The organism is Paenibacillus qinlingensis (assembly GCF_031455095.1).
Taxonomy (GTDB): domain Bacteria; phylum Bacillota; class Bacilli; order Paenibacillales; family NBRC-103111; genus Paenibacillus_E; species Paenibacillus_E qinlingensis_A.
The window spans coordinates 1,671,926-1,729,596 of the sequence record NZ_JAVDSB010000001.1 but is presented as its reverse complement, the minus strand read 5'-3'; the positions used below and the strand labels follow the sequence as shown (position 1 = coordinate 1,729,596).

The following is a 57,671-nucleotide window of genomic DNA, read 5'->3' as shown; positions in this document are numbered from 1 at the left end:
GGTAAGCTGGAATTATGAAGCAGCCTATGAGCATATTGCAGCCTGTGCTCCTGCACATATTGCTGAAACGATTGACCGATGATGGTACTGAATTTTTCGCTAAAATAGTTCGGGCTCCATGTTGTGTATGCTGCTGCTTGTTTCAATGTAATGGGTTCACGAAAATGGAAATCGATATAGTTCAAAGCTTTGCGCAGCTTGATACGTTCAGGGACATCGCTGGAAGAAGTCTCTATGGTAGTGTGGAGATCAGTCGGAATCATACGCAGCAGATCAACAAGCAATCTGTCCAATGTGGCACGGATGGCTTGTTTTTTGCCGATTCTGGATGCTGTGCACTCCGCTAATAATCGGCGGCATTCCTTCTCTACGTAAACCAAATGTTCACCCTTGCAGCGGACGGATAAACGATTAGGCTGCCTAAAGAGAAAGAGTCGTAGCTCCTCATCGAGCCATTCCTCGGTAAATTTCAAATTGATTAAACGAAGCGGGAAACCTGGGTCAGGAATAATGGTATGGAAATCAACAGGGGTTAAAAGGTAAACAGAGCCAGGGACGAGTTGGGACGACTCACCGTTTAAGATTTGCGTACCTCTTCCAGATAGAATAATCTCCATCTCGAAAAATTCATGGCCATGCAAATCGTGAAACCGGCTTACCTCATACTCGGAGATGCTGAAATGAAAAGATGGTGTGAGAAATTCATCGATCATATACCGATAGGGTGCTGGCACTTTTCGCATAACTAAGCTCCTCTCCTTACTTCCCATGTGTGTAGTATACAATATCAACCGTATTCGTAGGTGGGGACAAGTCTGTTTTCCTACGAAGCTTACCAAGGTTAGAGGAAAACACGTGATTTGGAGGATTCTAGCTCAATGGAACCTACACAATTTTGGAGGAAAATACCTAGTTTATAATATACATTCCCTAAGCTATCCCCTAAAGTTGGGGTATCGACCAAGATGGCAGTCAAAATTACAAAGCTAGGATGTGTTGGATGGATGGTAAGAATTTTCAAGAAAAATTTCGGAGTGACCCTGCTGGCACTACCAGGATTCCTGTTAATTTTACTATTTAATTATGTGCCGCTTTACGGATTACTGCTTCCTTTTAAAAATTATAAGTACAATTTGGGGATTTGGAATAGCCCGTGGGTTGGGTTGGACAATTTCGGGTTCTTATTTCATGGCAATGTGCTGTACAGGGTTCTACGCAATACGCTCCTGTATAACACAGTTTTCATTATTTTGGGGACGTTCCTCTCCATCGTGATTGCCCTACTGCTATTTGAGTTGAGTCGAAAATTTGTGAAGGTGTATCAAACAATCCTGTTCATTCCTTACTTTATTTCCTGGGTAGTTGCTGGATTTGCCTTTCGGGCTCTGTTTGATATGGATCATGGTGTGATCAACTCCCTCTTGATTGCTATGGGTAAAGCGCCGATCCTCTGGTACAGCGAACCTCAGTATTGGCCGTACATTTTGGTAGCTGCAGCAGTTTGGAAGGGACTTGGGTATGGTTCGGTCATCTATTATGCGGCTCTGATGGGCATTGATGCTGAGTATTATGATGCTGCAAAAATAGATGGAGCGAGTAAATTAAGGCAAGCGTTCTCGATCTCCATTCCAATGATCAAACCGATGATTACCATGTTGGTTATCCTACAAATCGGAAGTATTTGTTACAGTGATTTCGGTTTATTCTACAATGTGACGTTGAATTCATCCTTGATTTATCAGACGACAGACGTCATTGATACTTTCGTGTATCGCTCTCTGATTGATATGGGGGATATCGGGATGGCATCGGCAGCAGGCTTCTTTCAATCGATCGTTGGGTTTTGCCTAGTTCTGTTAACCAATACGATCGTAAGGCGAATTAATCCTGAAAATTCACTTTTCTAAGGAGCATCGACTATGAATTCTTACAAAGCAATTCGGGTACGACCTACACTAACCATAGGAAAATTAGTGATTCATATCTCATTTATCTTGTTGTGTGCGGTGTGCGTGTTTCCCTTTCTAGTCATTATTGGCACATCATTTCAAACGGAAAATGACATTATCAAATTTGGCTACTCGATGATCCCCAAAAACTTTACGTTAGATGCGTATAAGGTGATTCTGCGTGAGCCAACTGTTCTACTGAACTCTTATCTGGTTACAATCGGTACGACGATCATCGGTTCTTTGATTGGGATGTGGGTAACCACGACCTATGCCTATGCGATTTCGCGCAAAGATTATTCCTATCGTACGTTCCTTGCCTTTTTCATCTTCTTCACGATGCTCTTTCATGGAGGGATGGTTCCTTCTTATATCCTGATGGTGAAATGGTTGGGACTCCGCAACAACATCCTGGCACTCATTTTGCCCTATCTGATTAGTGGCTGGTTCGTGCTGTTGATGAAAGGTTTCTTGCAGACGATTCCGGATGCCATTATTGAATCAGCTAAAATGGATGGGGCAGGCGAGCTGCGAATATTTACCCAAATTGTTCTGCAAATATCCAAACCGGCACTGGCAACATTAGGACTGTTCTTCGCACTCCAATACTGGAATGATTGGTGGCTGACCTTGCTTTACATGGATCAGAGCAATTTAATGAAGCTGCAATATTTACTTATTCGTGTCCTAAAAAATATGGAGTATTTGAATTCGGCTGAGGCCATTCAATATGGACTTGTGAAACCAGGTATGCAAGTACCTTCATTAACTGCTCGCATGGCGATGTGTATTTTGGCTGCAGGACCGATGTTGCTTGTTTTCCCACTGTTCCAGAAGTATTTTGTTCAGGGGTTAACGGTAGGTTCTGTCAAAGGTTAATAGTTTCAGGTGCAGGAGAAACGCGCTGCGTCTGTAAATTATATAAAGACAAGATAAGGGAGGCAATCCACGTGAAAGGTCAAAAAACAAAAGCTTCAAAATGGTTTGGACCAGGAACATCCGTCTTGCTTGCAACAACGATTGTGATTAGCGGCTGCTCCACAACTGAAAAAGCAAGTGAAAGCGCAAGCCCAGCTGCTAGTACGGCAGCAAGTACGACAAGTACGAGTCCGACGAAAGATTATGTGGAAATTAGCTGGTTCATGCCCAAACCGATCGACAATATGAAAGATCAGGAAGCGGTTGAAGCGGCAGCGAACAAACTCATTAAGGAAAAATTGAATGCTAATGTAAAATTTAACTTAATTGATAATGCGGGATGGGAAGATAAGATCAAGCTGAAGTCCGCTGCCGGCGAGCCCTATGATCTCGTGTTTACGTCCAATTCGTCCAATAACTTGAATGCGAATGTGCAAAAGGGTGCCTTTATGCCCCTCGATGACTTATTGCAGAAGTATGGTCAAAATATTTTGAAGAAAGTAGATCCTCGCGCTTGGAAAGCTGTTACTTACAAAGGGAAGATCATGGCGATACCTGCACAGACCCCTTATAGTCCGGCATCTGCTTATGTATTTAAGAAAGATTTAGTAGAGAAATATAAATTTGATTATAAGAACGTCAAGAGTCTCAGTGACTTAGAGCCATTCCTGAAAACGATTAAAGAAAATGAGCCAAACATGATTCCAGTTATTGCAACCGCTAATGGCGCGACTTCTGGCGTAGGATTACCTGACTATACAACCGTTGTAGGTGGGATATCTTTTAGCGAGAAGGATGGTAAATTCGTCAAGACCCTTGATATTCCGCAGAATTATGAAAATTATCGCGTTATGAATGATTTTTATAAGAAAGGCTACATTGCCAAGGATGCAGCGATCAAAACGGATTATCTAGCTGAAGCGAAATCCGGGAAATATGCCGTACTGCGCGATTCAGGCGGTTATACCGAGGATGGGTCGAAATCGACGAGCACGTATGGATTCCCAACTGTTGAAACGTTCAGCTCCCAGCCGACCATTTCAACGGCTTCCATGACGGCTGCTGCGACAGCGATTAGTGCTACTTCGAAGAATCCAGAAAGAGCGATGATGTTGCTCGATTATATTTGGAGTGACAAGTACTTATTGAATACACTTGCTTATGGCGTTGAAGGGAAGAATTACACGGTTAAATCGGGTAGTGTGAAAGATCCTAACCCAACGATCGAAGCCAAAAGTGGTGCTGAACAAACATGGGCGATTTGGCACAACTGGCTTGGGCCGCTTTGGGATCAATGGGATTCCAACTGGAATTCAACGAAAGCTTTGGAAGCGATGAGAAAAACGAACGACAACGGTAAGGCATCAGGTCTGCTTGGATTTGTCTTTAACAACGAGCCGGTTAAAACAGAGATTGCGCAAATCAATGCTGTGAATAAAGAAGCCAATCCGATCTTTACGACGGGATCCATGCCGGATTATCCGAAGTATGTTGAGGACACGAAGAAGAAGTTGGTTGATGCAGGTATTGATAAAATAATGGTTGAGATCCAAAAGCAATATGATGCTTGGAAGGCAGGCAAATAACTAACTAACGACATGTTCTTGTGACAACAATGACCGCTGCTGAACTTACGCAGGGTCATTGTTGCCAAGAAACCAATGAATCCAATCGGAAAGGGCGTTTAATGATGATTAAGAGGCTCTTAGGCATGGTCGTTATGTCCTTGTTTGTATGCGCTTTCATTACTGCGTTTCTGTCAACGACCGTTAAAGCGGAGGTGACCAAATCTGAAGGGGCGTATGTAATCGATGAGGATTTTTCATTCTTATCCGCCTTGACGCCAGGGAATAGTCAGCCATCTGGGTGGGATGTTCGCGCTGCCGGAGGGGCGCTGGTCTCCCTGTACAATACGAATTTCAAAATCAGCGACACGAGCACGGTGCTGCCTGTTTCTATGAACAAGAAATTCGTTTCGCAAAGCACAGGTAGTTTGACGATGGAATTTCGAATTAAGCCATTATCGATTATTGACGGCTTGAAGTGGCAGCTGCTCAGCAATGACGTCGCAGGCGTTAGCTTAATTACGCAAAACAATACATTTAGTCTGGAGACGGGCACCAGCACCGTTCTTCCCCTGCAAACCTATGAGGCAAACAAGGAATATGGCATCAAGCTCGTTATCAACCTGAATACGCATACGACAGACGTTTATATCAATGGCGTGATGAAAGCGAACGGTGCGCCATTCAAAAATGCCGTTGGGAATCTGAATCAGTTTCAAGTGCAAACGGGCGCTGCTTCCATGGGAGAATTCTTCTTTGGACCTTTGAAAATGTATAAAGGGTATGTCGTCAATGAGAGACTGATTTCGGTTGTTGACAGTGGCGCGATTCCACAGGATTGGACGGCGGTAACGTCAGGCGGCGCCATCACCGTAGGCAGCATGCTGAGTTCCCCGCAGCCGGATATCAACAGCATGAAGCTGAATGCGGCTAGTAGCACCGGCAGCATGAGTCTATCGAAAACGATATCGCCGATATCGGATAATTTCACCTACGACTTCAAGGTTCTTTATAAGCAGAAGGCGGATGGATTGGAAGCCGAGTTAAGAAGCGGCACAACGAGCGTCATCAAATTAACGACAGCGGGAGATAAATTGACATATGTCAACGGCAGCGGGCAAACTATCTCATTGGATTATTTAGCGAATCTATGGACGCATATTCAGATCAAAGTGAATTGGGTGACGGCTCTAGCGGATATTTATATCAATGATAAGCTTCAAGAGGAAGGTATAGCGATCGCTTCAGGCGTGACAGCCATTGACAGTATCAAATTCACGACCCCCGCCTCGTATCGGGGAGAAATGTGGCTCGACGATATTCTCTTGTATAAAACGGTGCCCCTCCCGGCTGACTATGTACCGGCTCCTGTTGTGGTCAGTAAGGACGCGGGCGCTCCGAAAGTAGGCGTTCAAAGCTGCCCGATGTGGCGGGAAGGCCATCATCTGGGGTGGGATATGATTCAGCCTTACCCGGATCGGACGCCTCTGCTTGGATTCTACGACGAAGGCAACCCGGAGACGGCGGATTGGGAGTCGAAATGGCTGGCAGAGCACGGCATCGATTTCCAGATGTCCTGCTGGTTCAGGCCACTTGGCGGAGACACCAATCGGATGCCGATTAAAGATTCTTATTTATCCCATGCTTTGGATAACGGTTATTTTAATGGCGCATATAGCGATCAAACCCAATTCGCCATTATGTTTGAAAATCTCAATTCCAAGGTCAAGGATGCTGCAGATTTCCGAACGAATCTGATTCCGTACTGGATTGAATATTATTTTAAAGATCCGCGTTATTTGAAGATCGACGGTAAACCTGTGTTCACGATCTACAATTACGATGAGTTGTTCAATGCTTTTAAAGACAGCAATGGCAACGATCATGTGAAGGAGGAACTGGATAACTTTCGGCTCCAAGTGCACAACGCAGGGTTGGGGGATATGATCCTGCTGAACGTATATAACGGGACGGACTCCTCGCAGTTGGCTAAACGCAAAGCGGCTGGCTTTGATGGCTTGTATGCGTATTCCTGGGGCTCGTTTGGCGGCCATCCGGAATTTCAGAAACTGAAAATGACGCAGGAAAGGGATACAGGCGCTATCGATATTATCCCCGGTTTGAGCATGGGCAGAGATGATACAGCATGGGGCCTGAACTTTGGTTATTACGCAACGCCAGCGGAATTCGAGTCTTTGGCTCAGTGGACAAAGGATAGCTTTATGCCATCGCTTCCTGTGGGTAGTCTTGGCAAGCAGTTGGTGATGCTGGATAACTGGAATGAGTTTGGCGAAGGTCACTTTATTATGCCTGCGGGGCTGAACGGTTTCGGGTATGTGGATGCCATTCGCAATGTGTTTGGAAGCAGTGCTTCGCATACGGACAGTGTGCCAACGCAGACTCAGAAAGAACGAATCAATACCCTGTATCCCGCAGGGAGAGTGGTACCTAATTTGAACCAACCGCAGCCAGTGATGGTGAATGTCTACGGGAATATGTGGGAGTTCAATACGCCGGGCGACGCGGAGGGCTGGACTGTTGAGAAGCAGATTGTGGGCGTGACCGTACAGGACGGCACCTTTTCGGGGGTAACGAATAATACCGATCCCGGCATACGTTCTGCTGATCACCTTGGAATCAAGGCAGAGGATATTCCTTATATCGTGATTCGAATGAAGAACAGTGCGAATGATATCGACGGCCGCTTCTTCTTTACGACAGAGGCAGATGGCACTTGGAATGAGGCTAAAGCTGTCGGCTATTTTGTAAATCCGTTAGACAGTAATTATACGGAATATGTGATTGAGGCGTGGAGAAACAAAAACTGGACGGGGACGATCCGGCAAATGCGGATCGATCCGATTTCCGCTGTAGGACCGATAAGCATCGATTACATTCGAACGATTTATTCGCCGCAGCCCGGTATTAGGACTTACGTCGACGGCGTTTACAAACCGTTCAGCCAACCGGCTCTTATGCAAGATGGCGTTGTCATGATGCCTATGAAAGAGACATACCTGCAAATCGGGGCGAAGCCGGAATGGGATCCTGCGACGAATACCCTGTTGGCAGTGAAAGATAATGTTGTCTATAAAGTGAAGGTTGGCGATAGCATCGCTTACAAAGGAAGTCAGGCGATTACGTTAGAGCATGCGCCTGTCAAGCTGGCGAACGGAACGGTGATGGTGCCGCTTAGCTATCTTCACCAAGCCTTTGGCGCGATAGCGAAATGGGATGCGGCTGCACAAAAAGTGGATGTGTATCCAACGGCAATCACATGGGATTTTACGACGAGCAGCGGCTGGACGGCCAACAGTCAGATCGCGAATCCCGTCGTTGCGAACGGCGTCTTCAGCGGAACTTCAACCGGGATATCGGGAAGTGCCCAGCCAATGATCCTTTCACCGAACAATTTGGAATTTGCAGATGACGATATCAGGCGGATTCGCGTCCGAATGAACAACATGACAAGCGGCACCGAGGCGAAGATTTACTTTACCACAACCGCAGACAGCACTTGGAATGAGGCGAAAATGCTCTCGTCGTATCTCCTCCCTAATGATGCCGTCTATCGGGAATATGTATTCGATACGTCCAGCTTTGCTGCGTGGACGGGGACGATTAAACAGCTTCAAGTTGTGCCAACGACGGCCTCCGGAGCCTTCAGTCTGGATTCCGTTCAATTGGAAATTACGCCGACGGTTGCTGTCAAAGGGGATAATCTGATTGATGATCCTGGGTTTGAAGGAAGTCTATCCTCTCAATTCGGAATGTCGGATGCGACGTTTGCCAAAGATACGAGTCAGTTTCATAGCGGTCATCAGTCAGTAAAAATTACGAAAACGACGCGTTACGGAGGCATTAAATTTCCCGTAAATGTGGAAAAAGGGAAAGCCTATACGTACTCCGCATGGGCGAAGTTGGCGACGGGTGCAACAACGAACGAACCGCTGAGGCTCGGTCTCCAGTATAATCTGGACGGGGGACCACCCAAGCAATTCATTATGTTTACAAGCCCTGGCTTGAAGGCGGGAGATTGGACGCAGGTCGAAGGTACTTACACCATTCAGGAATCAGGCGTCGTATCGAACGTTCTGATGTTCCTCTATACGGAGTACAGTAATCCGAATAGCCCGGGCAGTATTTATTATGTCGATGACGTTTCGGTGAAACCGATGACGGATTCGGGAAGTTCGGCTTGGATTCATCCTACAGATGTGAGCTTGAATGCAACGGCAATCACGGTAGGTCTAGGTAAAACCAAGCCATTCGTTCCGCAATTTACACCAGCCAATGTAAGTAACAAAGAAGTAATCTGGCGTTCGAGCAATCCAAGTGTAGCAACTGTGGACGTGAACGGCATCGTGTATGGCGCGAGCCTAGGCACCGCAACGGTAACGGCAACGACAGTAGATGGCGGAAAAGTCGCATCAGTGCTCGTCACCGTAAATAATACGATTGCGGTTACGGGAGTGTCGCTAACACCGACTTCACTCAGCTTGCCTCTCGGCACTCAGCAAACGCTTGTCCCGACGGTAACACCGGCCAATGCAACCAATAAGCTCATCAAATGGGAATCTGTAAATCCAATTGTGGCGGTCGTCGCTGCCGATGGAACGGTGACAGGAGTAGGCACGGGTACCACACAAATCAAAGCGACCTCGGATGATTCGGGTATTGTGGCTGTCGCCTCGGTTACGGTAACAGCACCGACGAATACGGTAAAAGGCACGAACCTGATTGTGGATCCGGGCATGGAAGGCAGTACATTAGCCGCTCCTAATTATGCTTATCAGGCCGCAGCTTCAATAATTACGACGGAGAAACATTCGGGTCAGAAGTCCTTGCTGTTGACGAAGGCAGATAAATACGGAGGCGTTAAATTTCCTGTCGCACTTGTAAAAGGCAAACCTTATTACTATTCTACCTGGGCGAAACTAGCCTCTGCTCCTGCCGCAACCGAGACGATCAGGATCGGTTTGCAATATAAGGTAGACGGTAATCCTGTGGTTAAACAGTATATTATGTTCGTCAGTCCATCCCTAAATGCGACAGAATGGAAACAAGTTCAAGGGAGTCTGATTATCAATGAAACGGGTGTTGTAACCGAAACGACCATGTTTTTATACACCGAAACTCAGGGTAACGGCACTCCGTTCTATGTGGATGACGTAGAGATCAGACCATTGACCGTCGATGATGTGCCTCCCGTTACGGTTAGTGACGCACTGTCCGGCTGGCAGACGACGGCTCAGGTTGTTCACTTAACGGCGAGCGACGCAGGAAGTGGCGTCGCTGGCACGTTCTATGGCTTGGATCAAGGCGCTTTCGTGGCTGGGAATACGATCTCTATCGCAACTGAAGGTGCGCACACGCTCGATTTTTACAGCAAGGATTTGGCTGGCAATCAGGAAGCGACCCAAACCGTCACTGTCCGAATCGACAGTACGGTTCCAACAACAACATCTGTCGTTGCCCCATCATCGCCAGATGGACCTAACGGTACTTACATCAATCCCGTTACGGTCACGTTAAATGCTTCTGATAACTTGTCTAGCGTTGGGCAGGTCGTCTATAGCGTGAATAACGGAGTGACATGGACGCCTTACACAGATGCGCTTACCTTTGACAAGCAGGGGGCGTATACGCTCCAGTATCGTGCGACCGACGTAGCGGGCAACAGCGAGACAGCCAAGAACATAAGCTTCAATCTCGCCGCTACAGCGGTGAAGGTTCAGCTCACAGACAGCACCGGCAATCCGTTAATCGGCGGAAATGTCAAATATTGGGACGGCGCTTGGAAAGAGTTTGGCGTAACAGATGCTTCCGGCTCTATCCGTAAGTCGTTAGGGGAGAAGAGCTATCTCTTCTCCATGACGTATGAAGGGAAAACGAAGCAGCTTTCGCAAAATATTAGTACGAATGCTACTGTTGGTTTTCAGACGGAGTTGGTTCAAGTACAGCTGCAAGACAGCCAAGGCAATCCACTGGATGGCGCCGTTGTCGACTACTATTCAGGAGGCAGCTGGAAGTCTATGGGCACTACGGTTGGTGGGGAAAGTAGTCGGGAATTACTTGCCGATTCGTATACTTTCGCTTTGACATATGCAGGCAAACGCCTAGAGTCGGTCCAAAGTACTGTCACGAACACTATTGTCAGCTTCCATACGATGAAAGCTACCCTGCAGGTAAAAGACAGTTCTGGTAATCCGCTGAGCGGTGGAACTGCAAAGTTCTACTCGGGAGGAAGCTGGCAGAACCTCGGACCTGCAACATCAGGAGAGGTTAGCAAAGAATTACTGCCCGCCAGTTATACCTTTAGCATGACGTATGGCGGCACGACGAAGGAAAACACCCGTGATATTGGTGTTGATCCGGTTGTTATATTTCAATATTGAAAAAAGGTAACTAGACAAGAAACCATCAAAAAAGGAGCTTTTCAACGTGACCAAGATAAAAGTAGGTATTATCGGTTTAGGAGAAGTTGCGCAATTGGTTCATTTGCCGATTCTGGAGTCGCTGTCTGAGCTTTATGAGATCGAGGCCATTTGTGATATTTCCCCCCAATTGTTAGCCAAGATTGGGGAGAAATATCGCGTGAAACAGCGTTATTTGAACATGACTGATATGTTTGAACAGTCTGATCTTGATGCTGTCTTTGTACTGAATAATATGGAATATCACACGGAATGTACACTTGCAGCATTGAATAAGAACATTCACGTATTTGTAGAAAAGCCCATGTGCGTTACGCAAGGTGAAGCGAACGCCATTATTCAAGCGCGCGACGCCTCACGCGCACATGTCATGGTGGGCTATATGCGGAGGTTTGCTCCGGCCTATCTTCAGGCGCTCGAAGAGGTGAAGACATTAGGACCGATCATTTATGCTCGTGTACGGGATATCATTGGTCCTAATTCATTTTTCACGCGTCAATCCAGCCCGATCTATCGTTTTAATGATATCCCTGCCCAAGCTGTACAGGACCGCAAGGAGCGGAATGCCAGATTAATGAGGGAAGCAATTGGCGATTTGCCAGATGAGATGTATGGTGCTTATGGCTTATTACTGGGTCTAAACAGTCATGATATTTCGGCCATGCGAGAGTTAATTGGGATGCCGCTTAGGGTAAGGGCAGCTTCTGCCTGGCTGGGGGGACGATTCAAGAATGCCATCTTTGAATATGAAGGTTTTAACGTGACCTTTGAGACAGGTATGGATCAACAAGGCAGATTTGATGCGCATATCGAGGTATTTGGCGAAAATAAGTCGATTCTAGTCCAATACGATACCCCGTATATTCGCCAGCTGCCAACGACACTGCATGTTAGTGAGACGATTGGAGACAGCTTTGAAAAATCAACGGTACGACCGACGTACAAAGATGCTTATGTGATTGAACTGGAATATTTTCATGAAGTTGTCACGAAGGGGATATCCCCTAAAACGACACCTGAGGATTACTTACAGGATTTAATTATCTTTGGAATGATCATGGATGCCATTCAGCAGTAATTAGGAATAGACCGAATTCCACCCCAATTTAGGTGGTTTCGGTCTTTTATTTAACCATTTTTAGAAGAATCGACGTAATTCAAAGTATACATTAAGGAGCGTATTAGCTACTTTTAAATAAAATATACTCAAAATTAAAGTGGAGATGAATACAACATGGAGACGATACAGGTTCGAAATCATTTATCACATGTAAGCAAGAAGCTGCAAACAGGTCAGTTGACGTTGGGGTTCATTGGTGGATCTATTACAGAAGATGGCAGCGCGTTGTTGAATTGGCCAGAGCCAGTCGCACGTTGGTTTGTCGAATCGTTTCCCCATGCACGCATTACGGTTGAGAATTCAGCGATTGGTGCGACGGGGAGCGATTTGGCTGTATTTCGTGCAGAGCGAGATTTGATTAACCGCCAATGTGATTTGATTTTTATTGAATTTGCAGTCAATGACTACCTGACCCCTTCCGAACAGCGGATGCGTGCCAGAGAGGGATTGATTCGTAAACTGCTGGCAGACGGACGTAGTGAACTTGTGATTATCTATACCTATAGCCAGAAAATGTACGAGGAGATGTCACAGGGTAAGGTTCCTGATAGTATCGCTGAATTCGAAGAGTTAGCCGTGCATTACGGTATCAGCTCAGTTTGGGTGGGACAGCACGCCTTGCAGGAAGTGAAGAAAGGCCTTATGACTTGGGAGGAATGGCTACCAGATGGGCTGCATCCTAGGCACAGAGGCAGTCTGAGTTATGGACAATGTGTCATCTCCTTTTTGGAAAAAGAGTTAATAACGGATTCAGATCTGGATAGCGTAGTGACCTCTAGATCACTAGCAACGCCGTTAAATGCGCATCATTGGGGGAATGTGAGTACGCTCTCCTTCGAAGAAGTCCAATTGGAAGGTCCTTGGATGATTAGACGAGCAGCGGCTCACATGCCTAGGGTTGATCAGATTCTGACGACAGCAGCAATCGGAGCGAAGCTCTCCTTTTCATTTACAGGCACGGGAGTGGCGTTAGCTTTCGATTTTGGCAAAAGGTCCGCTGAATTCACGTATCAGCTCGACGGGGGGCCTGCGATCACGACTTGTCGGGATCGGCCTAGCTGGTGCAATGACGGAGGATGGTTCCGCATCTACTGGCTTGCGGATGATCTGGAGGAAGGGCTGCATCATGTTGAGCTGGAGGTTGTTCACGGCAATCGAGAGGAATGCACCGGGACGAATTTTCATTTGGGACTTATCGGAATCGTAAAGAAAGAGGTACAAGAGGATGAAACTACTTTTAAATGAAGACTGGCAGCTAACGTGGGAACCACTCTATCGTCAGGCTGCCGATTATATTCAAGTTAAAAATAAGCAACAGAATTGGCTCATGTCCGATTTGCCTTGTGATGTGCATATGCCGCTCATCGCACTAGGGATCATTGCGGAGCCGCTAATAGCAGATCAGTGTTTTGCGAGTGAATGGATGGAGGATCGCTCTTGGTGGTTTAAGAAATCTTTTATGCTGACGGATGAACAGCTGCTGACCGACCAAATCATTCTTCGATTTGAATCTTTGGATGTAGAAGCCGACATCTGGTTGAATGATTGTCATCTGGGCCATCATCGCAGCGCTTTTTATCCATTTGCTTGTGATGTGAAAGGTAAGGTGAAGCAAGGAGTTAATCAACTTTTTGTGCGTGTTACCACTGGTTTGGAGCACTATTCGGAGAATGATCTTGCTCTCATTCGCGAGGCCAAAGTGGTGTATGAGAATGAACAAATCGGTCACAGAGGCGATCATCGCCGTGGCATGCTGAGAAAACCACAATATGTCTTTGGTTGGGATTGGGGACCCAGGGTTGCGACATGCGGGATCATGGGTGAGGTAAGTATTGAATTCGGCCATGGTTTTCAAATTCGAGACATTGGAGTCACAACAACAAGCTTGGACACTGCGAGTAGAGCTGCACATGTGCAGTTTCAACTGGAGCTAGAGAATCTTCATCCTTTTCAAACCTTAGAAACGGAGCTGAGGCTGGAACTTCTTTTCCAGGGGACCTCTTTACTGATCATTCAGAAAGATTGTTGTCTTCGTTCTGGGCTAAATTATGTCAAAATTCCGATGGTAGTGCCTGAAGCCAAGCTATGGTGGCCAAATGGAATGGGCGAGCAGCCACTATACACGATCCAGGCAACGCTGCAGACGACTACGCATCTTGTGACATATCCGACTTTTTCAGTGGGTATTCGCACGCTGAATCTAAATATGAATAAAATCCCGGAGAGTCAGGATGAACGTTCATTTACTTTTGAAATCAACGGTGTTGCACTCTTCAGTAAAGGGGGAAATTGGATACCGGCTGATTCCATCTATGCGCGGGTTACGGATGCCACATATGAGGCATTGCTGAGTGAAGCGAAGGAAGCCAACTTCAACATGCTACGTGTGTGGGGAGGGGGTATCTATGAAAAAGATATTTTCTATAACAAATGTGATGAGTACGGCATTCTGATTTGGCATGATTTCATGTTTACCTGTGCGAAATATCCAGATCACTTGACATGGTTTCGGGACGAAGTAGAGCGGGAGATGGATTACCAGACGAGGAGGCTCCGCAATCATTGTGCGCTAGCGCTATGGTGCGGCAACAATGAGAATCATTGGGGCTTTGAGGAATGGTGGAATGAGACAGAAGCTGCTGCTTTCTATGGGGGAGCAGCCTGTTACAATGACATCGCGCCACGCATTGTCCAGCAGAATTGCCCGTCAATTCCCTATTGGAACAGTTCGCCTTACGGTGGTGAGCACCCGAATGGAACACAAGCTGGGGATACGCATCATTGGAATGATTGCATGATGCATGCTGACATGGAGAAGCGTGTTACACCCGAGGAATATGACAAGGTGAAGGCTAAGTTTGTCTCGGAATACGGATACATCGGCCCCTGCCGGAATGGATCCACGGAAATCTACCATCATGGTCAGCAAATGGAGCTTGATAGCAAGCTTTGGCAGCTTCATACGAACATATTCGAAAAAGAGACAGTACTCGCCGGCATTCACAAGCATTATGTGGGTACCGCACATTTGGGCATCGACGATTACTTGCTATACGCAGGCTTATGTCAGGGTGTCATGCTAGGGTATTCACTTGAGGCGATACGCTCTAAGTTGTTTTGTTCTGGCGCATTATTCTGGATGTATAATGACTGCTGGGGAGAGGTTGGCTGGTCGATTATTGATTATTACCTAACGCGTAAAATCTCCTATTATTTTGTGAAAAGGGCATTAGCGCCGGTAAAACTCATTTTACGCGAACAAGATGGGGTGATTCAGCTCACAGCGATTAATGAAACTAGCTCGGTTATTCGTGAAACACTCTCGTATGGTTATGTCTACTATGATGGGGATGGGAATGAAGCAAGTGTGGTGGATGTTGAACTTTCTCCATTTTCAAGGGAGGTAGTCTTACAATGGACCAAGCCTTCTTATACCCTGAGCGAGGCCTGTATTTTCGTTAAAACGGTAAGTGAATTTAGCGAGATACAGCCTGCTGTCCTACACAGTGAAGTGTTTCGTAATCGTCGTTTACCTGAACCACACGTACAAGTATCCAACATCCAAGCCATCGAAGCCGGGCTAATTCGTTGCACGGTTTCAAGCGGAGTATTTGCGCATGCGGTTCATTTTGGTCTGGACGAGAAGATTCAGTTAAGTGACGAATATTTCGACTTACTTCCAGGCGAGAAACGGGACATTACCATACGGCATGGGGAAGTTCTTCTCACGCCTGATCAGGTCGTACCTCGATCGATCATACTAAATCATAGCGAAGGCGGCCTATAATATGAAACAGAAATTTGCTGTACAGCTGTATACCTTGCGAAACGAATGTGAACAAGATTTTCCTGGCGTACTAAGAAAATTGAAGGAAATGGGCTGGGCCGGGGTTGAATTGGCGGGTCTACACAGTTATTCGGCAGAGGAGATTGCTGAAGTGCTGCAAGAAACTGGCTTGCAAACGGCTGGTATGCATGTATCGTTCCAGCGTGTAACCACGGAGCTGGAGAGTGTACTTACAGAAGCTAGAATATTGCATACATCTACCTTAATCTGTCCTTCTGTGCCGCATGAACTACGGAACGAGGATGGATACCAGCAATTTCGCAGCCAGTTAAATGAGATTGCGAAGGACATCCAGCCGGATGGTTTTACACTCAGCTTCCACAACCATGCATTTGAGTTTGAAACAAGTGTCAATGGAATGAATGCGTTGAGGTATATACTTGAGCCTTCTGCGGAAAATGCTGTATTGGCGGAAGTTGATGTATATTGGGTGCAAAAAGCCGGTCAAGATCCGGCTTCATTTATTCGTTCGTACAGCTATCGGATGCCAACGATGCACTTGAAAGATATGAGCGACGATGAGAGTCGGACGTATGCGGAAATTGGCACGGGAGTGATCGATTTCGACCCTATTTTGCTATGGGGAGAGGGGAATGGCGTTGCCTGGTACGTAGTGGAGCAGGATGTATGCCCAGGCAATCCAATGGACTGCGTCAAGCTTAGCTTAACGAACTTGCACCGAATAGCGGATAGACTTGGAGTGAACACATAGTCCCATGAAGAAAGAGATGCCTCATGGCAGTGGCTTGTGTGGGACGAAGCGTTGCTGCCGTTTGTGAATGTTGCAGTTATTGACGGGAGTGTCTGTATATTGAAATTTATGAAAAACCTTTAGAACCAGAAATAACATCGAAGGAAGAAGTACAAGTTTATTTACCTTTTGAATAAAGCGATTAGAGTAATTCTAAAAAGGTTTGTCTTTCATTCACGGGAATAATGCTACTGAAATTCAGCAAATAGGTGGTCTCCTAGGAGATCGCCTATTTGCTATTAATATGATAATTGAAATGCAATTACCTATATGCTGTCGAAGGATTAACGCCAAAAATGTCGAATGAAATAGGCATAAACGAATAAAATGGAGAACTCATGAAATCGATACTTAATAATGACATTTCAGCATTCACCCTTTTTACGATGCCTGCTAATCGTTCGCAGCAGCGGTTTGCTCTTTTCATAGGAGCTATAATTGCACTCATTACGCTGTTATCTGTCCCTTTCGCACAAATTGAATTGCCCAGACTTAACACGACTTTACCAACTTTGCTTGGGGCGATGTTCTGCTTCGAGATTTTTACAGTCTTCATATTCTATAATCAGTTTCGGATTGGCCGATCACCTCAGATTCTAGTCTTATGTGCGGGCTACTTCTATTCCGCTCTTATGACATTAGCCTATATGTTAACTTTCCCCGGCTATTTTCCTCCGAACATCTACCGCCCCGGGACTCAGACTGCGGAATATTTATATGCACTCTGGCATGCCGGGTTTCCTGTTGCTATCCTTGTATTTTCGGCGATGTCAAAGTGGTATGCACATGTAAAATTGAGTAGAATGCAGTCGCTGTTGGCGACGATATTTGCTACCCTAGGCGTCATTGGTATTGTTGTACTCTTCGTTTATGGAGTGACAGTCTATGAACGGCAATTGCCCCTTCTCATGTCTTTCGGTTATGTGACAAAGTTATTCAATTATGCGATCGCTCTTCCGATTTTGTTACTTAGTTTAGCTGCGCTTATATGTTATTATCGGCTAACCCGCGGGAATACCGTCACTTCGATTTGGCTTTGTGTCGCAATACTTGCGACCATGTTAGACGTGGGCATCACATTGTGCGGAGGGAATCGCTTCAGTTTGGGATGGTACATTTCCAAGTTTGACTCGTTTATTTTTGCAAATATTGTTCTTGCAGCATGTGTGACAGCCGTGGGTTAATTGTATTTGCCAATGGCAGATTCGAGGAGTTGTTCGGAAAGGCGCTGCTCGAGGGTGAGTCACTCGCTTCCTACTGTGAGGGAATGAAGCTGCTCAATGGCGGATCGCTTGATGGCTTGATTCGTAAGTATTTTGAACATCAGCAATCTGCATTTAGGGAGATGATTTCGGTCTATGGGACGCAGGATGAGATCCGACACTATGAATGCTATGTGAATCAAATTGCCAGCGAGGACGAGGTCGCTTTATATGGACATTTGTTTGTTTTTGGTAATCGGACAGAAGCTGTTCGCAAGGCACATTATGATGAGTTAACTGGCTTGCCGAACCGTCGTTATGTGCAGGAATGGTTGGAACGCCTCGCTTCACATCATGTGTCCAATGACTTTAGTCCTTACGGGTTGCTCTTCTTAGACCTAGACGGGTTCAAACAGGTGAATGATACGTATGGGCACGAAATCGGAGATAGGCTGCTCAAAGAGGTTGCACTAGTTCTTAATCGTTGTATGAACGAGCAGAGTACAGGAGCCCGTTGGGCAGGCGATGAATTCGTGATTATGGTTGAACAAGTAGGGGAGTTTGAACAATTGGGTGAAATTGCCGAAAATGTCATGGCTGCTATTCAGCAAATCAAGGAGATAGATGGCTTGCTTATCCATATTTCTGGCAGCATCGGAATTGCGCTCGCTCCTTCGAATGGAGTGTCTGATGCCAAAACGTTGCTTCAACACGCTGATGAAGCGATGTACAAGGCCAAATCGAGTGGTAAGAACTGTTACTGTTTCTATGGGTTTATGGAGAGTATGTAAAATATACCTGATAAAGCGAGGATGTGCGTCAACATGAATGTGAATAGTAGATTTTAGTATTGTAAAAGGGGCGATTACTATATTTGCTGCTTTCGCTATCATCCAAGTGGTGTATTACTATATAGCACGTTGGCGTTATCTGAATCATTTGCATCTAAAACTAACATGACACACTATATAGCGATGTCTGATATATGTAACCAATGTAAAAGCGACTTGTTCCGTTTTTTTGTAAATGACATCTATGAATACAGAAGATGTCATTTTGACATTAAAATACAATACAGCACACAGGGACCACCCCACTCACGAATATCGATTTTAGTCTAATTTTTGTTTGTGCTAAAATAGTGTTGAATCAAGTTTTACAACTCGAGAACTAAAGGAGCGAAAAATATGCAATCCGTAGCAGGGAAAGTAGCATTAATTACCGGAGCGGGACGCGGTATCGGGCGTGCAACAGCAATTGCGTTTGCTCAAGAGGGCATTCACGTCGGTCTTGTGGGACGTTCGCTTGAAAATTTGCAGAAGGTAGCGGAAGAGCTCAAGCCGTACGGCGTGAAGGTAGTCATTTCAACAGCCGACGTGGCGGATCTTGCTTCCATTACTGCGGCGGTTGAGTCCATTCGCGGTGAATTGGGTGCAATTGACATTCTCGTCAACAATGCCGGTATTAGCAAATTCGGCGGCTTTATGGAGTTAACACCCGAAGAATGGACGAATATTATCGACGTCAATGTTAAAGGCGTATATTACACCACTCGCGCGGTACTGCCGGAAATGATGGAGCGCAATGCTGGCGATATTGTTAATATTGCGTCAACGGCTGGACAAAGAGGGGCTCCGCTCACGAGCGCTTATACGGCATCGAAAGCCGCTGTTATCGGGTTAAGCGAGTCCTTAATGCTTGAGGTTCGAAAGAAAAACATTCGTGTAAGCACATTGACTCCGAGCACGGTCGCAACCGATATGGCATTGGAGCTCAAGCTGACGGACGGTAACCCTGAGAAGGTCATGCAGCCGGAAGACTTGGCGGACTTGATCGTTGCGCAGTTGAAGCTGCATCCTCGCGTCGTATTGAAACATGCCGGACTTTGGTCGACGAACCCCTAACCATTCGCTTCACGTACCACCAGGCTAGTGGTTGCCTTCTATGGTAGAGAGGTTCTGTTTCAATTCGGTCACAGTTCTACTAACGCCACTGCAACACGAATCATTGATGTTGATTCTTTGTACTATTCAGCTAAATAATGAATTCTAATCCATACAATTAGTTGTCAGAAGTACTTCAAAACTTATTTGTAATATGTATGACTAGTTTGGTGAGTAAAAAAGTAACTAATAAAGTCATTAAGCATCGCGTTCACTCACTATGGGGTGAACGCTTTTTTTATAGCTAGAACGATATAAAGAATTTCATATCAGTAGTAAAAAATGACTAAGTTTTGTTATGCCAAGCGATAAGTTTTCACCCTACTTGCCTTTTCGACACGATGTTATATTGAGTCTGATTAGGTACGGAAAGGAGGAGCGCGAGCGATTCCAGGGTGGTGAGATGACCGAACTGATGTTGATAATAAGGGATCCAATACGCTTGGTGACCGCAAAGTAACTGGATATTTAGAAGCAGGCGGAGTGAAATTCGGTAAAATTGAGGGACATGTTCAGACGGTATACGCAAGTCAAGCAACTTTCTTTCCTTTCGTCGATCCGAATTCAGGGCAGAAATCACTTAGATTTGAATTGAGCAACCGCTCTGTTACGCAAACAGCTGAGTTTAATCGAATTGACTGGCAATTTGGGGGACAATCAGGGATTGCTGAGTTGAATCTGACACTTGCACCTGACACTTCCCAAACGTACAATATCCAACTCGGCCAAGGTACGGAATTAGGCGTTTCGTATGCAGCAAACGTAAAGGTTACGATGGCTGGCAGAGAGCCGTACAAGTATCAAGGGAAACTCGATTTGAATGTCATTCCAGCCGCTGTCAGTATCGTAGATGGCGTAATTGATGCACCTGCTGCACCTCCCACAGCCAATCTCGCGAACGGAGTTGTACAAATGACCGGGTACACGGGCGCGAACGATCTGAGCGGGAAAGTTTGGCTCAATTATGATCAGGACCATTTGTATATATCTGCGCAGGTAATGGATAACGTGTTTGCCTACCCAGCATCTGATCAGAACATTTGGCAAAATGACAATATTCAATTTGCGATCGCGCCAGGATTGCCGGGTGAGAGTACGCAATGGTTCGAGTATGGCATTTCGCAAACGGACTCCGGTCCACAAATTTACCGCTGGATTGCCCCGAATGGCTTTCCCACTGGTGATCGGATGGGAAGTGGGGAACTGAACATCATGCGGGATGAAGTGGGCAAACGGACTGTCTATGAATTGGCCCTTCCCTGGTCGGAGATATCACCAGTGAAAGAGCCAGAAAGCAACGGCATGAGTCTCTCTCTACTGGTCAATGACAACGATGGATCTGGCCGAAAAGGATACATTGAATGGGGCTCTGGTATCGGCTCGTCCAAAGATCCAAGTAAATTTAGATCGGTTCAATGGGGTCTTCCCTCAGAAGCTTCAGTTACCCTTGCGAACTATAGAACATCTGTCATGCTGGGTGACACACTCGACTTAAGGGTCGGTATCACAAAAGCAGATGCAATATCCAAAGCCGGACTCATGATTACGTACGATGCAAGCCGAGAATCCAGCATTTGGACTGCAAGATTAAGTAGAAAATAACACGCCTACTTGCCTGCCGGCTCCCGGCAGGCAAATGGTGTATTTCCGTTGTATTTACGCTAGATCTTTATGTACAGCTCTATTCTCCCATGCTACGATGAAGCCAACCTTTGAATGGAAACGGAAAGAGAAGGAGGCAGTTTACGTATGAGTAAATGGCAAAAGAAATGGCGGGCATGGTTTCCTTTAACTTTAAAATATCGCCTCATTGTTACGTTTGTAGCGTTGCTGCTACTTCCCTTGTGTCTTGCTGTCTACTCGTTATTTCGAAACTTCGAGTCGATTCGTCAAGATGATTTGACAGGCCGTATGTCCGAGCGGATGCAGCAGGTACATACATCTTTAACAGATATGATGGCATTCGCCTATAAGACACACACAATGCTTAGCCAGGATGAGGGTCTAGTCAAGGTAATGGATACGCCGGAGAACTACGACCCTATTGAGCGAAAGCGCTTAATTGAGAGCAAAATGTCAGGCATTAATAACAGCTTCTTTTTTCACCAGACGGAACTTTTTTTCAAGCTAATTGATCACGAGGGAAATGTGTACACATCGTATTCGCCAAATGGTCAGTTAACCAACTCGATTGACGAGTTTCAAAAATGGAAGAGCAGATTGGAGCGTTCACCCCAGTCTTATGAGTGGGTGGCAAGTGACCCGAGTGACATCTACAATAACCGTGACAGTAAACTTTTAAGTTTATATATCCTGCTACAGGATCAACGCCGTGGAAATTATGGGTTAGCAAGAATTAGCATTGATGCACAGGAATGGTTCGACAGTACGGTGAGAAATATTGCTCTTAACCAAGAGATCACTGTTTTCACCGGCAAAGGTGAATCCGTTCTCCGGAGCAGCGGTGCCAGCATCGGCAGCACCATTATTAAGCAAGTGATACAAGAGGCACAACGCTCCGGTTCTTATCGGGATGCTTCGACCGCTTCGCTTGTCACTTACAGTTATCTGGATAAGCTGGACTGGTATGTCGTTAGCCGCATATCACTCGATGATTTATGGTCGGAATTGACCCGGCTTCGCATCCGTTTTTTCCTGATTCTGGGGCTGCTGGTCGTAGTTTTCGTAGCGGTTATTTTCCTGATTGCATCGCGCGTAACTCGTCCACTCTCCGCACTGCAGAAGAAAATGGAAGAAGCGTCTGAGAAAAAGCTGAATGTGAGACTCGATGTCAAGATGAGCCAAACGAGAGAAATTGCTTCGCTTGGCTCTAGCTTCAATCGAATGATCAATGACATTGGAGCGCTGATTCAGCGTCTGAAAGAAGAGGAGAGGCAGAAGCAAGCCGTCCGGTTTCAAATGCTACTCACCCAGATGAATCCGCATTTTCTGCTTAATACACTAAATATGTTGAAGTGGATGGCGCGCAAGGAGAAACAAACGCCCATTGTCGACATTTGCATCGCACTTGGCGGGTTGCTAGAGGCAAGCCTCAATTCGGAACTTGAGTTACTGCCTCTTCATGAAGAAATTGGGCTGCTGAAAGCCTATGAATCCATTCAAAAGTTACGCTACCAGAGTAGATTTACAATGATTTATGAGGTGGATCAAACGGTTACTTATGCACTTGTTCCAAAGCTGAGCTTGCAGCCACTTGTAGAAAATGCCATTGTCCATGGCTTCGACTCGGAGGAGCAGCGAGGGACAATTATCATACGCGCTAAGGCGGAAAGCGGAAAACTTATACTTGAAGTAGAGGATAACGGAATTGGTTTACAAGAAGCGTCCAAGAAGCATAAGCGGAGGAGTCGTGAAGGCATCGGCATCAGTAATGTGAAGGAAAGACTTCAGCTTTTATACAAGGAGGATGCCATCTTGGAATTTGTCCCTATTGCGAGCGGGACGCTTGTAAGAATGACAACGGCTTTATTGGTATCGACGCCATTTAGGGAGGGAGGGGACAACCATGTGGACAGTCTACTTAGTTGAAGACGAAGTATTCGTACGTCAGGCAATTCGGGAGATTCTAGCGTGGGAGAAGCACGGGTTTCACGTTGTTGGAGAAGCTGGGACGGGTAAGGATGCGCTCACGGATATTCGCAATCTTAAGCCAGATGTCGTCATCTGTGATATTGTAATGCCCGGCATGGACGGTATTGAGCTGCTCAGACAGGTTCGTGAGGATGGGATACCGAGTCGCTTTCTTATGCTGACTGCGATGAGCGATTTCAATTATGCCAGAGATGCGCTGCAGTATGGCGCCACCAATTATTTGCTAAAGCTATCGCTCAGTGACGAAATCATATTAGATAATCTCTCCCGGATCAAGGGGGAGCTTCTGAACGAGCTGCAGCGTAAAGGAGAATCGCTTTATCAGCTGTACTATCAATCTTGGGCAGAAAAATGGAGGCATGGGGGCATGGCCGAGCCGTCAGGAAAACCCATTGCGATGCCGGATGTCATTGATTCGCTTTATCTAACTGTCTATACAGTTTTAACTGGTTCAGAGACTATATCATGGGAGCAGCTCGTGAAAATGGGAATCGCCCCAAACGATGCGTATTTGTTGATTCATCCATTTATGGAAGCAGGGGAGACTGCATTTTTTTGTTGGAGTATGAGGGAAGATACGGGGCCCTTGACGACTTTGAAAATAGGGGGATATCCAATTGCAGTAGTAAAGGGAGGCACTCTTTCTACGCTGGCTCACCAATGGGGACTAGCCCTCAAGCAGCTAGACCAGTTCTGGTACGGGGAAGCAAGTAGTCCCGTGAAAAGTTCATATCTTGCCGAGCGTGAATTGGAAGCGGATTTTCTGCTCTGTTTCGAGGAGCGTCATGAGACAAAGTGCATTGAGCTTATGGACGCGATCTGGGGAGGGATGTCTATTGCCGGATATAGCCACATTGAAGTCAAGCAGGCTGCCATTCGCCTCGCAGAGATGATCGTGACGCTGGCAAGAGGCCGTGAAGTGCCGAAGGAGTTAGTACTTGGAGAACGCAGCCATCTTGAGTTGCTGCAAGCAATGAAACATTGGGTTACAGCATGTATTCGGAAGATGAACGAAGAGGAAGGACTTTACACCGATCATCCGGATGTCAATCGGGTGATACGATATATGCTTGAGCATTTTCGGGAAAATATCTCGGTTAAAGATTTGGCTAAGCTGGCTTCGATGAACGTCGATTACTTGAGTACACTATTCCGAAGAAAGACAGGACAGACACCAGTCTCCTTCCTTCAGAACGTTCGGATTGGCCACGCGAAGCAGTTGCTGCATTACTCGGAGTGGAGTGTGGCGGAAATAGCCGATCAGACGGGATTTACCGACGATGCCTATTTTATCAAGCTATTTAAGCGTGAAGTTGGACAGACACCAAGCGCCTATCGAAAGGCGAAGGTGATCTCGGATTTGTCATATTAACTCGTAAGTTTTGACTCTTAGAAGAAACCGAGCCCGCTGATATAGTGTGAATAGAGGAAGTTGATTGTAGTTCTATTATTCACGAGGAGGTCCAAGCATGAAGAAAAAGAATTCAATGTATGTAGGGATGATTACCTTAGTTACAGTTGCATCCGTGTTGATTACCGGCTGCAGCAGCCAAACAGCGAAGAATGCACAAACGCCTTCCACGAGCTCAACGGCAGCGACCACAGCGCCAAAGAAAGACCCAGTGAAGCTTACTATGTGGGGAGCCGTGCCAGCAGAAAGTGGTCCTCAGGCTGCAGTAGATAACTGGAACAAACTGCACCCGGAGATTCAAGTTGAGTATGTACGATTCGTGAATGACGATGCGGGTAACTTAAAGTTGGATACGGCACTCGTTTCCGGACAACAGGTAGACATGTACATGAATTATGCCTTCAATACGTTAGAGAAAAGGGTCATGGCTGGAAACGCGCTGGATCTGAGTTCCTACAAAGACTATAACATTGATGACAAGATGGGTTCAGGTGCCGCCATTTGGAAAAAAGATGGTAAATACTATGGTGTGCCAACCAAAAAAGGTCTTTCCTTCGTCTGGTTGAACAAGGACATGCTAGATGCAAAGGGGCTTCCGGTACCAACCAGTTGGAGTCTGGACGATATGAGGGATTATGCGAACAAGTTGAAAGGAGACAAAGTATGGGGAGTTGCGGAGAGCGATTATTACTTTACAGTTCCTATCAACGGATCGCTTATGAAACAAAGCCTGCTGATGACGAAGCCGGACAACACCTCGGCGTTCGATAATCCGTTCACGGTAAAGACGCTCCAAGTATACTCGGATATGATGTTCAAAGATAAGAGCATAATGCCGCATACGGAGCAAATTACATCAAAGCCGGCACTGGATCAAATGTTCGTGAAAGGCGAGACGGCCATGCTGTTCTCGACGGAACAGATTTTCCGAACAACCAATAATCTCAAAGATTTCCCGCGTAAGTTCAAGGTAGCCGCTGCTCCAGCGCCTTCGGTCACTAAGGATCAAACGGACTACATGTACAATGGTGGTTTGGGCGACGTACTGACGATCAATTCGAAGTCTAAATTTAAAGATGAAGCCTGGCAGTTCATCAAATGGTATGCGGACGATGGCATGCTTCCCTTAGCCAAGGGTGGACGTGTACCTTCTTCAAAAGATTTCAAGGCGGATGATGCCGTTAAGGCGATGTTCGAAGGCGTTGAAGACACCTACGATCTTGAATCGGTGAAACGGGTAATGTTCGGTAATCTTCCTCTTACTTTGACGCAGCTTGACGCGAAGACTTCCTCGGATTTCCAACCGGTGTACGATAAAGTGTTCACACAGAAAATAACACCTGAAGAAGGTTCTAAGGAACTCGCACGCATTCACAATGACAACTTAAAAGCAGCAAAAAAATAATTGAAGATAGGGATAGGGGAAGTTAGGGGCTTGCTCCGGGCTTCCCTTTTCTATTCCTTGAAAGGCGGTGATCTTATGAGTTGGATGAAGCGACAGCGCATGCTGGGGTACGTTTTTATTGCTCCAAACGTAATTGGGATGACAGTATTTCTCCTAATTCCGGCCTTATTCTCGTTCTATTTAATGTTTACGGATTGGGTGTTTTCCAGCGGCAAAGGACCACAGTTTATTGGCTTAGACAACTTTCGCAGGATGGTAAAGGAAGAATTGTTTTGGATCTCTGTCAAAAACACAATGCTGGTTTTGCTTCCCGTACCTGTCGCAGTGTGTATCGGCTTTTTGATTGCACTGATGCTTAACAATCGGGTGTATTTGGCCAAAACGCTGCGAGCGTTCTTCTTCGCTCCCTACTTTACAAGCGGAATTGCGATTGCTTTCGTTTGGATGGTGCTCTTCCAGCCGCGTGAAGGGCCGATTAATGCATTCCTACACTCACTTGGTGTCACGAATGCGCCCCGTTGGTTCTCTTCGCCGGATTCGGCCATGATTGCAGTGCTCATTATGCTAACGGTAGGGGGCATCGGCTACAATATGATCATTTATTTGGCTGCGCTGCAAGATATCTCAACGGAGCTGCTGGAGGCAGCCCGGATTGACGGAGTAAGGGCTAATCATATGATTTTCAATATCATCTTGCCGCTCGTTAGTCCGACGACGTTCTTTCTACTCATTACTGGCTTTGTTGGTGCCGTAAAAGGCTTTGGCATAATCTACGCGATCACACAAGGCGGACCGGCAAACAGTACAACGGTATTCTCAATCTATGCCTACAAGAAAGCTTTCAGTTTCTATGAAATGGGCTTTGCGTCAGCTATATCGTGGATGATGTTTCTGCTAATTTTGCTTATCTCACTTCTCCAATGGTGGGGGCAGAAAAGATGGGTTCACTATTAACCAAAGAGGGAGGATAAACATGAATGCAAGCGTTAGTCGGACACTCCGAAACCGAGTTGCTAAGGGACTAAACACCATCATAATGGCTTTTCTAAGCCTGCTGTTATTATCACCGATGTTGTGGATGATCAGCACCTCGTTCAAAAAACCGAAGGATGTCTTTACCTACCCGATCCAATGGATTCCACTGAATCCGGTTATGACGAACCACATAAAGGTGTGGACGACAGGCGACGGATTTCTGACCTTTTATCTAAATTCACTCAAAATTTCCGTTACACTTATGATACTAGCTCCGCTTTTGGCGGCACTGGCGGCCTACGGATTCAGCAAAATTGAGTTTAAAGGCCGGAACGGAATCTTTTTCTTATATCTATGTCTCATGATGATTCCGCAGCAGGTCCTGTTCGTTCCAAAATTTATTATGTTTGACTGGATGCATATCTATAACACCCACTGGGCATTGATTCTGCCAGGCTTGTTTTCCGTATTCGGAGTATTCATGATTCGCCAGTTTTTTCTCACGATTCCGCAGGAAATCTCCGAAGCAGCTTTTATCGACGGAGCGGGGCACATCTTGATCTTTACTAGGATGTTCATACCGCTCTCAAAGCCGGTGCTGGCTACGTTCGCGATTATTGATTTTACTTGGAATTGGAACGATTATGAGAATGCTCTGATCTTCTTAATCGACAAAAAGCTGTATACAGTGCCAATCGGCATGCAGAACTTCATGTTGGAGGCAGGCGTTGATTACAACTTGATGATGGCTGCCGCGACGGCAGGGGTTGTACCGCTCTTGATTGTTTTTTTCGTTGGACAGAAGTACATCATCCAAGGGTTTTCCAGTTCTGCGGTAAAAGGATAAACACACAGACTTGATTTGACCAAAGCTAACGTTCCTAGAGCGTTTAGGCATTCGGATATTTCTCATAATCCAGAGAGACTTGATAATTGAATTCAGCAGGCCATACGTTCAACGTAGCGTCGTTAAGTAGGGCATGTCATTGCGTTCAGAGCGTTTTCGAGGATTGCATAGCCAGGTTAGTAAAATGACCAGCGTGTGAACTTCGTTCCCGTAGATGTTTGACAAAGGGTTTGCTGGTACTACTTATGCTCCAAAAAGTTCCACGTCTCTTTGGAGGTTAGATTTTCATAACGAGTTGCTTTACGGAATGATTTACAAGTCATTATATGAGTACCAAAAAAGTATACACTTATGTATAAAATACAACGTAATATTAATTTACAAGTTTCGTTAACGAGTCTATAATTCTACTGTACTGTATTTTCAAATATTGTTACACATCATATGTGGACATCCGTTCAAAGAAACGGACATGTCCACTTTTTTTGTGAGTATGTAAACTGAGTGGAAAATAGAGTTCGCTAGTGGTTGTTCACTTTTAAGAACAACCATTTTTTAGGGGGATGATGTTAAACGAATGAACATGATGAGCACGAAGATCAAGGCTAACACAGATGCTTTTATTAAGGCTAGAGTTGTCAAAGGTTACTCGCAGCGAGAACTGGCAAGACATTCGTGTTTAAGTCATGCCTATGTCAGTCTGCTAGAACGAGCGATTAAATCGGCAGGACCCTCCACTGTGAAGAAATTAAGCGATCTGCTCGATAAGGAATTAGAAGAGTTGTTTCGAATAGAGATGCAGCCTAGACCATAGCGAACTCCTGGATTAGCCATTCATTATTTATAATGATTGGTTTTTTTATTTTTACTATTTGCAAAAAAAAAGCCATGCTCTCAATGAATGAGAACATGGCTAATTCGTTATGGAAGTTTATTTAATAGTTAATAATTCCGGATATAGAGCATTAACGCCACCAGAAAGACCTTTTTGAACATTGGTGCTAATGTCGTCCGCAATAATCTCATACAGACCATTCTCGATCCCATTAATAGCGATTTCTGCAATTTTCTTCGGATCCGATTTTGGTTTTTCTAGTCCTTTGGTCATGTCCGTATCCATATAACCAACATGCAGCCCTGAAACGTTAATGTTTTTTGGCGCTAAGCTTAAACGTAGGGCATTTGTCATGGACCATTCTGCGGATTTTGCCGCGGAGTAGGCTCCTGTGCTATCTGTTGTGTACCAGGAGAGTACGGATAAAATATTAAGAATCGCTCCTCCGCCGTTTTTCTCCAAGACAGGTGCAAAATCTCGAACCATGGAGAGTGTACCGAATACATGCGTATCAAACTCTAAGTGAATGTCATCCCAGCTGCCTGTCAGAACGGAAGCCCCTGTGGATGTACCTGCATTATTAATAAGCAGTGTGACATCAGAAGCTGTTGAGGCTGCCGCTTTCACAGACTCCGGATTCGTGATATCGAGCTGAATAGGAATCGCTCCGGGAATATTAATGGATTCCGGATTTCTTGCACCTGCATACACTTTTGCACCGCGTTTTAAAAGTTCCTCTGCTAAGTGCTTACCTAAACCTCTATTTGCTCCAGTGACTAATGCTACTTGTTTTGAAATATTCATGATGAATCGCTCCTTTATGTTTTATAATATGATGATCGTAATATATTATAACCATAATATTTTAAAACCGTCAACTGCATAATAAAAGATAACTGAGTTTTACCCCAACACATTATGTGATAATATGATATATATAATATTCAGAATAATAGATAGAGGGTGTTTACATGCCTTATCCAGAAGGACATAAATTAAAAGTTCGGAATCGCATTCTTACAAGTGCAGCTGATGCATTCAGAAGAAATGGAATTCGGGAATCCAGTGTCCCCTCCATTATGAAGGGTGCCGGATTAACCCATGGGGGATTCTACTCTCATTTTGAAAATAAAGAAGAACTGGTTGCTGAGACCTGCAATTTTGTCGTGAGCAATACGATTGATGAACTGCGAACATCGACACGAAATGAACATTCGGATAAGGAAGAACCGGAAATCAACCGAATCATTGATTTTTATTTGAGCCCTTATCATCGAGATCACGCTGAAGAAGGGTGCATCGTTCCGATTCTATCCGGTGAAATAGCCCAGTGCTCAGCTGACCTCCAGGGGATTCTCAGTCATGCGTTGAATCAATATATTGCATTCATAGGTGAAATTTCAGGCAGTGATGAAACAACAAGCGGGGTAGTCCTGAGCATCATGGTGGGATCACTCCTTTTAGCTAGAAGTGTTAAGGATCCTGTATTAAGCACAAATATACTTAATCAAGCAAAAGTGCAGGCTAAGACGGTATTTAATTCTTCCCCCAAATAACAATACGTGCTACCACACTTCATTGATAGTTAAATACAATAGATTGAAACCTCTCTTAGTAGAAATCCTAATGTTAATAGGACTATTGGGAGGTTTTTTTTATGTTTATAAGTCCACAAAAATAAGAACAATATAACATTGAGTTACTATAAGGGGGGGTTCTTCATTGGAAACAAAAAATAGAAGCGTATTATTTGGGTACATTGGGAATCCTTTGGTTTAGATAATGTGAATCAGGGAGAGCGAACTGAAAAAGACTAACTTACTTTCTCAAGGAGGACAGCACATGTCAGTTACAGTCAAGAAAATAATCAAAGGGATCTCGTTCATATGTGTTATAACTGCAGTGGTTGTTGGCTGCTCCAGTAAATCAGGGGATGGCACGCAAGCAACCGCATCTGCAACAGCTTCAGCAACACCTAAGAGCACCACGAATGCTGCTACTTCAGAGGACTTGTTGGCATCGATTAAGAAATCAGGCAAAATCAAAATTGGCTTGATGGGGACGTATGCTCCCTACAACTTTCTTAATGATAAACATGAAGTGGACGGATTCGATGCCGATGTCGCGAAGGAAGTAGCTAAGCGGATCGGTGTTCAAGCTGATTTCATTACGGGCGAGTTCTCCGGATTAATTGAGGGGCTGCAAACAAGCAAGTATGACGCGCTAGTCACCCAAGTCACCATTACGGACGACCGCAAGAAAACGATGGATTTCTCCACGCCCTACATAAAAAACAGTGTGAGTGTCATCGTTAAAAATGATAATACCTCTGTGAAGGGGATTGAAGATTTCAAAGGGAAGAAAATTGGGGTTGGCCTTGGGACAAATGATGAGACTTATTTACGCAACGAAGTACTGCCAAAGGTTGGAACATTCAATATCGTCACCTATAACGATGTAATTACGTCGCTTACGGATTTGAATGCAGGTAGGATCGATGCCACGATCAACAATGTGTTTGCCATTCAACCGCTTGTTGAAAAGAATCATTTTCAGATCAAAACCGTGGGTGCTTCTGTAAAAGATGACTTTGCAGGAATCGCGATTCGTAAAAATAACGCTGAGCTCTTAAGCGCATTGAACAATGCGTTAACTGAAATGAAATCGGACGGCACGTTTAAACAAATATTCCAAAAATGGTTCAAAGTCGATCCTAACATCTGACCATCAGTACGTAGGAGGATGCAGGCATGGAGCTTGTTTTGCAAAATCTCGACTTTTTGTTAAAGGGTGCGTATTATACATTGTTGATCACCATGGTGTCGATGTTTTTCGGCTTCATTCTTGCTTTGATTGTGGCGTTTGCTCGTCTAAAAGGGAACATCGTTATTAGGAATATCGCGATATTCTATATTTCAATTTTTCGGGGAACGCCGATTCTCGTCCAAATATTCATCATCTACTACGGCTTGCCCGATTACGGGATTCGTCTGGGTCCACTTACAGCGGCATTTCTTTCACTTAGTCTCAATATTGGGGCTTATTTATCGGAGACGTTCCGAGGTGCCATTCTATCGGTCAGTAAGGGGCAGACGGAGGCTGCGATGTCACTGGGTTTTACTCCTTGGCAAACGACCTATAAGGTTGTACTGCCGCAAGCTGCGCGGGTAGCGATACCTCCAATGGGCAACACGTTTATCGGGATGCTCAAGGAAACATCGCTCGTTTCCATTGTTACCGTGACGGAGTTGCTCCGTACGGCTCAGCTTTTGATCGCACAGTATTATATTGCCATGCCCTTTTATATCGCCATTGCCGTTATGTATTGGCTCATGAGCATGTTATTTTCCCAGCTGCTGACTAGAGTTGAAAAAAAATTATCCAAGGCGTACTAATGGTGAGCCGTATGATTGAAGTGAATCAGCTTTCAAAGCGCTTTAACGACTTGCAAGTTCTTCAACAGATTGATTTTCAAATGAAGTCCAAAGAAATCGTCGTGCTGCTTGGACCGAGTGGTTCGGGGAAAAGTACGCTGCTCCGTTGTCTCAATGGGCTTGAAGAGCCGGACTCCGGAACAATTCGAATGGATGATGTCACTTGGGATGCCGCTATGGACAGATCCGCGAAGCGGGAAGCCATTAAACGAATTCGGTTAATGAGCGGGATGGTCTTTCAATCCTTTCATTTATTTTCTCATATGACGGTGCTGCAAAACATTACGGCGGCGCCTATGCTGGTTAAAAATATGAGTGCTAAACAAGCGGCAGAACTTGCAGAAAGATTACTCGCGAAAGTTGGCCTTCTGGAGAAAAAACATGAATATCCCTCACGTCTTTCTGGCGGTCAGCAGCAACGAGTAGCGATTGCACGTTCATTAGCCATGCAGCCGAAAGTCATGCTCTTCGATGAGCCAACATCGGCGCTCGACCCTGAACTAACAGGCGAAGTGCTTCAGGTCATGAAGGACCTTGCTGTGGAAGGGATGACGATGATCGTGGTCACGCACGAAATGAAGTTTGCGCGCGAAGTTGCTAATCGAGTTATTTTTATGAGCGATGGCGTTATTCAAGAGGAGAGTACCCCGGATCAATTCTTCATTCAACCAGAGACAGAACGCGCTCGTAGATTTCTAAGACAGTTAGGGGAGTAGGCGTAATGCCTCAAGGTGATCGCAGCCTGAGTATAGGAACAATGAAGTCGTAGGAGAGGTGAACAATACGGTGGTACATCCAGATAGGCATCATTTAGACACAATTGCGGCAAGAGCGCGAGAACTGATGGGCAAGATGAACTTGGATGCGCTTATTGCTTCGTCTTATGAGAATTTCTATTACCTTAGCGGCCATGAAAGTACGTTTATGTATACATTGAGGATGAGCGAAGTAGCTTTAGCGGTCCTTTTCCGCGACCCGAATGTCAAGACAATCATGATCATGAATGACTTCGAAGCGGCTGGAGTATCTAGCGATTTGCCGAACTATGAGCTGCGAACCTATCCAACTTGGGTAGATGTTGATGATCCGCTCGGTTTGAGAGGCGGCAAGTACGAAGGCAAACGACCAACAGGTCATCAAGCACAGGAAATGTTCGGTCTCCTTCAGAAGACGTTAGCTGAGTATGGCTGTGAGGCTGGCAAGATTGCTGTCGAACTGAACGACATGCGACATTCATCTGTGGACACGCTGCGTCAGGCGGTTCCGGTAGCGGAACTAGTGGAGGCCAAAGGATTGTTCACGTTACTTCGTATGATAAAAACAACGTGGGAGATCGAGCAGCTTCGTGCAGCGTGTGCGTATACGGAGAAAGGCCTATCTGATGCGGCTCAGAGCATTCGACTTGGCAGCACAGCGAAGGACATCGTGCATGAGTTTCAACTGTCCTTGATGAAAGACGTAAAGGGCTTAGCGTCACGCTTCCATATGATTTCTGTTGGTGCTTCATTTGCACCTGCTCACCGCTTTGAAACCACCCCCGCGAGAACAGGGGATGTCATCAAATTTGATGTTGGCGTAGATGTGAACGGCTACGGTTCCGATATTGCGCGTACATTCGTGCTCGGCAATCCCTCCGAAACGATTACCCGTATCTACGGAGCCTTGAGGGCTGGTCACGACCGTCTTTTGGAAATCGTAGCACCAGGCATCTCGATGCAGGCAGTTTTCGAAGATGCGATGGGAGTGATCCGGCGTTCAGGGCTTCCCAATTACAACCGTGGGCATCTTGGGCATAGTGCAGGTTTAAGCCTCGCAGCGGAAGAGCCGCCTTTCCTAGGCCCTACGGAAACGACATTGTTCCAGCCTGGCATGGTCATTTGCCTCGAAACGCCATATTACGGTTATGGTATAGGCGCAATAATGATCGAGGATATGGTGCTCGTAACAGAAAACGGCTGTAAGCGCCTAAATCAGCTTTCCCGAGAGCTCGTTTCTCTGTAGGGGGTCAGGTTCTGCCATACATGTATCTAAATACAAGATCAGGAAAAACGGAGCTCCGCGACTTTGGAGGCTCCGTTTTCTACTTAATTATGGAATCTCACAGCTCTTATGATAGATAAGAGGATCACTTGTTGCTTTCATTTATTAAAAAAACCATTTTGTCGGCTAGATGACTGTTTTATCCTTTTCTTATTCATTATAATACCTATAGGTTAAGTAAGGAATTAAATATTTTCTTGTATTGGGGTGACGATCGTATGTCAGATAAACAAGTTTCATCTCCACCGGACCCAATGAAGGAAAAAGGTCATCATGAGCAGCTTTTATTAGCTGAGCTATTCGAAGAATATGGGGTGTTGCTCCATTATAAAAAAAATGAATTTATCTTCAGAGAAGATGAAGAAAGCAAGCATATTTATTTTCTTAAGTCTGGGTTAATTAAAATCTCGCAATCGGCAGAGGAAGGTCATGGTATTACGCTGTTTTTACGCAGTGCGGGTGAAATATTCGGTGCGGCGGAGGTGCTGACCGGCCAACGTAGACAAAGATTCGGGCGATGTATACTGAACAGCCAAGTGCTGCTCGTACCTGCAGACCATTTTAAAAGCTTGGTACTAAGCCGACCGGATGTCCTTTATGCACTAACGGTTTCTAACGCAAGGCGTTTGCTGTCTACCCAAAGGTATGTCGAAACGCTTATCTCCCGCCCCGTCGCTTGGAGGCTCGCCCATTTCCTCAGTCAGATCGGAGAGTGGCAGCAGAGCGAAATTCATGTCAAGCTACCGCTGAGTCATGAAGAAATGTCTTACATCATCGGGTGCAGCAGGCAGACGATAACGGAAACATTGAACAAATGGAAGGAGCAAGGTCTTATTCAGTACGAAAAGAAACAGGTGATCATTTACGATTACGAAGATTTCATGTCTAAGCTATGACTCGGCATATGGATCAAGGGGGAAATCAAGACATGATTGACATACAAGGGGTTAGTAAAACGTATATGGAGCGGGATAGCGGTACTTTTATGGCCATTGATAACGTCTCCTTCTCCATCTGGAAAGGAGAGTTCGTTTCCATCTTGGGGCCGTCTGGCTGCGGAAAATCAACGCTGTTGAAATTGATTGCAGGGCTGGAGCAGACGGAAACGGGAAAGATTGAAGTGCTCGGGAAACCAATTCACGGACCGGGAACGGACCGAATCGTTGTTTTTCAAGAGCATACCTTATTTCCGTGGTTGACGGTGCTTGAGAATGTCTCTTTCGGATTAAAGCAGCGAGGGATGAAGAAAAAGGAGCGCTATGAGCGGGCGATGGAGCAGATCAAGTTGGTCCATCTCAGCAAATTCGCCGACCGCTACCCACATGAGCTATCTGGAGGCATGAAGCAGAGAGCAGCAATTGCCCGGGCACTCGTTATGGATCCTGACATTCTATTGATGGATGAGCCGTTTGCAGCGCTCGATGAGCAGACCAGACTGCTCTTGCACAAAGAACTCGAGGAAATTTGGATGAAAACACGCAAAACGATACTCTTCATTACACATAACATTCGGGAAGCCGTTCTGCTGTCCGATAGGGTGCTTGTCATGTCAACCCGACCGGGCAGGATTAAGAAAGAGTATGAGATTCAAGCAGCAAGGCCGCGAAATGCAACAGATTCGGTGCTCCATCATATCGAAGGACGCATCATGGATACGTTGGCCGATGAGCTGGAGAAAGTGGTAAGGGAGGAACATGGCGATGACTACCAGATTCAGAGGAGCAATCTTTCTCATCCTTCTGGTCATTTTATGGGAGATAGCATATAGGGTTTTCGATTGGGGATGGATGTTTCCCTCTGCTCAGCAGACAGCTCAAACCTTGTACGATGGCATCCTTCATGGTCATCTGCTTGAAGCAGTTGGCGGCAGCCTTCGCCGTATTCTCGTAGCATTTGTTCTCTCTTGCGTCATTGGAATGACTTTAGGAGTGATCTTTGCCCGAAATCGGTTGGTGGATGAGACCTTGGGCTTTCTGGTGGTCGCCTTGCAGACGATTCCAAGTATCGCTTGGCTGCCCTTCGCCATAATCTGGTTCGGTCTGAATGACCTTTCCGTCATATTTATTACGACCATTGGAGCAACATGGACGATGACAATCGCCACAAGGACTGGAATTAAGAACATTCCACCTCTGTATATCCAAGCGGCACAAATGTACGGAACTGGCAGAGGACTTAAACTTTTCTATCAAGTGATGATTCCTGCTTCGGTTCCTCATCTGATCATGGGAATGAGAATGGCGTGGGCCTTCGCTTGGCGAGCACTCGTCTCTGCAGAGCTTATTGCACGTGGCATCGGACTCGGACAAATGCTGCAGGAAGGCCGCAATATCGGTGATACATCGCTTATGCTGTGCATTGTGATTATCATTGCCGTCATTGGAACCTTATCTGACCGGTTTTTCTTCAAGCGTATGGAAGATCGGGTACTAATTAAATACGGCTTGAATGGCACTAAAGCGTGAGTCTATGTACAAGAAAAGGGGTCTAATATGAAGAAATTTCGATCATTCTTACTCGTAGTGTTTCTGCTGACTACTACTCTTTTATCTGCCTGCGGCATAGGAGCAGCAGGTGGCAATAAGGAGCAGGCATCAGCAGCATCATCAAGTCAACCCGCAGAGCCTTCGACAGTGAAAATCGGTTTGCTCAAAAATGTGACCCACGCCCCAGCTTTCGTCGCGATAAAAAATGGTTATTTCCAAAAGCATTTTGGCAATAACATCAAGGTCGAGGTTGTTGGCTTCGATAACGGCTCCGATTTCTCCACGGCCATGGCTACTGGCCAGATTGATATTGGCTTTGTGGGACCTAGTCCCGTGACCAACCAGTACGTTCGAAGCAAGAATATCAAAATTATCTCTGGCTCCAATAATGGAGGTGCAGTGTTGGTTGCCAGGAACGACTCCGGCATTTCCAGTGTCAAGGATTTGGTGGGAAAGACAGCAGTTATTCCGACGAAAGGCAGCACCAATGAAATCTCCTTGCGTCTGCTGCTTGAGCAGGAGGGGTTGAAAGTTACAACCGATACTTCAGGTGTGCAATTAATTACAATGGCACCGGCTGACACGCTCGTGGCGATGAAACAGAAGCAAGTAGATGTTGCATTGCTGCCAGAACCGTGGGGAACACAAATTGTAGGCGAAGGCATTGGCAAGATCGTTGTTGATTGGAATAAAATACCGCCGAATGACGGCGATTATCCGCTAACCATTTTGGTGGCGAATGATAAATTCTTGAAGGAGCACCGCAACGAGGCGAAAGCAGCCATTCGTGCAAATAGCGAGGCAATCGAGTTTATTCAGAAAAATCCGGAAGAATCCTATAAATTAGTTAGCGATGAGTTAAAGGAATTGACAGGTAAGGGCTTGGCGCTGGAATTAATCAAGGCTGCATTAGATCATCTTAGACTGACAACGGATGTGGATAAAGCATCGCTGGAGACAATGGCCAAGGTTGCCATAGATGCAGGCTATATAAAGGGAATCGAGAAAAACTCGCTGGATTTGAGCGATATGTTGGATTTATCTTTGCTTCAGGAAGTGAAAAGCGGAAAATAATAAACCTTTAACGCAGGAGGAATTCAACATGCATATACAGCCACAGGTAAATCTTCAGCCCGAGTTTCATGAGGATATCAAAGTCATTTTACTTGGAACAGGCTCTCCAAGAGCATTTTACGGCAGAGCTAAGCCCAGTGTGGCCGTACTTGCGGGGCATAAGGTATTTTTGGTCGATTGTGGCGGCGGTGTCGTAGATCAGCTTATTAAAGCAGGGGTCATGCCCCAAAGGGTGTCCGATGTGCTGTTTACCCATCATCATTACGATCATAACAGCGGTTTTTTCGATGTGTTTATTACAAGCTGGCGAACACACATTACTCCTGAGCGTGTATTTGAGGGACGTTCAACGCCGATGCATGTTTATGGTCCTGAGACAACCAAAGAAATTATTGGTAAAATGCGGGAATCTTTCGAGTTCGATGTCAAGCTTCGCGTCAGCTATAATTTGTCAGATGAAGCGGGGGCTCGGATCGAATATACCGAACGAAACGAGGGGGTTGTCTACGAGAAGGAAGGAATCAAGATTACGGCCTTTGAAGTGGATCACCGCCCAGTCTATCCTGCGGTCGCCTATAAATTTGAATACAACGGGAAGTCCGTCGTTATTTCCGGGGATACGATTCCTGTAGCGAATATGTTGAAGTACAGTCAAGGTGTCGATCTCTTAATACACGAGGCGTATAACAAAGAATGGCTGGACACGCTGATTGAGCAATATCCGGCCTATGACAAAGCGCTTTCTAACCCAGCCAAATATCACACGACGACAGTGGAGGCTGCCGAAATCGCCAAGCAAGCAGGTGTGAAGCATCTGGTGCTTACTCACCATATCCCGGCTCCTGAAGCTAATGAGGTTGCTGAGGAGGAATATATCAAAGGGATGCGGGATATCTATCAAGGGCTGATTACTGTAGGGCGCGACCTGATGTCCTTTCAGTTAGGCTAGAGACGGGTAGTTTGGTCAAATGGACTTGTTGAACGTAAATAACTATAATAAATAGCTATACAAACAACCATATCATTCATTATGGTGAAAGGGGTATACGATGATACAAAAAGCGACTTTTGCCGGTGGCTGCTTCTGGTGTATGGTGAGTCCATTTGAAGAACAACCAGGCATTCATGGTATTGTGTCTGGCTATATGGGCGGTGCCGTTGAGAATCCAACTTACGAACAAGTGAAGACTGGAGAAACCGGTCATTTGGAAGTTGTCGAAATTACGTTTGACTCGGCTATCTTCCCATATGAGAAACTGCTCGAGTTATATTGGCCTCAGATAGATCCTACCGATGATGAAGGACAGTACATTGATCGCGGTAGCCAGTATCGTACAGCTATATTTTATTACAATGAAGAGCAGCATGAGCTTGCTCTTCAATCGAAAGCTGAGCTTGGGCAAAGCGGACGTTTTGATAAGCCGATAGTAACGGAGATTAGGCCAGCAGCTACTTTTTTTCCAGCAGAAGAGTATCACCAGAATTACCACACCAAGAACCCAAAGGCATATAAAGAAGAGCGGATTTCCTCTGGTCGCGATGCTTTTGGTGAGAAATATTGGAAGTAATAAGTAGAGAAAGCAGGGGGGCCTATCTGGGTGCCCTGCTTTTTTTGAATAACGAGTTAGTGGAATTTCACTAACATAATGGTAGTAACTTTATTACGTACTTATGGAAGCAATGCGTAATCGCAATGACCGATTTCCTGGCGGGGTTCCAAAGAAGAGTTCTTGTCAACCGACAACTGTCCAATGACACAAATGTGCCTACATAAGTTTAAATGCAATTGCCTGAGGAATCAGGCTTTTTTATTTTTATGTAGGAAGATTTGTGTCATCTAAAAATGCACAAATGTCCCAACATTGTAGTCTGGCGACACAAATTCACCTACAATATAGATGGTCGATTTTGGAATCGATTCTACGCTTGCCAACATAATACCCATATAAGTGCTCAGCTATCGGGAGATTACAGGAATATACAGGAGTTTTTGTTTTTATGTGGAATGATTATAAAATAATTGTTTTTAGAGGGGAAGCAGCCCATGACAGATGATCGTAAGTATTTATTAAAGGCATTTATTGACCCATTGGCAACATAAACCGTCCTATTATTGACGCAATATAAACCAGTTTGCATTTGTCTCTTTTATAGAAATATGGTCCAAATCGTGAAAAGAGGTAATGAATTTGAAAGGAAAAAAAGCGATTAGTGGTTTTAGGATTCTTGGGTTTCAAATGGCTTTAAGACAATATTCTTAATCAATTCCAAAGCTTCTCCGTGTGCCACCGCGAAAATTGAAGTGGCCGAAGTAGTTAGACAGAATATATGATTAGGCAAAATTAAACGGGAAGAGTCCGGTATTACCTTACCGGGCTCTTCCCGTTTAATTTTGCCTTAATTCGCTTTTAAATAGATTAGTAGATATATCGCAGTTCTCTTCTTCATTTGATAATGCCATCCTTGATCTGAATGAATGTGAAATTCGCTTTTGTATTTAATCGCTCAAAAACTTGTTCTAGCATATCTGAAGCAAGTGATAATGTTGGTAATGATATCTATTCTCCTTTTATTAAATCTAATACTGCCGATACATATAATTTTTCTCCATACAAATGAAACTCTTAATGTCAGTTACCCACTTCTCATTAGTCTTTAATGCTTCAAAGCTACAGTCTAATAAGTTAGGCGCAATCTTAAGTCGTTGGATGTGAATAAATAGTGCCTTTACTTTTTTAAAGTATATATAAAAAAATAGCCTTCTTATGAAAAGAAATTATTCCTGTTATAGTTGTTTTCGAGGCAAACGACGATATCAATGCCATCATAAGTGAAAAGAGGTTGTTCAAAATGTGGGTACAGAATATTCATCCATTTTTCTTTTAGTCATCAACAATTCCCAACTTTTGAACAGTATCTTTGGTAAATTAATGGTTTCTCGCAAACTGGACTCTCTCATTTAAAGAACTGATTTGAATATTTATTGAATTGGGTTTAACTCAGGAGAATCCCATTCGGTTTTCCAGCGGTTCATTCCTGTGAACATTTCCGAGAATGATCGTCCTTTTTCAGAAATAGAATATTCGACTGTAACTGGAACGGTAGGAAATACTTGCCGATTTATTAATCCATGTTCTTCTAAATTGCGTAATGTATCCGTTAAACCTTTCGTATTGATGTTACCTAAATTTCTTCTCAATTGATTAAAACGTTGTGGCTCCTTTATAAGTTCTGCTATTACTAGAAAAGTCCACTTTCCTGAGAGAACATGCAATACTTCAGAAATAGATGCCTTACAATTACTCTCAAACTCAGATGATTCCAAATCAGCCAACTCCTATCTGTAATGTTTGAATTTAATTGTTTTATAGTAAAAAAATAATGGAAAATATTTGAAAATATAATAGAGGCTTAAGGACTCTAATTTTAATATTAATTATTTTAGATAGGAGTGAAAATAAAGTGAGTGATAAAATTTCAAAAGCAAATATGATTTTGCTTATTATTGTTTCATTAACCCAGTTTATTGAAGTAATGAACAGTTCGACTGTCGTAGTCGCACTGCCTTCCATTCAGACGGCTCTTCACATGCAGGCTAACGATTTGCAATGGATCGTAACTTCGTATGTGCTTACTTTTGCTACTTTCCTGATGATTGGAGGAAGAGCCAGCGATATACTCGGAAGGAAACGCGTGTTATTGATCGGTTTAACGGTCTTCGCGTTAGCTTCTTTGGCAGGAGCTTTAGCACTGAATCCAATCTGGTTGATTGCCAGCAGAGCAGTACAGGGGATTGGAGCAGCCTTTTCAATTCCAGCGGCTATGTCACTTATAAGTAATAGTTTCACGGCTGGTCCTCAACGCAATAAAGCATTTGGTATATTCGGTGCTTTAGGGTCCGCGGGAGCAGCATCAGGATCTATTGTTGGAGGTTTGCTAACGGACTCTGCGGGATGGAGATCGCTGTTCTTTTTGAATGTCCCACTTGCAATCATACTAATCCTCGGATTGTTATTCGTTAAAGTAAGTCCATTGAATAAGGTGGAAAAAAAGTCCGTTGATATTTTCGGATTGATCTCGGTACTTGCAGGTATTTTTGCTCTAGTCTATGCCATTTCAATGCCAGATGTTGACGGAAACTGGTCACCTACAAAGATTGCCATATTTATTATTGGTATTTTGGTTTTAATTGTTTTTATAATGATCGAAAAATATGCTAAAAATCCGTTAATGCCACTTCGTCTGTTTAGGTTTCGTTCCCTTGTTACGTCTAATATTATCGGATTTTTGATGTTTTCTTATACGACGGGCTTCAACTATTTCTCGACTTTGTACTTCCACCAACTAGGCTACTCGTCATTAACTATTGGTTTGGCATTTATGCCGCTGGGCCTGACTTCCATCATCGTAACGCAAATTACGCCTTTTTTCATGCGTAAATTCAGTGCGAGAAAAGTTCTAATCGTCACTCAAATCATTAATGCACTAGGAATGTTCTGGTTAAGTAATATGGATATGGATAAAAATTACTCAACATTTATTCTTCCTGCATTTATCATTCTTGGTTTGTCAATTGGCGCGTCTTATACAGCAGTTATTGTCGGTTCCGTTCAGGATGTTAAACCTGAGGAACACGGGATTGCTGGCGGTATTGTTAATACGTTTTTGCAATTGGGTGGGAGCTTGGGATTATCTATTCTTGCAACTATTGCGACTACGGTTACCGCCTCTGCACATAATCAACCAGCAAACACAGCAATATTATCGGGTTTCCACACGGCATTAAACGTTAGTGGTTACTTCGCCATTGTTGCGTTGATCCTTGCTTTCATAAGTGGTGGGAAAAAAAGTAAGGAAACTGGTTCCGTTCCGTTAGAAATGCATGTTTAAAAGTAGTGGGGACTGATTCAAAATGCTAGCACGCATTATAGAAATATTCTCTAGAACATTCTTAATATAAAGATTATGACATTGATGCAGGGAGCTGTTCGCGGGAAACGATCCTAGAAAAGATTCACATGCTTTAGTGCGTCAGCTTCCTACATCGAGTTTTACTTTCATTGATTATTACTAGCTTTGGCAGATTATCTCCCCCTCAACAATAATCTTGGAACAAAAAGGAGAATGTGAGTATGAAAGTAGAAGTTTGGACAGATATGATATGTCCGTTTTGTTATATAGGTAAACGTCGTCTAGAAGCAGGAATAGAAAAACTTTCTCATCCAGAGGAAGTGCAAATCGTTTATCGAAGCTTTGAACTGAATCCGCATATACAGGTGGATCCTTCTGACGATATTACTGGCATTGCCGCTGCTAAACAGGGATCGACTCGTGAACATATGAAGGCATTACAGGATGATATTTCAATGCGTGCTGAACAGGATGGGCTCAAATTTAACTATGATACAGCTAAGCCCACCAATACATTTAACGCTCACCGCTTACTTCAATATGCCATGCAATTTGGTAAAGGTGATAATGTGATGGAAAGGCTGTATCAGGCATACTTTACTGATTCTTTGTACTTGGATGACCTGAATATCTTAGTTAGTCTTGCTGTACAATCAGGTTTGGATGCGGATGATACGGCAGCGATGTTGGCAAGCGATCGATTCCGTGATGAAGTAAGGGCCGATGAGTTGACAGCAAAACGAGCAGGGATACGCGGCGTTCCCTATTTTGTAATCAATGACAAATATGCTATCTCTGGAGCTCAACCAGTAGATGTATTCGCAGAAGCGCTACAGCAAGCTTGGAGGGAGGAAAACCCAATTATTTCATTTAAATCATCTTCTGTTGATCCTAAAGCTTCTCTTTGTGAAGATGGAACATGCGAAGTTCCGCTTAAAAGCTCAAATGAGTCTAATGATCGTTAATGTTTTCTAAGAAAATGCCAATACACTCAAGAAATATTACTTAATTGATTAAACCTAATTCATAAAAAATGGAGGACGATACGCAATAAAGAATGACAATAACAAAGTAACAGTTAATATGGAATAGGCTGAGAAACTCTTGCTGCTTAGTGAAAATCTGATTGGTTTTAAGTTATCTGTTTAAATCGTCATAGTGTTATTACACTCAAGCTCTAAAGATGTAGTCTGGAGTCATTGATTTGACGAGGTAAATTTGTAGAGTAGTCAGCATTTGGGAATTGAGTTTTATACTGATCCATTAAAATAAACAGCGGCGGACGAGGACTTGAAAAATAGAGTCTTAGACCGCCGCTGATATCATTTAAACGAACGAGTTTCCGCTTAATGAATTTTCGTTTGTTCACTTCAAAAGGTTCATCACAAGCTTCGTTACACTCCTCTACAGACTGATATAAGCAAATATAAATATTGCTTGAGGGATGGATTTTTGGACGAATACTCAAATATCAAAACTGAACCAATAAGTTGCCAAGCCGTATGAACACGACTCACTTTTTCTCCCTCGACAAAGACCTCTCGACAACGCTTCTTAAGGATTGGTTTGAATACAATGGTTCATCTCCCAAGTAGCTAAGATGCGCAACTTTATTTTCCTGGTCAAATACTTATATTTTGCCAGTCTAATAGTTTATTTTCATTTAACATGTAGAGTGATAACCATTATGGTCATTGCTCTATTTGTTACATTCGGAAATTAACTTTACTTTTCTAAAGCATATTAAAAAAAATTGCCTTCTTATGAAAAATAAAAATACCTGCTATAGTTGACACACCCATGAGGTTTAAATACATAGAAGAGATGAATTGATATTTAAAAATAGAGAGGAATGAAGATTAAATGATTAACAGCAATTGTCCGGTTTGCATGGCGGGTGTTGTTGAGCCAGTTGGTTACATAGAATTGAAAGAGGGACCGTTGGAATTTAATATTGGTCGATTTAAACTGACAAATAAAGCAGCCATCGTCATTGGGAAATGTAGTCGCGGTAATTGTCAATATGTTGGGATGGAAGCAACGTTAGAATCTTAAGAGAAGAAATCTTATGAAAATTAATTCGATATCAAAACTAGATAAAAAAGATTATAGATAATGAAGATACAAGCCGTGAAAGAATTTAATTATAGATTTGAAATTTTAGGATGAAAGTTTGTTATTTTGCTCAACCCGCGACATTACAGTTGGATTCATCTCTAATACTCCGTTTTATATGGGTTATGTGTTATTAGTTGACTACCGAAAGAAAAGAAAGTTGGAATCTGCATAATTCTTAACGGTGAGCTCTTGTTATGCCCGCGCGGACTCTGTTGATGGTCACTTGGCTATCTATCATAATGTATAAAGTGAATAACAATGATACGTGGAGGAAGCGTTTTGTTAAGGCACATGGGGCATATTCTATATGGTTGAGCAGAAGCTTTACATTCTTGTACTTGTCAAATTTTAATAAGAGATACTAATTCATTGAATTTTTATATCTTATTTTTCTGATAGTGGTCACTGAAGAATGTTTCGTTTTAGTGACATCGATCAGATATATGTAATAAGATGGTTATTTGAATGAACACCATACTAAAATGAAAGAAATCTATTACCAGCATAGGGAAACTAAAAATAAGTAAATAAAGCTAATGAATCAATTTCAAATTTCACTCCTGAAAGAAACCCCTTGGGAGCTCTATTTGAGCGTCCAAGGGGTTTCTTTGTTGATTTCTTATCTATTGAATCTAATGAATTACTTACTGGTGACAGGCTGTCCAGTTACAGGGTCCGTATTTGGATCCCAGTTTTTAAGAGGATCCATACGGAAGCGTGTTAGTTCTGTGCTGCTGATCTTCCAGACACCGTTCACTTTTGTATACGTCTCATGGTATTGGCCGTACCCGTGATGCCCCGGATATGCGTCCTTGGCGTCAGGAAAGGTCAGCAAATCTTCCATCGCCCAGACACCTTTGGCGTGGTCCTTGTCGATTATTTCAATCTCAGGCATATATCCATGGTGAACGGTAGGCGCTTTACCCACAAGATCACCAATCATTTTCCCGTAAGCTGCTCCGCCACCTTTGGAATAATCCACACCTTCTGATACAATTTTGGCATCTGTCGTAAAAATATCTCCGAATTCTGTCCATTTTTTCTCATCAACAAAACGGAAATAACGGGCTTTTAGCTGTTTGATTTGCTCGATATCATCCAAACGTTGATATGTTGTTGCTTCAACTTCTGCGATTTTCACTGCTTGTGTCTGCGCATTTTGCTGTGTCTGATTATTTTGTTTCGTGCATCCCGTAACAATCACTGCCAGAATTGCTACACTCAAAATTAATAGTCTTTTGTTCTTAAACATATGGTGCTCACGTCCTTTTTTTTTGTTTTTCGTTAAACGGCCTGCCAATTATTAAGTAGCCAGATTATTTGCCAGTTACAGGGTCCGTACTCGTATCCCAGTTCATAAGTGGATCCATACGGAATCGTGTTAATACAGTGCTGCTAATTTTCCAAGTACCATTCTCTTTTCTATACATTTCACGATACTGGCCATAACCGTCATGCCCCGGATATGCATCCTTAGCATCAGGGAATGTCAATAAATCTTCCATAGCCCAAATACCCGTGGCATTATCTTTGTCGATCATCTCAATTTCAGGCATATGTCCGTGGTGGACCGTAGGTGCTCTTCCGACAAGATCTCCGATCATTTTTCCGTAAGCTTGTCCACCGCCAGTAGAAAAATCTTGGCCTTGGGAAATAAGTGTGGCATCTGGCGTAAAAAGATTCCCAAATTCTGTCCAATTTTTCTCATCAATAAAACGGAAAAATCGTGCTTTTAGTTTTTTTATCTCTTCGATATCCTCCAATTGTTGCGATCTTTGTTCTAGCTGAATAAGTCTATTGATAATAATTTCTTGTTCGTTATTTTTCGTGTTGGTCATAATATGTCAATCTCCTTCTAATTTTAGTTTGGAATCTATAACCATGTATTTTGATTCAAACGCTGGTCATCATGAAGAAATATCAAGGACGTTAATAGGCATTCTGTCTACATATGAATAACCTCTTCTCTAAAAGTGGTGAGTGAAGCCTCAATGGCCTCGGAGACAACTATAGCAGGTATTCTTTTTTTTCATAAGGAGGCTATTTTTTTATATATACTTTAGAAAATTAAAGTCAGCATAGTTATTAAATTGAACAAATTTCTCTTTTCTATTCTGAATTGATTACTGCCTAATAAAAAGTAAGCAGTATAACATTATAATTTTTCGACATTCGTGGACATAAGCGCAACAGCACCAATGTGATAGGTATAACTTTTGTACTCGCGTGTACAACAATTAAGGAACTGGATTCATACTAGTGTGAAAGAATAAAAAAGCCAACGGTCGGAAGACATATTGAGGAGAAACCTGAAAGTGTTTAAACTTTGTGCCTGCTGTGTGGAAAAAAATGGTTTGTATAAGCAAAAATTCATGGGTGATGTGAATTATGGAAAAAGTGAAATGTGTACAATAACGAGGGGGTTGAATGCATCGATAGAGATCCTTATCGTAGTAAACGGTTTCAGATCAACGCGGATAAATGCTTAGTTTGATTTAATTGTTAAAAATCATGCGATAAGCATCTATGCTATGAAAGTTTAACTTTTCCTGAAAACGAGGGGTAATAGATTGACATAAGGGTTACGAAGCAATCCAGACAAACGTTTAGGGGTGTAATTTGTGTCTAGAAAGCAGCAGTTTGACCTTGAACCGAATCTGGATGGGATTCCTCTCGAACAGAGCCCCATCTAAATAACTAACGGATACAATCTTTTATAAAGAAGATGATTGTTGAGTAGGTGAATCCCATTCAGTTTTCCAACGATTGATTTCATTAAACACTTCCGAAAAGGCTTTTCCTTTTTCAGTAATCGAATACTCGACTGTCACGGGTACAGTGGGAAACACTTTGCGCTTTATCATTTCGTGTTGTTCTAAATTACGTAATGTATCTGTCAAACCCTTTGTATTTACGTTATCTAAATTTCGTCGTAATTGATTAAAGCGCTGAGGTTCTTTTAAGAGCTCAGTTATCACTAGAAAGGTCCATTTTCCAGAGAGGAATTGTAAAACTTGAGAAATAGAAGCAACACAATTATTCTCAACCTTTAAACACTCCATATTAATCATCTCGCATTCTTTTTTATAATGTTAGCCTAAAAACTAAAGTAATGGTCAAAAATAAACTATATTAAACTTAGTTAGATAAGTCACTGGATATATTATCCAATAAAGATTCATAACGTTGAGATTGTTATAATGCTCCACTACAAATGTTCTGCGTTTTTTGACATCATTGAACGCCATGAATCGAAAGATAGATCGTTTTTGCCAATTCGCTTTGGTAGCATCGGAGCAAGCATTAACAGCCTCTGGATGGATAAGTGTTCAGATTACCTGGAAGTAATTCCTTTTGAAATCTTGCTGTCATCTTCGAACCATCTTAATTTAGTTAACCCTTTTTGTTACAATTAGGTTCTGGTGCCATTGTTGTTTTGTGCTACTGGCTTTTACATAGAAAGAATCGTCAAGGAGAGTGATGATCTATGCACATTGAGATTGAACCTAAAATTATGTATTTCGGCACAACGGTAGTACTGATCAGCACTATTAACGGGGATGGTACCTCTAATCTGGCTCCGATGTCATCAGCCTGGTGGTTAAACCAGTCTTGTATGTTAGGGATGAGCAGTAAGTCCCAAACTGTCCAAAACCTGATCCGCACAAAAGAATGCGTACTGAATTTGCCATCAACGGATCTTATTCCCGCTGTGGAACAATTAACGCTGCTGACAGGCAGCAATCCTGTGCCCGAAACTAAGGCACAACGCGGGTATAGGTATGAAGGAGATAAGTTCGGCATTTCCGGATTAACGTCAATACCTTCGCATCAAGTCCAGGCTCCACGAGTTCTCGAATGTCCAGTTCAGTTGGAAGCGGTGCTGCAAGCTGTACAACCGTTTGAGCAACCAAGTTCTTTGGTTTCCCTCGAGGTGCGCATAGTCCGAGTTCATATCCACGAGCAACTGCAGGTAATAGGTCATCCAGATTATATCAATCCGGTACAGTGGAAGCCGATGATCATGAACTTTTGTGAATATTTTGGTCTAAGCGAGCAGTTGAGTTCATCTAGGTTAGCGCCTGTATTTGGTCCTAAATAAGTAATTCGAATCCTCTGATGAGCGATGTTTTACTTGTGCTGTGTAATATTCCATAATTAATTAAAAAACGGAGCCGTCACTTGCGCGGCTCCGTTTTTGTAATTTCAGATGATAATGAACTTAGAGGGAATCACAACACCGTTATAGGTTGGGATCAAAGGCAAGTAAAATACCTGACGAGATCATGGCTGGCCTTGCCTAATGCCGCCTACCCCTTCAGCTGATGAATCCAGCTTATCCCGGTGCCGTGTATTGCCTCAAATGGTCCAGAAATACCTTCAATAGCAGGAGTTTGATCAACTTTATGGGTGTATGAAAAATTGCTCAAATAAAATAGGTTACATAACTTTATTTTTCTAAAGCATATTTAAAAAAAGTGCCTTCTTATGAGAAAAGTGAATACCTGCTATAGTTACTCCGAGCCGATTGAAGCGTTATTTAAATTTATCGCTCACCATCTGCTACTGTATGACATGTATTTGAAAAACTGTACCTTTCTTGGATAATTTGACCCTGCCGTAAATCGGTTTGAATGTTGAAGATAAGCCTGTGATTGATACCTATTAATTACGTGATGAAATCAGTACAAATGAGTTGGAGGGAACTCGGTGTGTTTTTAATCGAAGGGTAATATGCCATCTCCGAGCTCAAAATTATATCTCAAACATTGATTAGAAAGTGGGAAGAAAAATGGATACAACAGTTAGAAAACTAGAGATGTTAGAAACCTTCAATTACCGACATGCAACAAAAGAATTCGACCCTAAGAATAAAATATCCGAGGATGATTTCCAATTTATTCTAGAAACTGGTCGATTATCCCCAAGCTCAGGGGGCAATGAACCATGGAGATTTCTTGTTGCACAAAGCCCGGAATTTAGGAATGAATTAGCTCCGCATGTGTCTGGTGCAATACGACAACTTCCTACAGCGAGTCATTTTGTTTTGATATTGGCACGGAAAGGTCTCACTTTTGATTCCCCTTATCTAATAGAACAACAAACGCAAATCTTGCAGATGCCTTTGGATGTTCTAAATAAAATGAGACCTGCGTACGAACAGTTTTATAATGACTTGCATTTAGATTCTGAGAGAGCATTGCTGGACTGGTCTTCTAAACAAACTTACCTTGCACTTGGAAATATGATGACGGCAGCAGCGCATATCGGCGTTGATTCATGTCCGATTGAAGGCTTTGAATTAGATGCGGTGAATGACCTCCTTCAAAAGAAAGGGCTTTTGGAAAATGATGAATTTAGCTTAAGTGTCATGGTGGCTTTTGGTTATCGTGTGCGGGAAGCGCGCCCTAAGAGAAGACGTCCGATTAATGATATCGTAAAATTTGTTTGAAGTGTAACGTAAAACGAGCATGAACCATTCTTGAATTGTCTGGGGCATGGCGTAATTTCGACATGGAGTATACTACAGGTACTATTTTTGCAACTATACTAAATACTGACTAAAGATATCAGACCAAAGTCTTGGTTAAATTTGTAGAAGAAGGAAGGCATACTCGTGGCACAAATTCGAATTCGTAATACAAACAAACGCATTGAAGCTGAAGTTCAAGTACAAGAATTTCTGAATAAGCAGGAAATCCTATATGAGCACTGGGATTCGGATAAACTCTCAGAAGAACTTAAAGAGAAATACGTGCTGAGTGACGAAGAGAAGCAGCAAATTCTTGCGACATACGATTCCGAGATTAAAGATCTGGCCGTACGACGCGGCTACAAAATCTGGGACGTTATTACCTTGTCCGAAGTGACGCCAAACTTGGAAGAGCTTTTGCAAAAATTCGAAGCAGTGCACACGCATTCTGAAGATGAAATTCGCGCCATCACAGCGGGTAAAGGAATCTTTATTATCAAAGGCACGGATGATACCGGCTACTTCGACGTCGAGCTTGAGGCAGGCGACGTCATCTCCGTTCCGGAATCGAAGCCACATTTCTTCACGCTAATGGACAACCGCCAAATCGTAGCGGTTCGCCTCTTCATCGAGACGGAAGGCTGGGTAGCCTCTCCTTACAACGATCCTGATTTTGTGAAGGATAATGCCTAATTGCAGCACAATCGCATTTAGTAGCCTTTGAGACAGCTAGATGGACACATTTAATGAATTGAAATTCACTGGTAATCAGTGGAATGATCAGAAAAATAGGAGAGATAGTAAATGAGTACATTTGTTTTGGTACATGGATCGTGGCATGGAGCATGGTGCTGGGAAAGAATCGTTCTCATGCTGGAAGAAGCAGGACATCGTGTGATTGCTTTAGACTTACCTGGGCATGGTCAAGATCATACGCCGCTTGCCGAAGTTAACTTAAAAAGTTATACAGACCACCTAAACGCTATTCTGGAAAAGGAGTCTGAGAAAGTCATCTTGGTAGGGCACAGTATGGCAGGGCTTGTCATTAGTCAGACAGCCGAGTACCTTCCCGAAAAAATTGAGAAACTCGTTTATTTATGTGCTTATCTTCCGGAAAATGGTCAGACATTGCTTCAAATTTCTCAAAATGAGAAAAAAGATAAAGAATCTCCTTCAATTGTTATCATAAGTGAGGATCAAACGTTTATGGATATTAAAGACGAACTGATAAAGGAATCCTTTTATGGCGATTGCTCCGAAGAAGAAGTAATTAAAGCAAAGGAAAAACTTTGTCTCGAGCCGCTGGCACCATTTTTTACCCCAGTGAATCTCACAGCCGCAAGATTTGGCATGATACCTCGTGTCTATATAGAGACTTTAAGGGATAAAGCTATTTCTATTGGCTTACAAAGAGATATGTATACCGTGTCACATTGCAATCAGGTTATTACCATGGACTCAGACCACTCACCATTCTTTTCACACCCGGGGGAATTGAGTTCTCATTTAATACATTTAACATTTTAGACGTGCTGGTGAACAGCTTGGGATATGTGAAATAATAAATACCACGGAGGAAGATACAGATGAAAAAAAATAATAACGATATAACGATACAAACACCTATTCATTCAGGATTCGGTCCTAGAACGATGGCGATAGAGGCTTTACAAGGAGAAGATTTAAGCGGAAAAGTGGCCATTGTAACCGGCGGTTACTCAGGTCTAGGTTTGGAGACAACACGTATACTTGCAGAAGCTGGTGCAACCGTCATTGTTCCTGCACGTACACCAGAGAAGGCTCTTGCTTCAGTTTCCGCTATCTCTGGGGTTGAATTAGAATCATTGGATCTTTTAGATCCGACTTCAATCGATGCTTTTGCTGAGCGGTTCCTTAATTCTAATCGCCCTTTGCATATTCTAGTTGATAGTGCTGGAATTATGGCATCACCACTTTCACGTGATAAACGTGGGTACGAATCCCAGTTTGCTATTAACCATTTGGGGCATTTTCAATTAACAGCTAAACTTTGGCCTGCTTTAGTCAAAGCAGAGGGGGCTAGAGTTGTATCTGTCTCCTCACGTGGTCATATGATTAGCGGAATTGACTTTAGCGATCCGAATTTTGAAAATCGTGAATACGACAAATGGATTGCGTATGGACAATCAAAGACAGCAAATGCATTATTTGCAGTTGAGTTAGATAAACGAGGTGAAAACTATGGCATTCGTGCTTTTTCTGTGCATCCCGGATCTATTGTAACTGATTTGTCGCGTAATCTGTCGGATGATGAGATGCGTGCAATGGGAGCACTTGACGAACACGGGCAACGGGGGTTTAGTGTGTATAACGATGAGTTGAAAACAATTCCAGAAGGTGCAGCAACAATCGTCTGGTGTGCTGTAAACAAACAGCTAGAAGGCATGGGGGGGGTCTATTGCGAGAATGTAGATATTGCACAGGCAGTACCTTCAGATAATCCGCCAGGACCAGGAGTAAAGCCCTGGGCAGTTAATCCTGTTTATGCTGAGCAACTTTGGCAGCTTAGTGAAAAATTAACTGGTGTAAAATTTCCTGAATAAGTGGTCATCGAAATTGGTACTCGCACGTAAGTCTGTCTAATGTTCATTGAATTGATGGTAAACAAGTAGAGCGCTAACCAAAATGGTGAGCGCTCTACTTGTATGTTTGTATGTTTCTGGGATGAGTCTTTACTTTTCTAAAGCATGTTTAAAAAAATGAGGGCATATACCCTCATATTCTCGTACAGAGTTTTTCTGAATATCCCATTCAGAATAGGATAGAATACAAAATGTAAATTTATGAAATCAGATATTTAGGGTACATTTTTAGAATATTTGCCTGAGACATGTATATTGGCGACTTCCTATTTGATCTAGGTTTGGCTGTAGTTGCATTATGAATTGATACATATATCCTGCAAAAACTGCTTGTTAGGAGCTTAAGCCATTGGATAGTTTATTGCATTCACTACTTAGAGAAGCTGAATCGAATTGTGATTTGAAAGTTAAGTCGCTACAACTTGCTTCTGATTGTTTGTGGCTAGTTTATTTTGAATCCATTGTGAGCTGTCAGGATACTATCGATTTTATTTGGAATTCCGGAATCATTTCTTCAGATTCCTTTAATGACATTTGTAACCGATTAATGGGTAAGGAATTGTACTCAGAAGAGATGAATGAGCTCCATAATGGCAAGGTAGTTGTATTAGATTCGCAAGGCGAAAGAGCATTCAGTTTTCAAGGAAAGCTCCTCACTCTAACTAGAGAAATTGAGAAGCCAGAGAACGAATTCATGCCATTTTCCTCAGGGATTGCATTTGTAGAATCATTAACTACCAACATCGGACTCTTGCGCAATGCGATAAAAGCGCAGTTCTTAGTCGCCGAAGGCTATACTTTCCATGGAAAAGCAACGAAAAAGGCATCTTTAATCTACCATTCCAAGCAAGTGGATAAAGAACTTTTACATCAAATCAGAAGTCTTTTACAGGAAGCATCAGGCAAGGATCTGCAGAGCGGACAAGACCTGATTAAAATACTCGGTTGTAATCGTTTTAATTTTTTTCCACCTTTTTTTAGAACAGAAGTTCCAATGCAAGCGATTTCGTCCATGATGAGCGGTAGAGTACTTCTAATGATTGAAGGAGACCCGGTTGCTTATGTGCTACCAATCATATTTAGTGATTTTATTGCGTTGGAATGGGATAAACAACTACCTATACTCCTTATGCTCGGTGTAAGGTGTATTCGGTTATTGAGCTTAGTAATAGCTCTGCTGGCACCTGGATTTTATGTAGCTCTGGTCTCCGTGAATCCTGAAGCACTTCGAATCGAACTTGCACTTTCTGTTGCAAGCAGCCGAATCGGTATTCCGCTGCCTACATTTCTAGAGATGCTGTTTTTGATGACTGTTAGCGAGATCATTATTGAAGCCACACAGCGGTTACCCAAAGTCATCGCTGCATCCGTAACCGTTAGCGGCGGCATTATACTTGGAACAGCCATTGTCGATGCGAAGCTTGTAAGCAATCTTGTTATTATCATCGCATCTGTGTCTGGAACAGCCAGCTTTGCCTTTCCGAATTACTTTAATTCATTAACCATTCGAATAATGAGAATTGGTATTATCGTGCTTTCGGCAATGTTTGGCCTTTTCGGCCTATTCGGTGGTTTTATAGCTATTTGTTTCTATTTTTGCGGAATTGAACGATTCAGTGTTCCCTTTCTGAGTTTCTTGAATTCTAAGAAAATAGGGCAATCCTAGTATTTGGAAAGGAGTGACACAGTTGATCTTCCGCTTGAATTCTATTTTAACCATCCCCTTATTTTTCTTCGGAGCTCATTGCAGTATTATATTTTTGTTATTTCCTAGAGCGATGTTACATACAACGAAGTTTGGGCATTGGGAACCAACTCTACTCATTATGCTGATTGAGTTAGTCCTTCTGGTCTTATTGTTAAAAGGATTAAACAAAGCAGGAGATTTGGATTATGCAGATTTATTTCTACCACTCGGTAGATGGATAAGCACAGTGCTTTTACTGCCGCTCATTTTGTATTTACTACTTATTGGGATAATGGGAATTCGGGGCTTTGCTGAACTTATGATAATTGTTTTCGTCCTCAGATCCCCGTTATATGCCATATTGATATTACTTTGCCTGATTATTTATCTCGGATCATCCATCGGAGCACGCGGCATTTTGAGGGCGAGCACTTTACTATCTCTCATACATTTACCAGCTCTTTTCTTCGCATTAGCGGGTTGCAAAATTAATTCAAGGTTTGAAAACATATTCCCTTTTTTGAATACAAGCTTTGACTTTATGAAGCATGGAAAGTTTCTTGTACCTTTATTTTCGATCTGCCCATTTCTCTTACTGGGCATGCTGTCACCTGTGCGCAAAGTACAAATGAAGCCGATTTTGCTTACGCTGGTACCTTTAACAGTAGTGTATATGGCTATCGTGTACATTCCAATCCTTGTATATGGGGTCAATGCAGCATCTCTAATGAATTATCCACTGGTAACAAGTATAGACTCTGTTAATATTACCTGGACGATATTTAATCGGGTAGCTATATTTTATGCCGTTGCGTTGCTCGCTTTTGTCATGTTAATCTGCTCCTTTGTGCTTTGGTCTTCTGCTGTTTTAGTGCGAAAAATGGTGCCAGCTTGGAAAGAATTATATATCAGACCTGTCCTTTGCCTACTAATATTTGTCGTAGCTTTGTTGATTCCAAACTGGAATGAATACCTAAAAATTTACACAAATGATATTTGGTTCCGACTCTATATCTATTTAAGTATCCCGGTTTCAGTCTACATTCGAGGTGGAATCATTCAACGGAAGGGAAGAAAGAAGGGTCTCAAGAATGTTTCGTAAGAAGCTATATGCAGGAGCACTACTTATCATCTGCTCTGTATTATCTACTGGTTGTTGGGACATCAAGGACATTAATCATCGGGTTCTTCCAATCGTCATGGGCATTTCATACGGTAAATTACATAAATATAGAATCCATATTCAGATTCCTTTACCGGAAAGAAAGGGGCTCAATTCCAAGGTTTATTACAAAGAAGCAGATACGATAAGTAAAGCACTTACCGAAATTGATACTGACATTGAAGCAGGTATCGATTTTCTTCACTTGCAATTAATTGTGATTGATCGGGAAGTTGCTGAGGATGGAATACAAGAAGCTATAGCCTTTATTATGAGAAGCCAGCAAATACCCACAAAAGCGCTTGTGGCCATTACTTCTGAAGACATAGGAGAATTTCTAACTCACACAGGAAATGTTATCAAAAATGAAGAGAGTGCGTTAGTTAACTTTTTCAATAAGAATGCAGGTTGGAGTCCAGAAATTAATTTAGCTTACGTTTGGAAAACCTACGGTTCAATCCACTCTGACACCGAAGACGTCGCCATACCATTATTGCGTTCAGGTAAATCGACTATGTTGGAATTTTTGGGATCTGCGGTTATGGCAAAAGGTCAGATGAAAGGTGAGATACAAAAAGAACAATCTCTATTAATAAACTTATTTGAAGAGTTTTTTCAAGGTACAGTAGTTCAAGTAACAAATAAGGCGAGCGTAGCTATTATTAAATGTAATAACGAAATACATGCCGAGTGGAGGGATCAACATCCCTTGCTTCGAGTGAATATGCAGATTTCTTTAGAACTAATAGAAAATAACGGTCCGCTCAATGAGGGGGAGATCGAAGAGGCTTTTTCAAAAGATTTGAAAAAACAGTATGAGGAACTATTTAATCATTTGAAGAAACTCGGATCTGATGCATTAGGAACAGGGCAATATTTTAGAAGTAAGATTCCCGTAGATCAGCTACCTAATTGGCGTAAAATGTATTATCCAAACTTAGAAACAGAACTGAATTTCAGGTGCATAATCAAAAATAGCGGGGATGTAACGAGTAATTAAGCCGCGTAAATCGCGGCTTTGTTTGAACAACGTTGTGCATAAATCCTAGAAGTATCACTTTAGTTTTCTAAAGCATATTTAAAATAATTGCCTTCTTATGAAGATGTCAAATACCTGCTATAGTAGACTCGAAGGTGATTGCAGTTTCACATACCGTCCTAAAATTAGTCATGCAATCTGGGTTGGGTTTATATAAAAAACATTAATAATAGAAAGTGGGAGAAAAATGAATACAGCAGTAAGAAAATTAGAGATGTTAGAAACCTTCAATTACCGACATGCTACAAAAGAATTTGATCCTGTGAAAAAAATCTCTGAAGAGGATTTTCAATTTATTCTTGAGGCTGGTCGGTTATCCCCAAGTTCAGGGGGCAATGAGCCATGGAAATTTCTTGTTGTACAGAGCCCTGAATTTAGAAAAGAATTAGCTCCACATGTATCTGGTGCAATGAGACAACTTCCAACATCGAGTCATTTCGTTATGATTTTGGCTAGAAAAGGATTAACATTTGATTCTCCATATTTAATAGAACAACAAACTCAAATCCTGCAGATGCCATTAGAAGTATTAAATAAAATGAAACCTGCTTACGAACAGTTTTATCATGACCTGCATTTAGATTCTGAAAGAGCTTTGCTTGACTGGTCCTCTAAACAAACTTACATTGCACTTGGAAATATGATGACGGCAGCAGCGCATATCCGTGTAGATTCATCTCCTATTGAAGGCTTCGACTTAGATGCGCTGAATGACCTCCTTCATAAGAGGGGGCTTCTGGGGAATGATGAATTTAGCTTAAGTGTCATGGTGGCTTTCGGCTATCGTGTAAGGGAAGGACGCCCTAAAA

47 protein-coding genes and 1 pseudogene (2 of these 48 running past the window's edge) are annotated in these 57,671 nt (G+C 43.4%); 41 read left to right on the top strand and 7 right to left on the bottom strand.

Annotation, left to right across the window (positions count from 1 at the left end):
- On the bottom strand, positions 1–743 hold the 5' portion of the coding sequence (locus J2736_RS07825) for an AraC family transcriptional regulator (RefSeq protein WP_310225034.1). Its footprint begins 109 nt before the window's first position; the window shows 743 of its 852 coding nt (coding positions 1–743); the start codon lies at positions 741–743; its stop codon lies off the left edge, out of view.
- A 261-nt stretch (positions 744–1,004) separates the two neighbouring features.
- On the opposite strand from J2736_RS07825, the gene J2736_RS07820 reads away from it, so the two are divergent.
- The 18 genes from J2736_RS07820 (at position 1,005) to J2736_RS07735 (ending at position 28,796) form a co-directional block, all read left to right on the top strand.
- Entirely contained in the window at positions 1,005–1,907 is a 903-nt protein-coding gene (locus tag J2736_RS07820; RefSeq protein ID WP_310225032.1) for an ABC transporter permease, read from the top strand.
- A gap of 12 nt (positions 1,908–1,919) precedes the next feature.
- Complete coding sequence (locus J2736_RS07815; protein ID WP_310225030.1) at positions 1,920–2,828, top strand: carbohydrate ABC transporter permease; 909 nt, start codon at positions 1,920–1,922, stop codon at positions 2,826–2,828.
- Between the two features lie 71 nt (positions 2,829–2,899).
- Positions 2,900–4,453 carry a DUF3502 domain-containing protein gene (locus tag J2736_RS07810; protein ID WP_310225028.1) on the top strand — a complete coding sequence of 518 codons (1,554 nt, stop codon included), beginning with the start codon at positions 2,900–2,902 and terminating at the stop codon, positions 4,451–4,453.
- Between the two features lie 29 nt (positions 4,454–4,482).
- The gene (locus J2736_RS07805) at positions 4,483–10,830 is read left to right on the top strand and encodes an OmpL47-type beta-barrel domain-containing protein (protein WP_310225267.1); all 6,348 of its coding nucleotides are present in this window, start codon (positions 4,483–4,485) and stop codon (positions 10,828–10,830) included.
- A gap of 46 nt (positions 10,831–10,876) precedes the next feature.
- Positions 10,877–11,947 carry a Gfo/Idh/MocA family protein gene (locus J2736_RS07800; RefSeq protein WP_310225026.1) on the top strand — a complete coding sequence of 357 codons (1,071 nt, stop codon included), beginning with the start codon at positions 10,877–10,879 and terminating at the stop codon, positions 11,945–11,947.
- A gap of 156 nt (positions 11,948–12,103) precedes the next feature.
- Entirely contained in the window at positions 12,104–13,234 is a 1,131-nt protein-coding gene (locus J2736_RS07795; RefSeq protein ID WP_310225024.1) for a hypothetical protein, read from the top strand.
- Entirely contained in the window at positions 13,215–15,776 is a 2,562-nt protein-coding gene (locus tag J2736_RS07790) for a glycoside hydrolase family 2 protein (protein WP_310225021.1), read from the top strand. The genes J2736_RS07795 and J2736_RS07790 overlap by 20 nt, the downstream gene beginning before the upstream one ends.
- Before the next feature lies 1 nt (position 15,777).
- Positions 15,778–16,548, top strand: coding sequence for a sugar phosphate isomerase/epimerase family protein (locus J2736_RS07785; RefSeq protein ID WP_310225019.1), 771 nt, complete (start codon positions 15,778–15,780; stop codon positions 16,546–16,548).
- Between the two features lie 377 nt (positions 16,549–16,925).
- A complete protein-coding gene (locus J2736_RS07780) occupies positions 16,926–17,771 on the top strand; it encodes an MASE4 domain-containing protein (RefSeq protein WP_310225018.1) in 846 nt (281 codons plus the stop codon).
- Complete coding sequence (locus tag J2736_RS07775) at positions 17,750–18,580, top strand: GGDEF domain-containing protein (protein ID WP_310225016.1); 831 nt, start codon at positions 17,750–17,752, stop codon at positions 18,578–18,580. Before J2736_RS07780 ends, J2736_RS07775 begins: the two co-directional genes overlap by 22 nt.
- A gap of 396 nt (positions 18,581–18,976) precedes the next feature.
- Complete coding sequence (locus tag J2736_RS07770) at positions 18,977–19,693, top strand: 3-ketoacyl-ACP reductase (protein WP_028557774.1); 717 nt, start codon at positions 18,977–18,979, stop codon at positions 19,691–19,693.
- Positions 19,694–20,215: 522 nt separating this feature from the next.
- Positions 20,216–21,334 (top strand): sugar-binding protein, encoded by a 1,119-nt coding sequence (locus J2736_RS07765; protein WP_310225014.1) that lies wholly within the window; start codon positions 20,216–20,218, stop codon positions 21,332–21,334.
- Between the two features lie 147 nt (positions 21,335–21,481).
- Positions 21,482–23,281, top strand: coding sequence for a sensor histidine kinase (locus J2736_RS07760; protein ID WP_310225012.1), 1,800 nt, complete (start codon positions 21,482–21,484; stop codon positions 23,279–23,281).
- Positions 23,259–24,716 carry a response regulator gene (locus tag J2736_RS07755; protein WP_310225010.1) on the top strand — a complete coding sequence of 486 codons (1,458 nt, stop codon included), beginning with the start codon at positions 23,259–23,261 and terminating at the stop codon, positions 24,714–24,716. The genes J2736_RS07760 and J2736_RS07755 overlap by 23 nt, the downstream gene beginning before the upstream one ends.
- A 97-nt stretch (positions 24,717–24,813) precedes the next feature.
- Positions 24,814–26,160: an ABC transporter substrate-binding protein gene (locus J2736_RS07750; protein ID WP_310225008.1), complete on the top strand. Its 1,347-nt coding sequence runs from the start codon at positions 24,814–24,816 to the stop codon at positions 26,158–26,160.
- 75 nt (positions 26,161–26,235) lie between these two features.
- The gene (locus J2736_RS07745; RefSeq protein WP_310225006.1) at positions 26,236–27,114 is read left to right on the top strand and encodes a carbohydrate ABC transporter permease; all 879 of its coding nucleotides are present in this window, start codon (positions 26,236–26,238) and stop codon (positions 27,112–27,114) included.
- Positions 27,115–27,133: 19 nt separating this feature from the next.
- Positions 27,134–27,982, top strand: a complete 849-nt coding sequence (locus J2736_RS07740; RefSeq protein ID WP_310225004.1) for a carbohydrate ABC transporter permease — start codon at positions 27,134–27,136, stop codon at positions 27,980–27,982.
- Between the two features lie 577 nt (positions 27,983–28,559).
- A complete protein-coding gene (locus J2736_RS07735) occupies positions 28,560–28,796 on the top strand; it encodes a helix-turn-helix domain-containing protein (RefSeq protein ID WP_310225002.1) in 237 nt (78 codons plus the stop codon).
- Positions 28,797–28,913: 117 nt separating this feature from the next.
- Here the strand turns inward: J2736_RS07735 and J2736_RS07730 are convergent, their stop codons facing one another.
- Entirely contained in the window at positions 28,914–29,621 is a 708-nt protein-coding gene (locus J2736_RS07730) for an SDR family oxidoreductase (protein WP_310225000.1), read from the bottom strand.
- A 167-nt stretch (positions 29,622–29,788) separates the two neighbouring features.
- Between J2736_RS07730 and J2736_RS07725 the strand changes: the two genes are divergently transcribed.
- From J2736_RS07725 to msrA, 11 genes are all read left to right on the top strand, one after another.
- Positions 29,789–30,373 carry a TetR/AcrR family transcriptional regulator gene (locus tag J2736_RS07725; RefSeq protein WP_310224998.1) on the top strand — a complete coding sequence of 195 codons (585 nt, stop codon included), beginning with the start codon at positions 29,789–29,791 and terminating at the stop codon, positions 30,371–30,373.
- Between the two features lie 286 nt (positions 30,374–30,659).
- Entirely contained in the window at positions 30,660–31,541 is an 882-nt protein-coding gene (locus J2736_RS07720; protein WP_310224996.1) for a transporter substrate-binding domain-containing protein, read from the top strand.
- A gap of 26 nt (positions 31,542–31,567) precedes the next feature.
- Positions 31,568–32,212, top strand: coding sequence for an amino acid ABC transporter permease (locus J2736_RS07715; protein WP_145662668.1), 645 nt, complete (start codon positions 31,568–31,570; stop codon positions 32,210–32,212).
- 11 nt (positions 32,213–32,223) lie between these two features.
- The gene (locus J2736_RS07710; RefSeq protein WP_310225265.1) at positions 32,224–32,967 is read left to right on the top strand and encodes an amino acid ABC transporter ATP-binding protein; all 744 of its coding nucleotides are present in this window, start codon (positions 32,224–32,226) and stop codon (positions 32,965–32,967) included.
- 70 nt (positions 32,968–33,037) lie between these two features.
- The gene (locus J2736_RS07705; RefSeq protein WP_310224993.1) at positions 33,038–34,252 is read left to right on the top strand and encodes a M24 family metallopeptidase; all 1,215 of its coding nucleotides are present in this window, start codon (positions 33,038–33,040) and stop codon (positions 34,250–34,252) included.
- Positions 34,253–34,509: 257 nt separating this feature from the next.
- Positions 34,510–35,187: a Crp/Fnr family transcriptional regulator gene (locus J2736_RS07700; protein WP_310224991.1), complete on the top strand. Its 678-nt coding sequence runs from the start codon at positions 34,510–34,512 to the stop codon at positions 35,185–35,187.
- Between the two features lie 32 nt (positions 35,188–35,219).
- Positions 35,220–36,059, top strand: a complete 840-nt coding sequence (locus J2736_RS07695) for an ABC transporter ATP-binding protein (RefSeq protein WP_310224989.1) — start codon at positions 35,220–35,222, stop codon at positions 36,057–36,059.
- The gene (locus tag J2736_RS07690; RefSeq protein WP_310224987.1) at positions 35,992–36,756 is read left to right on the top strand and encodes an ABC transporter permease; all 765 of its coding nucleotides are present in this window, start codon (positions 35,992–35,994) and stop codon (positions 36,754–36,756) included. The genes J2736_RS07695 and J2736_RS07690 overlap by 68 nt, the downstream gene beginning before the upstream one ends.
- A 27-nt stretch (positions 36,757–36,783) precedes the next feature.
- Positions 36,784–37,851 (top strand): ABC transporter substrate-binding protein, encoded by a 1,068-nt coding sequence (locus J2736_RS07685; protein WP_310224985.1) that lies wholly within the window; start codon positions 36,784–36,786, stop codon positions 37,849–37,851.
- Between the two features lie 28 nt (positions 37,852–37,879).
- On the top strand, positions 37,880–38,800 hold the full coding sequence (locus tag J2736_RS07680; RefSeq protein ID WP_310224983.1) for an MBL fold metallo-hydrolase: 921 nt from the start codon (positions 37,880–37,882) through the stop codon (positions 38,798–38,800).
- A 100-nt stretch (positions 38,801–38,900) separates the two neighbouring features.
- The gene (gene msrA, locus J2736_RS07675) at positions 38,901–39,419 is read left to right on the top strand and encodes a peptide-methionine (S)-S-oxide reductase MsrA (protein WP_310224981.1); all 519 of its coding nucleotides are present in this window, start codon (positions 38,901–38,903) and stop codon (positions 39,417–39,419) included.
- A gap of 871 nt (positions 39,420–40,290) precedes the next feature.
- Here the strand turns inward: msrA and J2736_RS07670 are convergent.
- A pseudogene (locus J2736_RS07670) lies at positions 40,291–40,549 on the bottom strand (DDE-type integrase/transposase/recombinase); the annotation flags it as partial.
- A gap of 282 nt (positions 40,550–40,831) precedes the next feature.
- Positions 40,832–41,176, bottom strand: coding sequence for a winged helix-turn-helix transcriptional regulator (locus J2736_RS07665; RefSeq protein ID WP_310224979.1), 345 nt, complete (start codon positions 41,174–41,176; stop codon positions 40,832–40,834).
- A 137-nt stretch (positions 41,177–41,313) separates the two neighbouring features.
- Between J2736_RS07665 and J2736_RS07660 the strand changes: the two genes are divergently transcribed.
- The 3 genes from J2736_RS07660 to J2736_RS07650 all read left to right on the top strand — a co-directional run bounded on the left by J2736_RS07660 (position 41,314) and on the right by J2736_RS07650 (position 44,817).
- A complete protein-coding gene (locus tag J2736_RS07660; RefSeq protein WP_310224977.1) occupies positions 41,314–42,741 on the top strand; it encodes an MFS transporter in 1,428 nt (475 codons plus the stop codon).
- Positions 42,742–42,983: 242 nt separating this feature from the next.
- Positions 42,984–43,727 carry a DsbA family oxidoreductase gene (locus J2736_RS07655; RefSeq protein ID WP_310224975.1) on the top strand — a complete coding sequence of 248 codons (744 nt, stop codon included), beginning with the start codon at positions 42,984–42,986 and terminating at the stop codon, positions 43,725–43,727.
- Between the two features lie 898 nt (positions 43,728–44,625).
- Positions 44,626–44,817 (top strand): hypothetical protein, encoded by a 192-nt coding sequence (locus J2736_RS07650; RefSeq protein ID WP_310224973.1) that lies wholly within the window; start codon positions 44,626–44,628, stop codon positions 44,815–44,817.
- A gap of 703 nt (positions 44,818–45,520) precedes the next feature.
- Here J2736_RS07650 and J2736_RS07645 read toward each other — a convergent pair.
- The 3 genes from J2736_RS07645 to J2736_RS07635 form a co-directional block, all read right to left on the bottom strand.
- Positions 45,521–46,105 (bottom strand): nuclear transport factor 2 family protein, encoded by a 585-nt coding sequence (locus tag J2736_RS07645; RefSeq protein WP_310224971.1) that lies wholly within the window; start codon positions 46,103–46,105, stop codon positions 45,521–45,523.
- 91 nt (positions 46,106–46,196) lie between these two features.
- Positions 46,197–46,718 carry a nuclear transport factor 2 family protein gene (locus J2736_RS07640; protein ID WP_310224969.1) on the bottom strand — a complete coding sequence of 174 codons (522 nt, stop codon included), beginning with the start codon at positions 46,716–46,718 and terminating at the stop codon, positions 46,197–46,199.
- An 876-nt stretch (positions 46,719–47,594) separates the two neighbouring features.
- A complete protein-coding gene (locus tag J2736_RS07635; RefSeq protein ID WP_397340237.1) occupies positions 47,595–47,942 on the bottom strand; it encodes a winged helix-turn-helix transcriptional regulator in 348 nt (115 codons plus the stop codon).
- A gap of 425 nt (positions 47,943–48,367) precedes the next feature.
- Here J2736_RS07635 and J2736_RS07630 point away from each other — a divergent pair, with 425 nt between their 5' ends.
- The 9 genes from J2736_RS07630 to J2736_RS07590 form a co-directional block, all read left to right on the top strand.
- Positions 48,368–48,982, top strand: coding sequence for a flavin reductase family protein (locus tag J2736_RS07630; protein ID WP_310224965.1), 615 nt, complete (start codon positions 48,368–48,370; stop codon positions 48,980–48,982).
- Between the two features lie 690 nt (positions 48,983–49,672).
- Positions 49,673–50,332 carry an NAD(P)H-dependent oxidoreductase gene (locus J2736_RS07625; RefSeq protein ID WP_310224963.1) on the top strand — a complete coding sequence of 220 codons (660 nt, stop codon included), beginning with the start codon at positions 49,673–49,675 and terminating at the stop codon, positions 50,330–50,332.
- A gap of 165 nt (positions 50,333–50,497) precedes the next feature.
- Complete coding sequence (locus J2736_RS07620) at positions 50,498–51,046, top strand: 1,2-dihydroxy-3-keto-5-methylthiopentene dioxygenase (RefSeq protein WP_310224961.1); 549 nt, start codon at positions 50,498–50,500, stop codon at positions 51,044–51,046.
- Positions 51,047–51,157: 111 nt separating this feature from the next.
- Complete coding sequence (locus J2736_RS07615) at positions 51,158–51,880, top strand: alpha/beta fold hydrolase (RefSeq protein ID WP_310224958.1); 723 nt, start codon at positions 51,158–51,160, stop codon at positions 51,878–51,880.
- 59 nt (positions 51,881–51,939) lie between these two features.
- Positions 51,940–52,935: an oxidoreductase gene (locus tag J2736_RS07610; protein WP_310224955.1), complete on the top strand. Its 996-nt coding sequence runs from the start codon at positions 51,940–51,942 to the stop codon at positions 52,933–52,935.
- Positions 52,936–53,323: 388 nt separating this feature from the next.
- Positions 53,324–54,640 (top strand): spore germination protein, encoded by a 1,317-nt coding sequence (locus tag J2736_RS07605; RefSeq protein ID WP_310224952.1) that lies wholly within the window; start codon positions 53,324–53,326, stop codon positions 54,638–54,640.
- A gap of 22 nt (positions 54,641–54,662) precedes the next feature.
- Positions 54,663–55,763 (top strand): GerAB/ArcD/ProY family transporter, encoded by a 1,101-nt coding sequence (locus J2736_RS07600; protein WP_310224951.1) that lies wholly within the window; start codon positions 54,663–54,665, stop codon positions 55,761–55,763.
- The gene (locus J2736_RS07595) at positions 55,753–56,823 is read left to right on the top strand and encodes a Ger(x)C family spore germination protein (RefSeq protein ID WP_310224949.1); all 1,071 of its coding nucleotides are present in this window, start codon (positions 55,753–55,755) and stop codon (positions 56,821–56,823) included. The genes J2736_RS07600 and J2736_RS07595 overlap by 11 nt, the downstream gene beginning before the upstream one ends.
- A gap of 226 nt (positions 56,824–57,049) precedes the next feature.
- A protein-coding gene (locus J2736_RS07590; RefSeq protein ID WP_310224947.1) for an NAD(P)H-dependent oxidoreductase crosses the window boundary here: on the top strand, positions 57,050–57,671 show its 5' portion. Its footprint extends 38 nt past the window's final position; only the first 622 of its 660 coding nucleotides appear in the window; its start codon is at positions 57,050–57,052; its stop codon lies beyond the right edge, outside the window.

Bases quoted from the DNA above. Each gene is read 5' to 3' on its own strand.
- J2736_RS07755 (WP_310225010.1), top strand. From the start codon at position 23,259: ATGTGGACAGTCTACTTAGTTGAAGACGAAGTATTCGTACGTCAGGCA.
- J2736_RS07680 (WP_310224983.1), top strand. From the start codon at position 37,880: ATGCATATACAGCCACAGGTAAATCTTCAGCCCGAGTTTCATGAGGAT.
- J2736_RS07655 (WP_310224975.1), top strand. From the start codon at position 42,984: ATGAAAGTAGAAGTTTGGACAGATATGATATGTCCGTTTTGTTATATA.
- J2736_RS07640 (WP_310224969.1), bottom strand. From the start codon at position 46,718: ATGACCAACACGAAAAATAACGAACAAGAAATTATTATCAATAGACTT.
- J2736_RS07820 (WP_310225032.1), top strand. From the start codon at position 1,005: ATGGTAAGAATTTTCAAGAAAAATTTCGGAGTGACCCTGCTGGCACTA.
- J2736_RS07650 (WP_310224973.1), top strand. From the start codon at position 44,626: ATGATTAACAGCAATTGTCCGGTTTGCATGGCGGGTGTTGTTGAGCCA.
- J2736_RS07730 (WP_310225000.1), bottom strand. From the start codon at position 29,621: ATGAATATTTCAAAACAAGTAGCATTAGTCACTGGAGCAAATAGAGGT.
- J2736_RS07615 (WP_310224958.1), top strand. From the start codon at position 51,158: ATGAGTACATTTGTTTTGGTACATGGATCGTGGCATGGAGCATGGTGC.
- J2736_RS07770 (WP_028557774.1), top strand. From the start codon at position 18,977: ATGCAATCCGTAGCAGGGAAAGTAGCATTAATTACCGGAGCGGGACGC.
- J2736_RS07595 (WP_310224949.1), top strand. From the start codon at position 55,753: ATGTTTCGTAAGAAGCTATATGCAGGAGCACTACTTATCATCTGCTCT.
- J2736_RS07805 (WP_310225267.1), top strand. From the start codon at position 4,483: ATGACCGCTGCTGAACTTACGCAGGGTCATTGTTGCCAAGAAACCAAT.
- J2736_RS07685 (WP_310224985.1), top strand. From the start codon at position 36,784: ATGAAGAAATTTCGATCATTCTTACTCGTAGTGTTTCTGCTGACTACT.
- J2736_RS07760 (WP_310225012.1), top strand. From the start codon at position 21,482: ATGAGTAAATGGCAAAAGAAATGGCGGGCATGGTTTCCTTTAACTTTA.
- J2736_RS07695 (WP_310224989.1), top strand. From the start codon at position 35,220: ATGATTGACATACAAGGGGTTAGTAAAACGTATATGGAGCGGGATAGC.
- J2736_RS07700 (WP_310224991.1), top strand. From the start codon at position 34,510: ATGTCAGATAAACAAGTTTCATCTCCACCGGACCCAATGAAGGAAAAA.
- J2736_RS07790 (WP_310225021.1), top strand. From the start codon at position 13,215: ATGAAACTACTTTTAAATGAAGACTGGCAGCTAACGTGGGAACCACTC.
- J2736_RS07775 (WP_310225016.1), top strand. From the start codon at position 17,750: ATGTGTGACAGCCGTGGGTTAATTGTATTTGCCAATGGCAGATTCGAG.
- J2736_RS07630 (WP_310224965.1), top strand. From the start codon at position 48,368: ATGCACATTGAGATTGAACCTAAAATTATGTATTTCGGCACAACGGTA.
- J2736_RS07750 (WP_310225008.1), top strand. From the start codon at position 24,814: ATGAAGAAAAAGAATTCAATGTATGTAGGGATGATTACCTTAGTTACA.
- J2736_RS07785 (WP_310225019.1), top strand. From the start codon at position 15,778: ATGAAACAGAAATTTGCTGTACAGCTGTATACCTTGCGAAACGAATGT.
- J2736_RS07780 (WP_310225018.1), top strand. From the start codon at position 16,926: ATGAAATCGATACTTAATAATGACATTTCAGCATTCACCCTTTTTACG.
- J2736_RS07725 (WP_310224998.1), top strand. From the start codon at position 29,789: ATGCCTTATCCAGAAGGACATAAATTAAAAGTTCGGAATCGCATTCTT.
- J2736_RS07710 (WP_310225265.1), top strand. From the start codon at position 32,224: ATGATTGAAGTGAATCAGCTTTCAAAGCGCTTTAACGACTTGCAAGTT.
- J2736_RS07625 (WP_310224963.1), top strand. From the start codon at position 49,673: ATGGATACAACAGTTAGAAAACTAGAGATGTTAGAAACCTTCAATTAC.
- J2736_RS07690 (WP_310224987.1), top strand. From the start codon at position 35,992: ATGACTACCAGATTCAGAGGAGCAATCTTTCTCATCCTTCTGGTCATT.
- J2736_RS07745 (WP_310225006.1), top strand. From the start codon at position 26,236: ATGAGTTGGATGAAGCGACAGCGCATGCTGGGGTACGTTTTTATTGCT.
- J2736_RS07720 (WP_310224996.1), top strand. From the start codon at position 30,660: ATGTCAGTTACAGTCAAGAAAATAATCAAAGGGATCTCGTTCATATGT.
- J2736_RS07740 (WP_310225004.1), top strand. From the start codon at position 27,134: ATGAATGCAAGCGTTAGTCGGACACTCCGAAACCGAGTTGCTAAGGGA.
- J2736_RS07815 (WP_310225030.1), top strand. From the start codon at position 1,920: ATGAATTCTTACAAAGCAATTCGGGTACGACCTACACTAACCATAGGA.
- J2736_RS07715 (WP_145662668.1), top strand. From the start codon at position 31,568: ATGGAGCTTGTTTTGCAAAATCTCGACTTTTTGTTAAAGGGTGCGTAT.
- J2736_RS07795 (WP_310225024.1), top strand. From the start codon at position 12,104: ATGGAGACGATACAGGTTCGAAATCATTTATCACATGTAAGCAAGAAG.
- J2736_RS07735 (WP_310225002.1), top strand. From the start codon at position 28,560: ATGAACATGATGAGCACGAAGATCAAGGCTAACACAGATGCTTTTATT.
- J2736_RS07610 (WP_310224955.1), top strand. From the start codon at position 51,940: ATGAAAAAAAATAATAACGATATAACGATACAAACACCTATTCATTCA.
- msrA (WP_310224981.1), top strand. From the start codon at position 38,901: ATGATACAAAAAGCGACTTTTGCCGGTGGCTGCTTCTGGTGTATGGTG.
- J2736_RS07635 (WP_397340237.1), bottom strand. From the start codon at position 47,942: ATGGAGTGTTTAAAGGTTGAGAATAATTGTGTTGCTTCTATTTCTCAA.